This window comes from Streptomonospora salina (assembly GCF_014204715.1).
GTDB lineage: Bacteria > Actinomycetota > Actinomycetes > Streptosporangiales > Streptosporangiaceae > Streptomonospora > Streptomonospora salina.
The window spans coordinates 1-54896 of the sequence record NZ_JACHLY010000002.1 but is presented as its reverse complement, the minus strand read 5'-3'; the positions used below and the strand labels follow the sequence as shown (position 1 = coordinate 54896).

The 54896-nt window shown below is 71.1% G+C and carries 60 protein-coding genes and 4 pseudogenes (1 of these 64 running past the window's edge); 33 read left to right on the top strand and 31 right to left on the bottom strand.

Features of this window, described 5'->3' with window-relative positions:
* Both HNR25_RS23185 and HNR25_RS23180 read right to left on the bottom strand, forming a co-directional pair.
* A protein-coding gene (locus HNR25_RS23185) for a DsbA family oxidoreductase (RefSeq protein ID WP_184639855.1) crosses the window boundary here: on the bottom strand, positions 1 to 238 show its beginning. It extends 338 nt beyond the left edge of the window; only the first 238 of its 576 coding nucleotides appear in the window; its start codon is at positions 236 to 238; the stop codon falls past the left edge of the window.
* 47 nt (positions 239 to 285) lie between these two features.
* Positions 286 to 1002 (bottom strand): SDR family NAD(P)-dependent oxidoreductase, encoded by a 717-nt coding sequence (locus tag HNR25_RS23180; RefSeq protein WP_184639853.1) that lies wholly within the window; start codon positions 1000 to 1002, stop codon positions 286 to 288.
* A 113-nt stretch (positions 1003 to 1115) separates the two neighbouring features.
* Here HNR25_RS23180 and HNR25_RS23175 point away from each other — a divergent pair, with 113 nt between their 5' ends.
* The gene (locus HNR25_RS23175) at positions 1116 to 2045 is read left to right on the top strand and encodes an MmyB family transcriptional regulator (RefSeq protein WP_184639851.1); all 930 of its coding nucleotides are present in this window, start codon (positions 1116 to 1118) and stop codon (positions 2043 to 2045) included.
* A 75-nt stretch (positions 2046 to 2120) separates the two neighbouring features.
* On the opposite strand, the gene HNR25_RS23170 is transcribed toward HNR25_RS23175, so the two are convergent.
* A complete protein-coding gene (locus tag HNR25_RS23170; protein ID WP_221459365.1) occupies positions 2121 to 2573 on the bottom strand; it encodes a DUF6653 family protein in 453 nt (150 codons plus the stop codon).
* Between the two features lie 197 nt (positions 2574 to 2770).
* Between HNR25_RS23170 and HNR25_RS23165 the strand changes: the two genes are divergently transcribed.
* Positions 2771 to 3388: a class I SAM-dependent methyltransferase gene (locus HNR25_RS23165; RefSeq protein ID WP_184639849.1), complete on the top strand. Its 618-nt coding sequence runs from the start codon at positions 2771 to 2773 to the stop codon at positions 3386 to 3388.
* A gap of 191 nt (positions 3389 to 3579) precedes the next feature.
* Here HNR25_RS23165 and HNR25_RS23160 read toward each other — a convergent pair whose 3' ends face one another.
* Positions 3580 to 4887 (bottom strand): MFS transporter, encoded by a 1308-nt coding sequence (locus HNR25_RS23160; RefSeq protein ID WP_184639847.1) that lies wholly within the window; start codon positions 4885 to 4887, stop codon positions 3580 to 3582.
* 72 nt (positions 4888 to 4959) lie between these two features.
* Here HNR25_RS23160 and HNR25_RS23155 point away from each other — a divergent pair, with 72 nt between their 5' ends.
* Both HNR25_RS23155 and HNR25_RS23150 read left to right on the top strand, forming a co-directional pair.
* Positions 4960 to 5949, top strand: a complete 990-nt coding sequence (locus tag HNR25_RS23155; protein WP_184639844.1) for a GlxA family transcriptional regulator — start codon at positions 4960 to 4962, stop codon at positions 5947 to 5949.
* Between the two features lie 501 nt (positions 5950 to 6450).
* Positions 6451 to 11910, top strand: a complete 5460-nt coding sequence (locus HNR25_RS23150; RefSeq protein ID WP_184639842.1) for an ATP-binding protein — start codon at positions 6451 to 6453, stop codon at positions 11908 to 11910.
* 37 nt (positions 11911 to 11947) lie between these two features.
* On the opposite strand, the gene HNR25_RS23145 is transcribed toward HNR25_RS23150, so the two are convergent.
* The gene (locus HNR25_RS23145; protein WP_184639840.1) at positions 11948 to 13198 is read right to left on the bottom strand and encodes a GDSL-type esterase/lipase family protein; all 1251 of its coding nucleotides are present in this window, start codon (positions 13196 to 13198) and stop codon (positions 11948 to 11950) included.
* 481 nt (positions 13199 to 13679) lie between these two features.
* On the opposite strand from HNR25_RS23145, the gene HNR25_RS23140 reads away from it, so the two are divergent.
* Positions 13680 to 14915, top strand: coding sequence for an epoxide hydrolase family protein (locus HNR25_RS23140; RefSeq protein WP_184639838.1), 1236 nt, complete (start codon positions 13680 to 13682; stop codon positions 14913 to 14915).
* Between the two features lie 146 nt (positions 14916 to 15061).
* Here the strand turns inward: HNR25_RS23140 and HNR25_RS23135 are convergent, their stop codons facing one another.
* Positions 15062 to 15886, bottom strand: coding sequence for a class I SAM-dependent methyltransferase (locus HNR25_RS23135; protein ID WP_184639836.1), 825 nt, complete (start codon positions 15884 to 15886; stop codon positions 15062 to 15064).
* Positions 15887 to 16192: 306 nt separating this feature from the next.
* Here HNR25_RS23135 and HNR25_RS23130 point away from each other — a divergent pair, with 306 nt between their 5' ends.
* From HNR25_RS23130 to HNR25_RS23120, 3 genes are all read left to right on the top strand, one after another.
* Positions 16193 to 17737, top strand: coding sequence for a pentapeptide repeat-containing protein (locus HNR25_RS23130; protein ID WP_184639834.1), 1545 nt, complete (start codon positions 16193 to 16195; stop codon positions 17735 to 17737).
* A gap of 82 nt (positions 17738 to 17819) precedes the next feature.
* Entirely contained in the window at positions 17820 to 18677 is an 858-nt protein-coding gene (locus HNR25_RS23125; RefSeq protein WP_184639832.1) for an alpha/beta fold hydrolase, read from the top strand.
* The gene (locus HNR25_RS23120) at positions 18674 to 20125 is read left to right on the top strand and encodes a hypothetical protein (protein ID WP_184639830.1); all 1452 of its coding nucleotides are present in this window, start codon (positions 18674 to 18676) and stop codon (positions 20123 to 20125) included. The genes HNR25_RS23125 and HNR25_RS23120 overlap by 4 nt, the downstream gene beginning before the upstream one ends.
* A 935-nt stretch (positions 20126 to 21060) precedes the next feature.
* On the opposite strand, the gene HNR25_RS23115 is transcribed toward HNR25_RS23120, so the two are convergent.
* Positions 21061 to 21681, bottom strand: a complete 621-nt coding sequence (locus HNR25_RS23115; RefSeq protein WP_184639828.1) for a Pr6Pr family membrane protein — start codon at positions 21679 to 21681, stop codon at positions 21061 to 21063.
* Positions 21682 to 22005: 324 nt separating this feature from the next.
* Positions 22006 to 22575 (bottom strand): TetR family transcriptional regulator, encoded by a 570-nt coding sequence (locus HNR25_RS23110; RefSeq protein ID WP_184639826.1) that lies wholly within the window; start codon positions 22573 to 22575, stop codon positions 22006 to 22008.
* A gap of 128 nt (positions 22576 to 22703) precedes the next feature.
* Here HNR25_RS23110 and HNR25_RS23105 point away from each other — a divergent pair, with 128 nt between their 5' ends.
* Entirely contained in the window at positions 22704 to 23735 is a 1032-nt protein-coding gene (locus tag HNR25_RS23105) for an NAD(P)-dependent alcohol dehydrogenase (protein WP_184639824.1), read from the top strand.
* Between the two features lie 424 nt (positions 23736 to 24159).
* Here HNR25_RS23105 and HNR25_RS23100 read toward each other — a convergent pair whose 3' ends face one another.
* Both HNR25_RS23100 and HNR25_RS23095 read right to left on the bottom strand, forming a co-directional pair.
* Positions 24160 to 24300 carry a hypothetical protein gene (locus tag HNR25_RS23100; RefSeq protein WP_184639822.1) on the bottom strand — a complete coding sequence of 47 codons (141 nt, stop codon included), beginning with the start codon at positions 24298 to 24300 and terminating at the stop codon, positions 24160 to 24162.
* 324 nt (positions 24301 to 24624) lie between these two features.
* Positions 24625 to 24804, bottom strand: a complete 180-nt coding sequence (locus HNR25_RS23095) for a helix-turn-helix domain-containing protein (protein WP_184639819.1) — start codon at positions 24802 to 24804, stop codon at positions 24625 to 24627.
* Between the two features lie 94 nt (positions 24805 to 24898).
* On the opposite strand from HNR25_RS23095, the gene HNR25_RS25515 reads away from it, so the two are divergent.
* Positions 24899 to 25081 carry a hypothetical protein gene (locus tag HNR25_RS25515; protein ID WP_221459429.1) on the top strand — a complete coding sequence of 61 codons (183 nt, stop codon included), beginning with the start codon at positions 24899 to 24901 and terminating at the stop codon, positions 25079 to 25081.
* Between the two features lie 14 nt (positions 25082 to 25095).
* Here HNR25_RS25515 and HNR25_RS26955 read toward each other — a convergent pair whose 3' ends face one another.
* The 3 genes and pseudogenes from HNR25_RS26955 to HNR25_RS26280 form a co-directional block, all read right to left on the bottom strand.
* Complete coding sequence (locus tag HNR25_RS26955; protein ID WP_312862752.1) at positions 25096 to 25329, bottom strand: hypothetical protein; 234 nt, start codon at positions 25327 to 25329, stop codon at positions 25096 to 25098.
* 12 nt (positions 25330 to 25341) lie between these two features.
* Positions 25342 to 25461: pseudogene (locus HNR25_RS26950) on the bottom strand (recombinase family protein); the annotation flags it as partial.
* Positions 25462 to 25616: 155 nt separating this feature from the next.
* Positions 25617 to 26024, bottom strand: coding sequence for a cupin domain-containing protein (locus tag HNR25_RS26280; protein WP_184639817.1), 408 nt, complete (start codon positions 26022 to 26024; stop codon positions 25617 to 25619).
* A 454-nt stretch (positions 26025 to 26478) separates the two neighbouring features.
* Between HNR25_RS26280 and HNR25_RS23080 the strand changes: the two genes are divergently transcribed.
* On the top strand, positions 26479 to 27240 hold the full coding sequence (locus HNR25_RS23080) for a class I SAM-dependent methyltransferase (protein WP_184639815.1): 762 nt from the start codon (positions 26479 to 26481) through the stop codon (positions 27238 to 27240).
* A 155-nt stretch (positions 27241 to 27395) separates the two neighbouring features.
* On the opposite strand, the gene HNR25_RS25510 is transcribed toward HNR25_RS23080, so the two are convergent.
* A complete protein-coding gene (locus HNR25_RS25510) occupies positions 27396 to 27755 on the bottom strand; it encodes an MmyB family transcriptional regulator (protein WP_221459333.1) in 360 nt (119 codons plus the stop codon).
* Between the two features lie 39 nt (positions 27756 to 27794).
* Between HNR25_RS25510 and HNR25_RS25505 the strand changes: the two genes are divergently transcribed.
* The gene (locus HNR25_RS25505; RefSeq protein ID WP_221459330.1) at positions 27795 to 28088 is read left to right on the top strand and encodes a hypothetical protein; all 294 of its coding nucleotides are present in this window, start codon (positions 27795 to 27797) and stop codon (positions 28086 to 28088) included.
* Between the two features lie 7 nt (positions 28089 to 28095).
* On the opposite strand, the gene HNR25_RS23070 is transcribed toward HNR25_RS25505, so the two are convergent.
* The 3 genes from HNR25_RS23070 to HNR25_RS26275 are packed head-to-tail and all read right to left on the bottom strand — an operon-like array spanning position 28096 to position 30128.
* Positions 28096 to 29010: an NADP-dependent oxidoreductase gene (locus tag HNR25_RS23070; RefSeq protein WP_184639813.1), complete on the bottom strand. Its 915-nt coding sequence runs from the start codon at positions 29008 to 29010 to the stop codon at positions 28096 to 28098.
* 39 nt (positions 29011 to 29049) lie between these two features.
* The gene (locus HNR25_RS23065; protein ID WP_184640632.1) at positions 29050 to 29631 is read right to left on the bottom strand and encodes an NADPH-dependent FMN reductase; all 582 of its coding nucleotides are present in this window, start codon (positions 29629 to 29631) and stop codon (positions 29050 to 29052) included.
* The gene (locus HNR25_RS26275) at positions 29628 to 30128 is read right to left on the bottom strand and encodes a MarR family winged helix-turn-helix transcriptional regulator (RefSeq protein WP_184639811.1); all 501 of its coding nucleotides are present in this window, start codon (positions 30126 to 30128) and stop codon (positions 29628 to 29630) included. The genes HNR25_RS23065 and HNR25_RS26275 overlap by 4 nt, the downstream gene beginning before the upstream one ends.
* A 367-nt stretch (positions 30129 to 30495) precedes the next feature.
* Between HNR25_RS26275 and HNR25_RS23055 the strand changes: the two are divergent.
* Positions 30496 to 31536 (top strand): annotated as a pseudogene (locus tag HNR25_RS23055) (MFS transporter); the annotation flags it as partial.
* Positions 31537 to 31571: 35 nt separating this feature from the next.
* On the opposite strand, the pseudogene HNR25_RS27175 reads toward HNR25_RS23055, so the two are convergent.
* From HNR25_RS27175 to HNR25_RS23035, 4 genes and pseudogenes are all read right to left on the bottom strand, one after another.
* Positions 31572 to 31745 (bottom strand): annotated as a pseudogene (locus tag HNR25_RS27175) (hypothetical protein); the annotation flags it as partial.
* Positions 31746 to 31955: 210 nt separating this feature from the next.
* A complete protein-coding gene (locus HNR25_RS23045; protein ID WP_312862751.1) occupies positions 31956 to 32369 on the bottom strand; it encodes a spore-associated protein A in 414 nt (137 codons plus the stop codon).
* A gap of 185 nt (positions 32370 to 32554) precedes the next feature.
* Entirely contained in the window at positions 32555 to 32932 is a 378-nt protein-coding gene (locus HNR25_RS23040) for a nuclear transport factor 2 family protein (protein ID WP_246464745.1), read from the bottom strand.
* A gap of 175 nt (positions 32933 to 33107) precedes the next feature.
* Positions 33108 to 33392: pseudogene (locus HNR25_RS23035) on the bottom strand (helix-turn-helix transcriptional regulator); the annotation flags it as partial.
* Positions 33393 to 33611: 219 nt separating this feature from the next.
* Between HNR25_RS23035 and HNR25_RS25500 the strand changes: the two are divergent.
* Together HNR25_RS25500 and HNR25_RS23025 are read left to right on the top strand one after the other, a co-directional pair.
* A complete protein-coding gene (locus HNR25_RS25500; protein ID WP_221459427.1) occupies positions 33612 to 33770 on the top strand; it encodes a mycothiol transferase in 159 nt (52 codons plus the stop codon).
* Between the two features lie 75 nt (positions 33771 to 33845).
* Entirely contained in the window at positions 33846 to 35252 is a 1407-nt protein-coding gene (locus HNR25_RS23025) for a CoA transferase (protein ID WP_184639807.1), read from the top strand.
* A 75-nt stretch (positions 35253 to 35327) separates the two neighbouring features.
* Here HNR25_RS23025 and HNR25_RS23020 read toward each other — a convergent pair whose 3' ends face one another.
* Positions 35328 to 35708, bottom strand: coding sequence for a winged helix-turn-helix transcriptional regulator (locus HNR25_RS23020; protein ID WP_184639805.1), 381 nt, complete (start codon positions 35706 to 35708; stop codon positions 35328 to 35330).
* Positions 35709 to 35822: 114 nt separating this feature from the next.
* On the opposite strand from HNR25_RS23020, the gene HNR25_RS26945 reads away from it, so the two are divergent.
* The 5 genes from HNR25_RS26945 (at position 35823) to HNR25_RS23000 (ending at position 37623) form a co-directional block, all read left to right on the top strand.
* Positions 35823 to 36080, top strand: a complete 258-nt coding sequence (locus HNR25_RS26945; protein WP_312862750.1) for a RidA family protein — start codon at positions 35823 to 35825, stop codon at positions 36078 to 36080.
* Entirely contained in the window at positions 36077 to 36223 is a 147-nt protein-coding gene (locus HNR25_RS26940; protein ID WP_312862749.1) for a hypothetical protein, read from the top strand. The genes HNR25_RS26945 and HNR25_RS26940 overlap by 4 nt, the downstream gene beginning before the upstream one ends.
* A 97-nt stretch (positions 36224 to 36320) precedes the next feature.
* A complete protein-coding gene (locus tag HNR25_RS23010) occupies positions 36321 to 36488 on the top strand; it encodes a hypothetical protein (protein ID WP_184640630.1) in 168 nt (55 codons plus the stop codon).
* A 32-nt stretch (positions 36489 to 36520) separates the two neighbouring features.
* Complete coding sequence (locus HNR25_RS26270) at positions 36521 to 36946, top strand: ABC transporter permease (protein ID WP_184639803.1); 426 nt, start codon at positions 36521 to 36523, stop codon at positions 36944 to 36946.
* A gap of 50 nt (positions 36947 to 36996) precedes the next feature.
* Positions 36997 to 37623 carry a class I SAM-dependent methyltransferase gene (locus HNR25_RS23000; protein WP_184639801.1) on the top strand — a complete coding sequence of 209 codons (627 nt, stop codon included), beginning with the start codon at positions 36997 to 36999 and terminating at the stop codon, positions 37621 to 37623.
* A 139-nt stretch (positions 37624 to 37762) separates the two neighbouring features.
* Here the strand turns inward: HNR25_RS23000 and HNR25_RS22995 are convergent, their stop codons facing one another.
* Complete coding sequence (locus HNR25_RS22995; protein ID WP_184639799.1) at positions 37763 to 38338, bottom strand: TetR family transcriptional regulator; 576 nt, start codon at positions 38336 to 38338, stop codon at positions 37763 to 37765.
* Between the two features lie 218 nt (positions 38339 to 38556).
* Here HNR25_RS22995 and HNR25_RS22990 point away from each other — a divergent pair, with 218 nt between their 5' ends.
* The 5 genes from HNR25_RS22990 (at position 38557) to HNR25_RS26935 (ending at position 42705) form a co-directional block, all read left to right on the top strand.
* Positions 38557 to 39225 carry a GNAT family N-acetyltransferase gene (locus HNR25_RS22990; RefSeq protein ID WP_184639797.1) on the top strand — a complete coding sequence of 223 codons (669 nt, stop codon included), beginning with the start codon at positions 38557 to 38559 and terminating at the stop codon, positions 39223 to 39225.
* A 198-nt stretch (positions 39226 to 39423) separates the two neighbouring features.
* On the top strand, positions 39424 to 40308 hold the full coding sequence (locus HNR25_RS22985; RefSeq protein ID WP_184639794.1) for a hypothetical protein: 885 nt from the start codon (positions 39424 to 39426) through the stop codon (positions 40306 to 40308).
* A complete protein-coding gene (locus HNR25_RS22980) occupies positions 40256 to 40660 on the top strand; it encodes a Tn3 family transposase (RefSeq protein ID WP_184639792.1) in 405 nt (134 codons plus the stop codon). The genes HNR25_RS22985 and HNR25_RS22980 overlap by 53 nt, the downstream gene beginning before the upstream one ends.
* 94 nt (positions 40661 to 40754) lie before the next feature.
* The gene (locus tag HNR25_RS22975) at positions 40755 to 41600 is read left to right on the top strand and encodes an aminoglycoside phosphotransferase family protein (protein ID WP_184639790.1); all 846 of its coding nucleotides are present in this window, start codon (positions 40755 to 40757) and stop codon (positions 41598 to 41600) included.
* Positions 41601 to 42525: 925 nt separating this feature from the next.
* Entirely contained in the window at positions 42526 to 42705 is a 180-nt protein-coding gene (locus HNR25_RS26935; protein ID WP_221459324.1) for a hypothetical protein, read from the top strand.
* A gap of 162 nt (positions 42706 to 42867) precedes the next feature.
* Here the strand turns inward: HNR25_RS26935 and HNR25_RS22960 are convergent, their stop codons facing one another.
* A complete protein-coding gene (locus HNR25_RS22960; RefSeq protein ID WP_184639789.1) occupies positions 42868 to 43272 on the bottom strand; it encodes a PIN domain-containing protein in 405 nt (134 codons plus the stop codon).
* The gene (locus tag HNR25_RS22955) at positions 43269 to 43514 is read right to left on the bottom strand and encodes a hypothetical protein (RefSeq protein ID WP_184639787.1); all 246 of its coding nucleotides are present in this window, start codon (positions 43512 to 43514) and stop codon (positions 43269 to 43271) included. The genes HNR25_RS22960 and HNR25_RS22955 overlap by 4 nt, the downstream gene beginning before the upstream one ends.
* A 272-nt stretch (positions 43515 to 43786) precedes the next feature.
* On the opposite strand from HNR25_RS22955, the gene HNR25_RS22950 reads away from it, so the two are divergent.
* A complete protein-coding gene (locus HNR25_RS22950) occupies positions 43787 to 44518 on the top strand; it encodes a PIG-L deacetylase family protein (protein ID WP_312862748.1) in 732 nt (243 codons plus the stop codon).
* 16 nt (positions 44519 to 44534) lie between these two features.
* On the opposite strand, the gene HNR25_RS22945 is transcribed toward HNR25_RS22950, so the two are convergent.
* Both HNR25_RS22945 and HNR25_RS22940 read right to left on the bottom strand, forming a co-directional pair.
* A complete protein-coding gene (locus tag HNR25_RS22945; RefSeq protein ID WP_184639786.1) occupies positions 44535 to 44675 on the bottom strand; it encodes a hypothetical protein in 141 nt (46 codons plus the stop codon).
* A 73-nt stretch (positions 44676 to 44748) separates the two neighbouring features.
* Positions 44749 to 45618: an alpha/beta fold hydrolase gene (locus tag HNR25_RS22940; RefSeq protein WP_312862747.1), complete on the bottom strand. Its 870-nt coding sequence runs from the start codon at positions 45616 to 45618 to the stop codon at positions 44749 to 44751.
* Between the two features lie 52 nt (positions 45619 to 45670).
* On the opposite strand from HNR25_RS22940, the gene HNR25_RS22935 reads away from it, so the two are divergent.
* Entirely contained in the window at positions 45671 to 46309 is a 639-nt protein-coding gene (locus HNR25_RS22935; RefSeq protein WP_184639784.1) for a CGNR zinc finger domain-containing protein, read from the top strand.
* Between the two features lie 232 nt (positions 46310 to 46541).
* The gene (locus HNR25_RS22930; protein ID WP_184639783.1) at positions 46542 to 47003 is read left to right on the top strand and encodes a hypothetical protein; all 462 of its coding nucleotides are present in this window, start codon (positions 46542 to 46544) and stop codon (positions 47001 to 47003) included.
* Here the strand turns inward: HNR25_RS22930 and HNR25_RS22925 are convergent.
* Positions 46960 to 47301, bottom strand: coding sequence for an MmcQ/YjbR family DNA-binding protein (locus tag HNR25_RS22925; protein WP_184639781.1), 342 nt, complete (start codon positions 47299 to 47301; stop codon positions 46960 to 46962). The two genes, HNR25_RS22930 and HNR25_RS22925, sit on opposite strands and share 44 nt — an antisense overlap.
* 102 nt (positions 47302 to 47403) lie before the next feature.
* On the opposite strand from HNR25_RS22925, the gene HNR25_RS22920 reads away from it, so the two are divergent.
* Complete coding sequence (locus tag HNR25_RS22920; RefSeq protein WP_184639779.1) at positions 47404 to 48408, top strand: Gfo/Idh/MocA family protein; 1005 nt, start codon at positions 47404 to 47406, stop codon at positions 48406 to 48408.
* Between the two features lie 469 nt (positions 48409 to 48877).
* Here HNR25_RS22920 and HNR25_RS22915 read toward each other — a convergent pair whose 3' ends face one another.
* Both HNR25_RS22915 and HNR25_RS22910 read right to left on the bottom strand, forming a co-directional pair.
* On the bottom strand, positions 48878 to 50242 hold the full coding sequence (locus tag HNR25_RS22915; RefSeq protein WP_184639777.1) for a dicarboxylate/amino acid:cation symporter: 1365 nt from the start codon (positions 50240 to 50242) through the stop codon (positions 48878 to 48880).
* A gap of 498 nt (positions 50243 to 50740) precedes the next feature.
* A complete protein-coding gene (locus tag HNR25_RS22910) occupies positions 50741 to 51427 on the bottom strand; it encodes a DUF899 domain-containing protein (RefSeq protein ID WP_184639775.1) in 687 nt (228 codons plus the stop codon).
* A 44-nt stretch (positions 51428 to 51471) separates the two neighbouring features.
* Here HNR25_RS22910 and HNR25_RS22905 point away from each other — a divergent pair, with 44 nt between their 5' ends.
* Positions 51472 to 51693, top strand: a complete 222-nt coding sequence (locus HNR25_RS22905; RefSeq protein ID WP_184639773.1) for a hypothetical protein — start codon at positions 51472 to 51474, stop codon at positions 51691 to 51693.
* A 282-nt stretch (positions 51694 to 51975) separates the two neighbouring features.
* Positions 51976 to 52743 (top strand): SDR family oxidoreductase, encoded by a 768-nt coding sequence (locus tag HNR25_RS22900; protein ID WP_246464742.1) that lies wholly within the window; start codon positions 51976 to 51978, stop codon positions 52741 to 52743.
* 107 nt (positions 52744 to 52850) lie between these two features.
* Here HNR25_RS22900 and HNR25_RS22895 read toward each other — a convergent pair whose 3' ends face one another.
* The gene (locus HNR25_RS22895) at positions 52851 to 53267 is read right to left on the bottom strand and encodes a VOC family protein (protein WP_184639771.1); all 417 of its coding nucleotides are present in this window, start codon (positions 53265 to 53267) and stop codon (positions 52851 to 52853) included.
* A gap of 80 nt (positions 53268 to 53347) precedes the next feature.
* Between HNR25_RS22895 and HNR25_RS22890 the strand changes: the two genes are divergently transcribed.
* Together HNR25_RS22890 and HNR25_RS22885 are read left to right on the top strand one after the other, a co-directional pair.
* The gene (locus tag HNR25_RS22890; RefSeq protein ID WP_184639768.1) at positions 53348 to 53932 is read left to right on the top strand and encodes a TetR/AcrR family transcriptional regulator; all 585 of its coding nucleotides are present in this window, start codon (positions 53348 to 53350) and stop codon (positions 53930 to 53932) included.
* Between the two features lie 91 nt (positions 53933 to 54023).
* A partial coding sequence (locus tag HNR25_RS22885) for a thiamine pyrophosphate-binding protein (protein ID WP_221459318.1) occupies positions 54024 to 54896 on the top strand: 873 nt, incomplete at its 3' end.

Sequence of the window (54896 nt, the reverse complement as noted above, 5' to 3'; positions counted from 1 at the left end):
CCACGTGTAGCCCGTCGGCGGCGCCGAAACCGGTCGTGGCCTGGATCTCGCGCACGGCGGCCTCGCCGCGGTCGCGCCGGTGCGTTTCCACCAGCGGCTCCCCCCGCGGATCGGCGTCGGGCCGGAACCGGTAGGGCAGGAACACGAGCTCCACCTCGGTGCCGTCGGCGCGCAGGCGCTGGGCCGCGCGCCGGAACCGGGTGAAGACCAGGTAGGACAGCACGCAGGCGACGTCCATGACCATCTCCGCCCGCCGCGGCGCCCCCGCGGCCGCAGCGCCGCCGCTCACCACGGAACCGGTCCCGCGGCCGCGAAGTAGCCGGCGGTCGGGGCGTCGCTGCCGGCGTCGGCCATGCGCACGACGATCTCCGCGCCCTCCTCGACGGTCTGCGGGCCCGCGTGGCCGTTGAAGTCGGTGGCCGTGTGTCCGGGGTCGACGGCGTTGATACGCATCTCGGGGTGGGCGTGGGCGTACTGCACGGTGACCATGTTCAGCGCCGCCTTGGACGAGGCGTAGACGGGAACCGGGATCCACGTCGGCGTGAACTCGGCGCGGGCGCCGGGATCGGTGGCCGCGGCCAGCGACCCCAGACCGCTGCTGACGTTGACCACGACGGGCCGCGCGCTCTTGCGCAGCAGCGGTGTGAAGGCGTGCATCATGCGGACGGCGCCGAAGACGTTGGTGTCGTAGCAGGCGAGCAGGTCCGCAGCGGTGATCTCGTCGGCGCAGGTGTGCAGCGCCCCGGTGATGCCCGCGTTGTTGACCAGCACATCGAGCCGTCCGACCTCGTCGGCCACCCGCTGGGCGGCCGCCTCCACCGAGGCGTCGTCGGTGACGTCGAGCATCAAGGGGTGGGCGCCCACCCGATGGGCCGCCTCCCGGCCCCGGGAGAGGTCGCGGGCGCCCAACAGCACGCGGTGCCCGGCCTCGGACAGGCGGCGGGCCGCCTCCAGACCGATTCCCCGGGTGGCGCCGGTGATCAGTGTCGTCGTTGTCGTCATACACGCCAGCATCGCCGCAGCGCATCCGCCCAGACAGGACACGCCTTTTCCTGGGAAAGGCGGTACCAGGACGCCGCGGCCGCCCGGCGCCCGGCCGAGCCTAGAGTGGAGTCATGACTCAGCACGGCGCCGCGAGCGGCGGCGGCCGCCCCGGACAGCTGGGGGCCGCGCTGCGCGGCTGGCGGGAGCGGATCGCCCCCGAGACCGTCGGTCTGGTCGCGGGGCGCCGCCGCCGGGCCGTGGGACTGCGGCGCGAGGAGCTCGCCCGACACGCGGGGGTCTCACCCGACTACATCGTGCGGCTGGAGCAGGGCCGCGCGACCTCGCCCTCATCACAGGTCCTGGCCGCGCTGGCGCGCGCGTTGCGGCTGGGGTCCCAGGAGCGCCGCCACCTGTTCGCCCTTGCGGGCCGGCGTGAGCCGGACGCCGGCGAGGCGCCCGCGCACCCGGCACCGAGTGTGCTGCGCCTGTTGGAGCGGATGGACGACTCGCCGGTCAGCGTCTACGACGCCGCCTGGACCCTGGTCGCCTCCAACCGGTTGTTCGCCGCGCTGATGGGCGGTGTCCTGTCCGGACCGGCCGAGCGGGACCACAACGTGGCCTGGCGCCACTTCACGGGTCTTCCCGCCCGTGTCAGCCACACCGCCCGACAGCGGGAGCGCTTCGAGCGGGCCGTGGTGGGCGACCTGCGGGCCGCCTGCGCCCGCTACCCGCGCGACGCGCGCCTGCGCTCGCTGACCGCCGACTTGCACGGTGCGAGCCCGCGCTTCGCCGAACTGTGGGATTCCCACGCGATCGGTGTGCACACCACCGACGCCAAGACCGTGCATCATCCCGACGTCGGCCCGATCGACCTCGACTGCGACGTGCTCCAGGCCCCCGGCGGCGGCCACCACGTCGTCCTCTACACCGCCGATCCCGGCACCGAGGGCGCCGACAAACTCCGGCTGCTCGGCGTCATCGGGACTCGAGAGATGAGTGAGCCCCCCGCCTCCGACCACCCGGCGGCACCGGTCACCGACCGCCGGTGCTCGGGCGATTGAGCGCGCCGGGACCGCCTCGAGGAACCGTATCGGAGAGGCCCGGCCCCGCTGCGGGGAAGCGGCGCGGGGCCCGGCTCAGTCCGCGGCGGTCTCCTCGGCGCGGCCGGGGTCGTAGTAGCGGGTCATCTGCTGCCAGTAGAGCATCGTCAGGCCCATCGCGGCGGCCGCGGCCGCGGCCGCGGGGGCCGGGCGGCGGCGGTAGGCCGCCACGAGTGCGGCGACCGTCGCCGCCGATCCCGCGGTCTGCACGGCCAGCGCCGCGTCGTGGGGAGTGTCGGTGATCCACTGCTCCTCGCCGAGCATCGCGCGCGTGGACCAGGCGCTGTCATCGGCGGGCGCGGGGAAGAGGACGGTATTGGCCGCCATCCAGGCGGCGACGGCGGCCGCGTGCCGCCAGTCGCGGGTCCACACCGGGACCAGGACCAGGGGTGTGGTGGCCCACCGGGTCCATGCGCTCCAGGGGTTGCTGTGGCGGGCGAAGACGGTGCGGCGGATGCGCGCGAAGGCGTTCGGGGGTTCGGCGGCCATGCGGGCTCCCGTCGTCGTCGGCGGCCTGGCGGTGGTGCCGCGTAGTGCGGCGCCGACCAGCCTTCCCCGCACACCGCGCGGCACGCTGGGGGCACCCGCCCCGAATCCGGCGGGTGCGTTCGACACCCGCGCCGCGCGCAGCGCGTCGCCGGCGGTAGCGTCGGGGTGAAGCGTTCGAGGAGGAGGGCGGCGGGACAGTGCAGGATCACGGGAACCGGTGGGCCGAGCTCACCGGAGGCCAGGGCGGCGCGCGCTATGCCGCCCGGTTCGCCGCGTTGGCCGATTCCGGAGCCGACGTGCACGGCGAGGCGCGGTTCTGCGCCAGCCTGCTGGATCCGGCCGCGCGGGTGCTGGACGCCGGATGCGGTACCGGCCGCGTCGCCGTCCGGCTGGCCGAGTCGGGGCACACGTGCGTCGGCGTGGACGCCGACCCCTCCATGCTGGTCGAGGCGCGCCGCCATGCGCCGCAGATGACATGGCTGGAAGCCGACCTGGCGGAGGTCGCCGACCTGGGGCTGGAGCCGGACTTCGACATGGCGGTGGCGGCGGGAAACGTCGTCCCGCTGCTGGCGCCCGGCACCGAGCCCGGGGTCGTGGCCGCGCTGGCGTCGCTGCTGCGGCCCGGCGGGCTGCTGGTGGCCGGGTTCGGCCTGGACGCCGACCACCTGCCGCTGGAGCAGGCACCCGTATCGCTGGCCGACTACGACACCTGGTGCGACCGGGCCGGGCTCGCGCCCGTCAGCCGCCACGCCACCTGGGACGGCGACGCCTACACCGGCGGCGGCTACGCCGTCAGCGTGCACCGCCGCAGCTGAGCGGGCCGGCGCCGGCGCCGGCGCCGGAACCACAGCGCCGACACGGTTCCTGACCGGCCGCCTGAGGCCGGTGCGGCTCTGCTGAAGGCGCGAACCGGAGCAAGGGAATCGGCCTGGGCGAGGGGTTCCCGCTTTACCAGGGGACCTGGCGTGCCCCGGGGCTGTCCGACGATGCATCGCCGGATCCCATGTCACTCGGCTTCCGGTACGGCGGTAGCCGAAGTCGACTGTGTCCGCCTGATCGCCAGCGCCACGAGTGCACCGACCACGCAGAGCATTCCCGCGCCGAACCAGACCACGGTGTAGGCGCCGAGCAGCTCTCTGGCCACGCCCCCGAGGAACGCCGCAGCCGCCGCGCCGAGGGCATGGGCCGCGCTGACCCAACCGAAGATGACCGAACCGTTCGCGTTCCCGTAGAACTCGCGGCACAGGGCGATCGTCGGTGGCACGGTTGCGAGGTCGAGCAATCCGTAAACGATGACGAACACGATCATCGGGGCCTGCACGGTCGACGCCATGAACAGCGGGAGCAGTAGCAGAGACACTCCTCGCAAGAAGTAGTAGGCCGCTAGCAGCCGAGGTGCGCTCATGCGGTCCGTGAGCCAGCCGGACCCGGCCGCGCCGATGACGTTGAACACTCCCATTCCCGCAAGCAGCGTCGCAGCGACCGTTATAGGCATCCCGTGGTCGTGTGCGGCCGGGAGGAAATGGGTCATCATGATCCCGTTGGTCGATGCGCCGCAGACCCCGAAAGTTGCTATCAGCAACAGGAACGGTCGGGTTTTGACTGCTTCGCCCAACAGCAGAAGAGCGTGGCGCCCGGCACCCGATACGCGCGGAGGCGCCGGCGTGAACGCGGCGGCGCCGTATGCCTTCATGCCCAGGTTGCCGGGGTGATCGCGCAGAATCAGGCACACGAGCGGCACCAGGGCCAGGGCCGACAGCCCTACGGCCGCCACCGCGACACGCCAGCCGAAGCTCGTGACCAACCACGCCAGAGGCGGCAGCAGCGCCATGCCGCCGAACATGCTGGCCGAGGTGAGGACGCCGCTTACTATGCCGCGCCGAGCAATGAACCAACGGTTGGTGACGGTAGCCGCGAAGGTCAGCGCCAGGGATCCGGTTCCCATCCCCACGAGGAGTCCCCAGCCGAGGACCAGCTGCCAGGAGGCCGTCATCAGCGCGGTCAGCGCCGCTCCCGCCGCCATGATCATCAATGCACCGGCGACGACCCGCGGGATGCCGAAGCGGTCCATCAGCGCGGCGGCGAACGGGGCGGTCAGTCCGTACAGCATGATGTTCACCGCGAACGCGAAGCCGATCGTGCCGCGCGACCAGCCGAACTCGTCACGGAGCGGATTCGTCAGCACGTCCGGCATGCCTGTGGACCACCCGCTCACAAGGATGACAAGTCCGGTGACGAGCGCGACCCACCAGGCGCGGTGCACCTTGGGGACGCCACGGTTCTCAGTTGCGTGCGGCTGCCGTGTCTGGGTCATACCGACCATCGTGGCGACGTACCGTGGCCGGACACGAGTGGCCTGTCAGTCAACATGTGCAAGAATCAAGCCATGAGCGCTTTCCTGTACCCCGGTCGGCACCGGATCGCCGTCCTGGTCCGCCAGGGCCTGCTGCCGATGGAGCTGAGCATCGTCCACCAACTCTTCGCGCAAGCGAGGACCGCCGACGAAGAGCGGTTGTATGAGGTGGTGACGTGCGCAGTCGCTGCCGGCGATGTGCGTACGACCGCCGATTTCGCCGTGTCCGTCTCCCATGGGCCGGAGGCTCTCGCCGAGGCCGACACCGTGGTCGTGCCGGCGTCCGACGAGGACTACGAGCCCCGCGCCGACGGACGACTGTCCGAGCCACTGCTTGCGGCACTGGCGCACATACCCGCCCACGCCCGCATCGCTTCGATCTGTACAGGCGCGTTCGTTCTTGCGGGGGCGGGGCTGCTCGACCGCCGAAGGGCAACCACGCATTGGAACTCGGCTGCGCGGTTCCGGCGCCTGTATCCGACGATCGAGCTCGATCCCAATGTGCTCTACGTCGACGAAGGTGCTGTGTTGACCGCTGCCGGGGAGGCGTCCGGGATCGATCTGTGCTTGTATATGATCCGCAAGGATCACGGGATCACTGTGGCTAACGACGTGGCTCGCAGCGCTGTTGTGCCTGCCCACCGCGATGGCGGCCAGGCACAGTTCATCAGGTCCGCCCCTCCCGAACCGCAACGCTCGGCCACCGGCCGTGCGCGCGCCTGGGCGCTGTCCTATCTCGACCAAACGCTGACCCTGTGCGACCTTGCAGCCCAGGAGTCGATGAGCGTCCGCACCTTCACCCGCCGCTTTCGGGACGAGGTGGGAGTGTCACCGCTGCAATGGCTGACCCAGCAGCGCGTCGAACGAGCCCGGAGGCTGCTGGAGGAAACAGACCTTCCCGTCGATCGGGTGGCCGAAGAATCCGGATTCGGAACCACAGCCTCTCTGCGCCAGCATCTACAGGCGCAACTGGGTATGTCGCCCAGCGCGTATCGGAGTACGTTCCGCCCTTCGTGCACATAGATCCGGGCCACCGGTTCACAGCAGCGATCGACCCGCGGCCGCGCACCATGACAAGCTCGGTGTTCGCTGCGCGGCCCACCGGCCCGGCGCTTCATCGACCGCGCGGAAATCACCATCGAAAGGGCCTTACGACAGAAAAATCCGCGCGCTCGATGAAGCCCAGCACCCATAACCGGTCGAGCTAGGCGCCGGCCGGCCCACCGCCGGGAAGGCACACGCCGTACCCGCACTGAAAGCGCCGGGCTATGCTGGCCGCGGTGACCGCCGGAGGCGGCGAACAGCGGCACGGACCGGCCCCGGCAGCTGTGAACCCGCACACCTCGGGCCGGTCGGCCACCCGAGGCTTTTGGACGATTCCCACAACGCGGCCCCGGTCGGCTCCGTTGGGTACGACATGGCACTACCGGCCGGTAGCACGGCAGAGTTGGACAACGCGGCACCCGTGCCGCACCTCCCCCCGCGCATCGTCATCATCCGCTCCAGCGAGAAGGGCTCTCTCGGGTGTTCAGCCGTATCGCCATCGTCAACCGCGGTGAAGCCGCCATGCGGCTCGTCCACGCCGTCCGCGACCTGGCCGCCGAAACCGGGACGCCGATCGAGACGGTGGCCCTGCACACCGACGTCGACCGCGCCGCCGCCTTCGTCCGCGAAGCCGACCGCACCTACGAGCTCGGCGCCGCCGCCGACCGCCCCTACCTGGACACGGCGGTACTGGAGCGCGCACTCGTGGACACCGGCGCCGACGCCGCATGGGTGGGCTGGGGCTTCGTCGCCGAGGACCCCGCGTTCGCGGAACTGTGCGACAAGGTCGGCGTCACCTTCATCGGCCCCAGTGCCGAGGCCATGCGCAAACTCGGCGACAAGATCGGCGCCAAACTCCTTGCCGAAGAGGTGGGCGTTCCGGTGGCGCCCTGGAGCCGCGGCCCCGTCGAAACCCTCGACGGCGCCCGCGAAGCGGCGCAGCGCATCGGCTACCCCCTGATGCTCAAAGCCGCCGCGGGCGGCGGCGGCCGCGGCATCCGCGTGATCACCGGACCGGACGAGCTCGACGACGCCTACGAACGCACCCGCCAGGAGGCCGAGCGCGCCTTCGGCAGCGGCGTGGTGTTCCTGGAGCGCCTGGTCACCGGCGCCCGCCACGTCGAAGTCCAGGTCATCGCCGACGGCCAGGGCACCGCCTGGGCGCTGGGCGTACGCGACTGCTCGGTGCAGCGCCGCAACCAGAAGATCATCGAGGAGTCGGCCTCCCCGGTGCTGACCCCCGACCAGACCGCCGAGCTCAAAACCTCCGCCGAACGCCTGGCCGTGGCCGTGGACTACCGCGGCGCCGCCACCGTAGAGTTCCTCTACCACCCCGGCGAGCAGCTGTTCGCGTTCCTGGAGGTCAACACCCGCCTTCAGGTCGAGCACCCCATCACCGAGTCCACCACCGGATTCGACCTGGTCAAGGCGCAACTGCACGTGGCCTCGGGCGGCACCCTGGAGGGCGATCCCCCGGCCGAGCGCGGCCACGCCGTCGAAGCCCGCCTCAACGCCGAGGACCCCGACCGCGACTTCGCGCCCTGCCCCGGCCGCATCGCCCACCTGGACCTGCCCGCCGGCCCCGGCATCCGCGTGGACACCGGTGTCGGCGAAGGCGACACCATCCCCACCGACTTCGACTCGATGATCGCCAAGGTCATCGCCTACGGCCGCGACCGCGACGAGGCTCTGGGCCGGCTGCGCCGGGCCATGGCCCACACCACCGTCGTCATCGAGGGCGGCGCCACCAACAAGAGCTTCGTTCTGGACCTGCTCGGCCGCCCCGAGGTCGTCGGCGCCACCGCCGACACCGGCTGGATCGACCGCGTGCGCGCCGAAGGCGGCCTGGTCTCCGACCGCCACTCCGGCGTGGCCCTGGCGGCCGCCGCCGTGGAGTCCTACGAAGAAGAGGAGCGCGTCGAGCGCCAGCGGCTGCTGTCGACCGCCTTCGGCGGCCGCCCGCAGGTGCGCCACGAAAGCGGCCGCCCGCTGGATCTCAAACTGCGCGGCGTGGGCTACCGGGTGCGCGTGGCGCGCGTAGGCGCCCACCGGTTCCGCGTCGGCGTCGAAACCGGACCCGACGTGCGCACCGCCGACGTCGTCATCGACCGCTTCGACCGCCACACCGGCCACATCAGCGTCAACGGCGCCCGCTACCGCCTGCTCATCGGCACCCACGGCCCCACCCACCTGGTCGAGGTCGACGGCGTCACCCACCGCGTCAGCCGCGACGAAGGCGGCGTGATCCGCTCGCCCGCACCCGCCCTCGTTGTGGCCACACCGCTGCAGCCCGGCGCCGAGGTCGAAGCGGGCGCACCCGTGCTGGTGCTGGAGAGCATGAAGATGGAGACGGTGCTGCGTGCGCCGTTCACAGCCCGGCTGAAGGAAAGCGTCGTGTCCATCGGCAGCCAGGTCGCCGCCGGCGCGCCGCTGCTGCGGCTGGAGCCGCTGGGCGACGCCGACACCGCTGGCGACGCCCCCGAAGCCCCGGTGGATCTGGACCTGCCCGCCGCGTCGGCGGACGTGCCGCTGCACGAGCGCCTGGCCCGCGGCCGGGAGGAACTGCGCAGCCTGCTGCTGGGATACGACCTGGACCCCCACGACCAGCGCAGAGTGCTGGAGGACTACCTGGCCGCCCGCCCGGAGGGAACCGCCGACGGCCACCGCGCGCTGGAAGAGGAGCTGGGTCTGGTCGAGGTCTTCGCCGACCTCGCCGAACTGAGCCGCAACCGCCCCGCCGGCGAGGACGGCGGCGCCGACACCCGGGTGCACAGCCCCCGCGAGCACTTCCACACCTACCTGCAGAGCCTCGACGTCGACCGGGCCGGGCTTCCGCAGGCGTTTGTGACCAAGCTCGCCACGGCCCTGGGCCACTACGGCGTCACCGACGTGGAACGCACCCCGGAACTGGAAGCCGCGGTCTTTCGGATCTTCCTCGCCCAGCAGCGCGCCTCCTCCGACGCCGGAGCCGTGACCGCGCTGCTGCGCGCCTGGCTGACCGAACCGCCGCCCGACCAACACCTGCGCGAACCCGCCGGGCGCGTGCTGGAACACCTGATCTCGGCCACCCAGGTGCGCTTCCCCGCCGTCGCCGACCTGGCACGCGGCGTCGTGTTCGCCTGGTTCGGCCAGCCGCTGCTGCGCCGCAACCGCGCCCGCGTCTACGCCGGCGTCCGCAAGCACCTGCGCCACCTGGACGCCCACCCCGACGCCCCCGACCGCGACGAGCGCATCGCCGAGATGGTGGCCAGCACCGAGCCCCTCGTGCGGCTGCTGGGCCGGCGCCTGGCCCGCGACAACCGGGACAACACCGTCATGCTGGAGGTGCTGACGCGGCGCTACTACGGCAACAAGGGCCTGGCCGACGTCCGCACCCGCACCGCCGCCGACTGCACCTTCACCGTCGCCCGGCGCGCCGACTCCAGCGTCGCCTCGGCCGCGGTGAGCTTCACGGACCTGAGCCAGGCCCTGCGCGGACTGGCCGAGCTCGCCGGCGACGAATCCGCGGTCGACGCCGACATCTACCTCGCCTGGGAGCACCAGCCCGACGACTCCGAGGACATGGCCCAGGCCCTGGCCGACGCGCTGGCCCGGCACCCGCTGCCGGCGGGGGTGCGCCGGCTCACCGCCACCGTCGCCGGCCGCAGCGGCGCGGTGATGCACCACCACTTCACCTTCCGCCCTTCCGGCACCGGCATGGCCGAGGACCGGCTCATCCGCGGCCTGCACCCCTACATCGCCCAGCGCATGCAGATGGAGCGGCTGCGCCACTTCGACCTCACCCGGCTGCCCTCGGCCGACGAAGAGGTCTACCTGTTCCAGGCCGCGGCCCGCGAAACCCCCTCCGACGAACGCCTCGTCGCGTTCACCCAGGTGCGCGACCTGACCGAGCTGCGCGAGAACGACGGCCGGCTGGTCGCCCTGCCCACCGCCGAGAACGCCGTCGCCGCCTGCCTGGACGCCATCCGCCGCGCCCGGTCGCGCCGTCCCGCCAAGAAGCGCTTCGACACCAACCGGATCGTGGTCTACGTCTGGCCGCCGGCCGAGATCACCCGCACCGAGCTGCAGACCATCGCCGACCGCGTGCTGCCCACCACGGCCGGCGCCGGCCTGGAGGAGATCCTGGTGATCGCCCGCTGGCGCGACCCCGCCACCGGCGAACTCACCAAGACCAGCGTGCGCGTCACTTTCGACGCCACCGGCCACACCGAACTGACCGTCGGCCCGCCCCCGACCGACCCCGTCCAGCCGCTGGACGACTACCGGCAGAAAGTGCTGCGCGCCGCCCGCCGCAACACCGTCTACCCCTACGAACTCACCGGCCTGCTCGGCGACTTCACCGAGCACGACCTCGACGACGACAACGCGCTGGCGCCGGTCGACCGCCCCAAGGGCCGCAACAGCGCCGCGATCGTCGCCGGCGTGGTCACCACCCCCACCCGCCGCCACCGCCAGGGCGTCACCCGGGTGGTGCTGCTGGGCGACCCCACCAAGTCGCTGGGGGCACTGTCGGAACCCGAATGCCGCCGCGTTATCGCCGCCCTGGACCTGGCCGAGCGCATGGGCGTGCCGCTGGAGTGGTACGCGCTGTCGGCCGGCGCCCGCATCTCGATGGAATCGGGCACCGAGAACATGGACTGGGTGGCCGCCGCCCTCAAGCGCATCGTCGAATTCACCCAGGACGGCGGCGAGATCAACGTCGTGGTCGCCGGGATCAACGTCGGCGCCCAGCCGTATTGGAACGCCGAAGCCACCATGCTCATGCACACCAAGGGCGTGCTGGTGATGACTCCGGACTCGGCGATGGTGCTCACCGGAAAGCAGTCGCTGGACTTCTCCGGCGGCGTCTCGGCCGAGGACAACTTCGGCATCGGCGGCTACGACCGGGTGATGGGCCCCAACGGGCAGGCGCAGTACTGGGCGCCCGACCTGGCCGGGGCGCGCGACGTACTGATGCACCACTACGACCACACCTACGTCGCCCCCGGCGAGAGCGCGCCGCGCCGGTCCGCCACCTCCGATCCCGCCGACCGCGACGTGTGCGCCTTCCCCCACGCGGTGGAAGGCAGCGACTTCACCACCGTCGGCGAGATCTTCTCCGCCGACGCCAACCCCGAACGCAAGAAGCCCTTCGACATCCGCACCGTGATGCGGGCGGTCTCCGACCAGGACCACCCGGTGCTGGAGCGCTGGGCCAACATGGCCGACGCCGAGACCGCCGCCGTGCAGGACGCCCACATGGGCGGCATGCCGGTGTGCCTGCTGGGCATCGAGTCGCGGTCGGTGCCCCGCGGCGGTTTCCCGCCCACCGACGGCCCCGACGCCTACACCGCCGGAACCCTGTTCCCGCGCTCGTCCAAGAAGGCCGCCCGCGCCATCAACGCCGCCAGCGGCAACCGGCCGCTGGTGGTACTGGCCAACCTGTCGGGCTTCGACGGTTCGCCGGAGTCGATGCGCAAACTCCAGCTGGAGTACGGCGCCGAGATCGGCCGCGCGATCGTGAACTTCGACGGTCCCATCGTGTTCTGCGTGATCTCGCGCTATCACGGCGGCGCGTTCGTGGTGTTCTCCAAGGCGCTGAACCCGGATATGACGGTGCTGGCGGTGGAGGGCTCCTACGCTTCGGTGCTGGGCGGGGCGCCGGCGGCCGCGGTGGTGTTCTCCGGTGAGGTCGACTCCCGCACCGCCGCCGACGATCGCATGCGCGAACTGGAAGCCCGCGCCGAAGCGGCTTCCGGCGCCGACCGCGCTGCGCTGACCGCCGAGCTGGACGAGCTGCGCTCGTCGGTGCGCGCGGAGAAGCTCGGCGAGGTGGCCGCGGAGTTCGACGGTGTGCACGACGTCCACCGCGCCGTCGAGATGGGATCGGTCGACGCGGTCGTCGAGGCCGCGGATCTGCGCCCGCGCATCATCGAAGCCATCGAGGCCGGACAGGGCTGACGCCGTTTCCGGCCCCCGCCGCGTCGTTCCCGCGCGGTCACGCTCGGCGGGGGCCGGGAGCGGCGAACGGACCGCCGGCGCCGAAAGCCGCGTCGGCGAAACGCGCGCCGATACGGCGGTGGGCGGCCGGATCCGGGTGGAGCAGGTCGGGCAGCGGCAACTCGGCGGCGTCGGCTTCACCGTAAAGCTCGCGGCCGTCGAGGTGGTGCAAGCGGGGGTCGTCGGCGGCCCGCTCCGCGACGATGCGGGCGAGCTCGGCGCGGACGGTGGTCAGCGTCAGTTTCCCTGCGGCGCTCTCGGCCGGGTCGCCCGTGGCCGCGAACCGCATCCGGCCGTCGCCCGGGCCGGCGAAGTCGGGGGCGGTGGGGCCGGGGGTGTGCTCGTGGATGGGGCACAGGATGGGGGAGACGACCAGCAGTGCGGTGTCGGGGTGGCCCTCGCGGATCGTGTCGAGGAACCCGTGCACGGCGGGGCTGAAGGCGCGCATGCGCATCGCGTCGGCGTTGACCAGGTTGATTCCGACCTTGACGCTGATCAGGTCGGCCGGGGTGTCGCGCATCGCGCGGGCGGTGAACGGGTCGAGCAGGGCGCTGCCGCCCAGGCCGAGGTTGATCAGCTCGGCGCCGCCGAGGGCGGCGGCCAGCGCCGGCCAGGTCGTGGTGGGGCTCGCGGCGTCGGAGCCCTGGCTGATCGAGCTTCCGTGGTGCAGCCACACCCGCCCGCCCCGACGCGGCGCCGCTTCGACAGAGGCGTCGGTGCGCAGCGCGCAGAGTTCGGTGGCCTCGTTGTAGGGCAACCAGATTTCGATGTCTTTGACCTGTGCGCCCAGGCCGGTGAATCCGACGGTGCCGACCGGGCCGGGGCGGGTCCAGGTGGAGCCGGTGGCCATGTCCACGGTCTGCACGGTCCCGCCGGTCGCACTGGCGCGCCCGGCCAAGCGCCCGTCGACGAGCAGGTCGTAGACGCCGTCGGGGCGGGGCGGGCCGCCGTGGTAGGCCAGGGTGGTGCGCAGAACATCCAGTTCGACGGTCGAGGCACGGGTGCGCAGCGCCAACCGGACCCCGGAGGGTTGGGCTTCGGCCGTGGTCAAGGGCGCGTCGCTGATCTGGGCGCGGGCTCGGGCGGGCAGCCGGTGCGGCAGCACCCCGTGCTCGGTGGGCTCGACGTCGGCGGCGCCGCGCAGCAGGTCGGCGGTGACGGGCGTGGTGGTCCAGCCGGTTCCGGACGGCGGGGATCCGCTCCCGGAGTAGCCGGACGGATCGAATGCGAAGGTACGGCGGTCGGTCATGGGGGTCATCGTGTCAACCCGCGTCCCCCTGCGCACGGCGGAACCGAACCGGGCGGTCGCCGTTCATCGGCCGCCACATCAGCGTGTTCGACCGCTGCTCCTGCCTCCTGCCGGAGATGCCCGGTGGGCTGCGACGCCCCGGGCGATCCCGACGACGCCGACGGTGCGGCCCCGCGAGCCGACACCCGGCCGGGTCCGGTCAGATCCTGGTTCTCCCCCAGGGCCGACAGGATCGATACCCTCGGAAACCGTGCCGGGCACGGTGATGGACAACGTCACGTCGGCAGAGCCGCTGCGTGTCCGCGCCAGTGGTCGGATCGCGGCGAAAGGAGCGCATCGCTGGCCTGGCGCACTGGTCGGCCGGATCGCCCCGCACCGTCGGCGGACACGCGCCGCGTCGCTGCCCGCACTCCTCGAACGTCCCGGATCGCCGCCCGGGAGACCGAGGTCGCCGTTTCCCCCACCCGGTGAGGACCGCGCCATGACCGCCCCGCGCACCGTGTCCCCCGAGCCCGCCCCGATCCATGTGTCCGACGAGGTCCTCGATGACCTGCGCGTCCGTCTCGCATCGACCCGTCCGCCGCTGGACGAGGGCAATGAGGACTGGTCCTACGGCGTTCCGGACAGCTATCTCCGTGAGCTGGTCGCTTACTGGCGGGACAGATACGACTGGCGCACTGCCGAATCCGCCATCAACGCCTACGAGCACTACCAGGTGGACGTGGCCGGTGTCCCGGTGCACTTCATGCGCAAGCCCGGCCGCGGCCCTCGCCCGATCCCGCTGATCCTCACCCACGGCTGGCCGTGGACGTTCTGGCACTGGTCGAAGGTGATCGACCCGCTCGCCGATCCGGCCGCGTTCGGCGGCGACCCCGCCGACGCGTTCGACGTCATCGTGCCGTCCCTTCCCGGTTTCGGTTTCCCCGGACCGCTCACCGGCTTTTCGGACGTCAACTTCTGGAAAGTCTCCGACGTCTGGCACACCCTGATGACCGAGACCCTGGGATACGGGAAGTACGCCGCCGGGGGATGCGACATCGGCGGGATCGTCTCCAGCCAACTCGGCCACAAGTACGCCGACGAACTGTACGGCATCCACATCGGTTCCGGGTTGCCGCTCGACTTCTTCACCGGTCCCCGCGCCTGGGACTTCGCTCGGAACCGGTCCCTCACCGACGACCAGCCCGCCGACGTCCGCGCCCGCATCATCGAGCTCGACAACCGCTCGGCGTCCCACCTCGCCGTGCACATGCTCGACGGCGCCACCCTGGCCCACGGGCTGAGCGACTCACCCGCCGGACTGCTCGCCTGGCTGCTGGAGCGCTGGAACGCCTGGAGCGACAACGGCGGCGACGTCGAGTCGGTCTTCACCAAGGACGACCTGCTCACCCACGCCACGATCTACTGGGTGAACAACTCCATCGCCACATCGATGCGCTACTACGACAACGCCAACCGCTATCCCTGGACCCCGGCCCACGACCGCACCCCGGTCGTTCAGGCCCCGGTCGGCCTCACCTTCGTCACCTACGAGAACCCGCCCGGCATCCACACCGCCGCCGAGCGCGTCCGGGCGTTCAAGGCCGGCCCGCAGGCCGATTGGTTCAACCATGTCAACGTCAACGCCCACGACCGCGGCGGCCACTTCATCCCCTGGGAGAACCCCGAGGCCTGGGTGAGCGATCTGCGCCGCACCTTCCGCGGACACCGGCCCTGAACGATCCGTCTCGTGATTCCGGCACAGCTGCTGTGCTGTGCCGTGTGCACACGCATCCCGTATCACGACGCCCGAACCGTCGCCGCTCTCCTGTGCGCAGCCGCCGCACCGCGACCCGCCGCTGCCGTCACGGGGGAAGGGCGGCGTCAGTGCGGGGCGGTGGCCGACAGCGAGTACATCAGGGGGAGGCCGGCGGCGCCGTCGGGGTAGCGGAAGCGGCCGCCGTCGGTGACGAGGGCGCCGTAGCGCTGGAACGGGATGGTGTCGTGCTCGTGGACGAACTCGATGCGCAGCCCGGCGCCGGCGAGGGCGCTGATGACGTCGCCGAGGGTGTGGTGCCACTCGGTGGCGGTGTCGTGGACCGTTTCGGCGTTCCAGTCGGCGTAGGAGCCGGGGGATCGGTAGGTGCGGGCCGTGCGGGCGAAGTAGTCCGCGACCGCCGTCGCGCCGTGGTCGTCGTCGAGGACGCCGGTCAGCGGGTGGAACTCGGCGAGGTACAGCCGCCCGCCGGGGCGCAGCAGCGCCGCCACCGCCGCGGCCCAGAGGTTGATGTCGGGCAGCCACATGAGGGCGCCTGCGCCGGTGTAGACGAGGTCGAACCGGTGCCGGCCCAGCGCCTGTGCAGCGTCGAGGGCGTCGGCGGCGACGAACCGGGCGCGGTCGGCGAGCCCGATCTCTTCGGCGAGCCCGGTCGCCGCCTCGATCGCCCGTGCGGAGAAGTCCAGACCGGTCACACGGGCGCCGCGGCGCGCCCAGGCCAGTGTGTCCAACCCGATGTGGCATTGCAGGTGCGCCAGTTCCAGCCCGTCGACGTCGCCGATCTCCTCGAGTTGGAACGGGTCGAAGTCCTCGTCGCCGGCGCGGAACCCGGGTAGGTCGTAGAAGGGACTCGCGACGTGGATCGGCACCCGTTCGTCCCAGTAGCGGCGGTTGTCCTCGACGTGGGCGTCGGAATCGGCACGCGTATCCATTTGCAGGACTCTAGAAGCGGCCCCGCGCTCGCGGCAATCGGTTTTCGCGTCGACGTACCCCGGCCCGCCGCGGGCGGCGGGCCCGGGTACGGGCAACCGTCGCGTACGCGTGGGGGTAGCGTCCCGACCGAACCGGTCCCTTCCTTCCCGCGTCCGGCGCACCGGCCGATCCCCGCGGGCGGAGATCCACGAAGGATCTCCGCCCGCGGAAAGTTTCTTACATGAAGCGGACCCGGGGAACACGGGCCAACAAATCGTGCAATAGGCGCTTCACAAAACTTTGCCCCGCCTGTAGCGTTCCTTGCCATGGGCGACCGCTACGAGAGGCCTGTGTCGCTTCGGATGCGTATATCCAGTAGGGCGGCCAGCGCATGGGGGCGATTCGCTCCCTATCAGATTCCGCACCTTCTGGTCCTCGCTGTGGCCGCGCTTTCGTGCCTCGCTCTTTTCATTCGAGGGCCGGAACTGTGGCAGCAGATCGAAGACAACGAAGCGCTCAACCCGGCGACCGCGTCCGTGGCCGTCGCTCTCTTCGCCTGCGGTATCGCCAGCGTAGCCGTATGGGCCTACGCCAGGATCTATGCCACAACCCGGGAGGGAAAAGACGCGGCCATCCCGTTGTGGGTATCCGTAGTCCTCATTCTGTTTCTTTTCTTCTACACCTCGGGTATCGGTGTCCTCGCCGCCTGGATCGTCCTGGACGGCCCGGCCGTGGACATCCCCGAGACCCTGGGGGCAGGGCAGGCGGAAAAACTGCTGGTCCGGATATTCTCCCTGTCCGCCGTCCTCAGCGCCGTCGTCATCCTGGTCACCACCTACCGAAAACAACTCGGGACGGAGGCGGAGGGCCGGGAACAGGTGAAGCACTTCGCCGACCTCTTCTCCACGGCGGTGGGCCAGCTCAGCGCCGAGCACCCCACCGTCCGCCTCGCCGGAGCCCAGCACCTCGCCCTCCTGGCCGACAGCGCGCCGTCGGAGAAGTACAAGCAGAACTGCGTCGACCAGTTGTGCTCCTACCTCCGCACGCCGCACAGGGACCTCGCCGAATGGGACGGAGACTCCTCTCCTCCGCGGACGGGCAGAGCGCAGGACGGTTCGGACCGGATCCAGATCCGGGCGGCGCACGAGGTGAACCTCACCATCATCCGCCTCATCCGCAACCACTGCCGGCCCAAAGCCTCCGAGACGGACTCATGGAGCAATCTGGACTTCGACATGACCGGGGCGGTGTTCCACCAGGCCGATTTCTCGGATTCCGTGTTCCGCGGCCGCGTCGTGTTTCGCGAGGCGCACTTCGCCAGCGGTCGCACCTCGTTCGATAGAGTCCGATTCGAACACGAAACGGAAGAGGGCCTGAGTGCCGATTTCTCACACGCGGTCTTCAGCTGCACGGAATCCATCTTCCAGAGCATGGTGACGGCCGGCGGGATCGACTTCAGCGGAGCTCGTTTCGTCTCCGGCAGGCACAGCCTGGACAGAATCGCCGCCGAATCGACCGGAAGGAACATGTCCTACCTGAACGGGGTGAAAATCGAGGGCGGTTCCGTGGATTTCGAACTCCCCGCGGGGCGGGAGGTGGATCTCTGGCTGGACGGTATGGAGATCACCGGCGGCGAGTTCTTCCTCACCGGAAAGGACACCGACCCCACGGACAAACGGGTCAACGAAGGGGAGCTGACGGTGAAAGACGGCGGTGCCCTGCGGAGCAAGGGGATCCTGATCGGGGGAGACTCCGCCACCGTCGTGCTCTCCCCTGAAGCGCCGGTATGGCTCAAAAAAGCCGTAGCCCAGAACCCGGACGGGACGTGGATCCCCCACGGCCCGGCGAACGACCGGACGAATGAGAGGTAGCGACGTGATCCCGGAACCACGGGTTTCCGCCCGCGTCCAGTGGCGCATGATACGCGGCGGCCCGGACACGCTGCGGACGTGCGTGATCGAACCCCCCGACCCCGGCGAAGAGGCCCCGCTGGTGCTGGCCGCCCTCGGCTACCGGGGCTGTGTGGACGACTTCGAGATCCAGCGCTTCCGGCTGATCGCCGCGGCGCTGCGATGGCGGATCCTGGTCGTCGACACCCCCGGATACGGGTACTCCCAGGCCCGGTTGAACGCGCTACAACGCAGGTCCCTCCAGAGAGGCGACTTCCGCCCCCTGGCCGCGGACATGGTGGAAGCCGCGCTGGGCACCGTCTCCGAGCTGGGCGACCACCGGGTATCGGTCATGGGCTACTCCCTGGGCGCATCGAGCGCCGCGGCCATAGGACGCCTGGTACTGGAACAGGGACTCGTCGGCTCCCTGGAACGTCTCGTACTGGTCGAACCCGTCGCGGCCCGGCGGTGGTCCCTGGCCCGCCTCGGACTGGCGAACAGCGCAGAGGCCGCCAAAGTGGACGACTACCTCGGCCTCAACCGCAGGATCGACTGGGCGGTACCGCCCACCGACCGCACCGCCCCGGGCGTGCTTCCCCGGCCCAGCGGTAGCGACATGCGCGCCATGATCCTGGGACTGTCCTGCGGCGAGCTCCCCCGCGATGTGGCCGGGATCCTGCGGCTCTGCCCCGGACTGCCGGTCGACGTGGTTTACGGAGACGCCAGCCGGTTCACGCCCGCCGACGCCCTTACGCGTCTCGCCGGCGTCGCGGACCGCGCCGGGGGACGGCCGCGCCTGCATCGCCTGACCGGGGCCCATCACGCACTGTGGCACTCCCTCACGCACGTCGAGAGGATGACCGCGCTGCTGGCCGGCACCGCGCCCGAGGAGCCGCGCAGCGGAGAAGGAGGGGCGTGGTGACCACCGCACAGAGCCAGAGGACGTGGCGCGAGACGCTGTATGTCCCCCCGCACGCCAAGGACTGGGTCCTCAACGTCGTCGCCACCCGGATCAACCGCTACGACGGTTACCGCGCCTTCCTCACCCGGACAGCGCTGGCCATCGGCATCGCCGCCGTCTTCGGCTGGTACCTGAGCAGCCCCGAGGCCAATCCGTGGGCCTTCCTGGCCGGCATCGCCGTGGCCGCGAGCCTCCTGCAGGGGGTCTTGGAGATCGCCGGCGAGCGGCACACCAGGCGCCACACCCTCTCCCGAAGCTGGGGACACCGCGTATTCGGAGACGCCCGGTGGCGCCGGAGCTACCTGATCAACATCACCGGATTGCTGGGATTCGTCGCATGCGTGCTCAACATCCTCGCGGTCACCTTCCTCCTGCCGGCCGAGTCGGGGCTCGTGAAGGTCGTGGCGCTGCTGCTGGCGATGCTCTACATCAACTCCGGGCTCGGCGCCGTGCTCATCGACGCACCCTTCTACAACCGGGAGGGGGGAACGCTCGGCTGGCGGCTTCTGTGCCGGGCGCGCCCCTTCATCGGTATCGGCCTGGGTCTGGTGGTGGCGGTGGCCCAAGTCGTGCTCTTCCAGCTGCTCCCCGGTCCCGCCCCCTCCGGCCAGGCCGCGGCGGGGCCCTGGTCTCCGCTGTCTCCCCCCTGGCCCGCGGAGACGGAAAGCCTGGTACTCGTCGCCCTGGTCAGTCTCCTGCCGATCGCTCTGAGCCTGCGGGTCCTGGAGAACGAGCGGGTGCTCTCAGCGGCCCACGACATGATGGTCGGCGAAACCGTACACGAACTGCGGGAAACCAGCCGCTGGGTGCTGCGCAAGCTGAACGAGCGGATCGACGGCGTCGAGGAGAAGATCGAGGCGGGGGCGAGCCTGGACGACATCAGTGAAGCGGTCCGCAGTCTGCGCGCGACCGAAAAGCGCCTCATCGGTGACGTTACCGCCGGCAGCGCACCGGCGGTCGTTCCCGCGCAGGAGATTCTGCGATCCGCCGCCGACGAGCTGCGGAGAAGAAACCCCGAGATCGGGGGCGTGAGCCGCACCGTACTGGTCCAGGCGATCCATGCGGAGGACCACAGGATCGCCGAGACCATCCTGGAATGCCTGTGCCGGCACCTGAAGAGCAGACTCGGCAATTTCACCGTCGTGCTCGGCGACCAGATGAACAACGAGGTGGACGAGTACGTGCGGCTCTACCTGACCGTCGCCAACGCCAACCTCACGACCCCGGACTCCCGCAGGCACGAACAGATCGTCGAGCACGTGAACAAGAACGAACTCGTTTCCCTGAAAGACGTGCACGGCGACCGAAACGCGTATGCCCACAAGGTGGAGGTGTCGGTCGACGAGGACGAGACGATCCGGAAACTGGCCGTCAAAGTCAGTTGGGTGATGAGGAAGGTCTGGCTGTGAAACGTCGAGACGCCCGCCCACCGGTCCTGCTGTTCACCGAGAACGAGACGCTGGCCAGCCGGGTCGAGCGGCAACTGGACACGACAGCGGCGGTCACGCGCGTGGATGCGACCCGATCGGGATTGGAAGCGGCCCTGAGAATGGACACCTCCAGCACGGTGCTGCTGGATCCGCTGTCCGGTCAGGAGCACGTGGACCGGGTCCCCCACTGGCTCGCCCGCATCGGAATCCCGCAGAACCCGACGGCGGGGGCGCTTCCGGGAGAAGAACCGCTGACCGGCCTGGGTGCCCTGGTCGGGCTGCACGAGCACAACGCCGCCGAACGCACGGTGGCTTTCTTCGGCACCGACCGCTTCTCGTCCGGGGAGCAACTGTACGCGGCGGCCTGTGCGTGGGTTCTGGGGGCGGATCGGATCGTGCACCCGAAGAGGCAGGGCAGGGAACTGCACGAGCTGGTTTCGGGAACACGGGACACACCGGACTCGGCTCCGTCTCGCACCGGCCGGTTCGCCGAGTCCCTGGAGGAGGTTCCGTTCCATCTGGAACATCTCCTCGACAGCCTGGAAGGATTGTTCGCCAAGCCCGCGAAGGCGCGGCGCGCGTCCCCCCTGCTTCCCTGGCGTCCGGCCGCGAAGCCTCAAGAGGCGGTGCCCCGGACGGAAGAGTTCCGGAGCTGGCTGCACGCCGTCGAACGGTCGAGGGGGAACATGCGGGCCCTCGCCCAGTACACCGGATGCAGCTTCACCGACCTGTTGGCGCTGGAGGAGAAAGAGCTGCGCCGCCGAATCGACGTGATCGAGAACTTCAGCCGCCGCACGGCCCCCACCGACGGCACGGCGCTGTTCACCTTCGTCACGGATCGGATGGAGGTGTTCCGCGACCCCGCGTTCGCCGACGTCTGGGAGATCCGCAAGAGCCGACGCCGGCAGGATTCCTCACCCGGAGGCGCGAGCGAGACGCCGGTGGGCGGCGACCAGGACCAGTCCGAGGATGACGAAGAGAGCAGCGGCCGCCACGCAGGCGGCGACGGCAACGGGCCAACCGACGATCCCCGGTCGTAGGAAGTCGTACGGGGGAGCGGCGACACTTGCGCTCGCCAGCACGACGATGAGCACCAGGTACCCCACGGGAAGCGGAAGCCAGACCCGGAACACATCCGCGGAGCGCGGTGGGCGGCGCCTGGCCGACCGCAGGAAGTCCGCCACGGCGAGGGCGGGAAGGACACCGTGCAGGCATACCGTCGCGATCCAGACCGCTGCGCCGTCGGCGAAGGCCAGAGGCCGCTGCGGAAGAATGACCGTCAGGTGCACGACGGTGGACAGCAGCAGCGCCGCGCAGGAAGCGTCACGTGCTCGCTCCCACACGGCCGATCGTGCGTGCAGAAGCAGCGCTCCCTGGCTGAGCCCGCACAGCAGCGCGGACTGCACAGTGAAGTAGAGGAGGAAGAACGTCGGATCGACCTGTTGGAGTATCTGGCTTCCCACCCCTACGCCCACCACGGCGATGAGCACGAATCGAGCATTGCGGGAAGCGCCGTAAGCGAGGTCAGGGGACATGGCCGCTCCCAGGGGAAGGGTTCCAGACCGCAACAGACCCGCTGGAACCGGAAGGCTGTCGGGCACTTCACCCTCCCACGTTCCGGATACCGGCCCGACACGCCATGAGTCCCGACCGTGCCGTCCGGGCGCTGCGACCACCGCGTTCACCCCGGCGAACGGTGCTGCCGGGGCGACGTGCGCACCGCTCCTGTTCGCGTCCCCGGGGTTTCCGGGAAACCGCCAGGGGCGCCACCGCCGCGCCCGGCCGCGGTCGGCGCCGGGCATCCGCGCCGGCCCCAAGCGCCTGGCGCGCAGGCTGCCGATCCCGTCGCCACTGGGTGTTTACGGAGTGAAGGCCCGGCGCACGGTCGCAGCGAGGGCGTGGCGGCGCCGTTCGTGCACGGCGGGGGCCTCGTCGGCGGATGCGGTATAGGTCGTGCTGGCCGGTGACCAGGTCATCGATATCGCGATGACCATCGAGTAGACCTCGGACGGCTCGAGCTCGGTGGTGATTAGGCCGTCGCGCTGAGCGTCGGCGATCGCGGCCAGCTTGCGGGCTACGTCCTCGGAGGCGGCCGCCAGCAGATCCCCGGTCGGGGCCCGTTCCAACCGGGCCCAGGTGGCCAGCAGCACGATTTCGGGGTGTCGGAGGTAGGCGTCGTAGAGGCGTACCGCGTAGTCGGCGAGGTCGGTCGCGTCGATCGGGACCACGTCCACGATCAGTCGGAGGTGCTCGTGGAACACCGTGTCGAACAGCTGATCCTTGCTGCCGTAATAGGCATACAGCTGGGCCTTGTTGGCCTGTGCCGCCTCGGCGATGCGGTCGACCCGCGCGCCGGCGATCCCGTGCCGCGTGAATTCGGCGGTCGCCGCGTCGAACAGCCTGCGTCGTGTTGCCTGTCCATCACCCATGCCCGCAAGGATACAGACTGGTTAGTTTGTTTTCCCCGCATGTGTCGACTACTCTCGGCCGCGGTAGTAACTAACTAGTTTGTTTTTGGTCGTCGAGTTGACGACCGGCATGGTTGTGGAGGAACGCGATGCGCATGACGCGTGGATGGGCCGCCGGCGAGCCGGGGGCAGCGCTCCGGCCTTGGGACTTCGCCCGACGCGATGTCGGTGACCGCGATGTGGCCGTACGGATCCACCACTGCGGAATCTGCGGCAGTGATCTGGACGCGGTCCGTGGTGGTGGTCCGACGGCGTTCCCGCTGGTGCCCGGGCATGAAATCGTCGGCGAGATCACTGAGGTCGGGTCGGGGGTCTCGCGATTCTCGATCGGTGACCAGGTGGCGGTCGGCAACATCGTCGGCTCGTGCGGGCGATGCGCGGCCTGCCGGGCGGGACGGGAGAACTGGTGCGCCCAGGTGACGTTGACCTACGGCGGATCGGACGGGTCCGGCAACACCACGCAGGGCGGCTATTCGTCGGAGTATGTGCTCGACGAGCACTTCGTCTACCGACTGCCCGAGGGGCTCGACCCGGCCGAGGTGGCGCCACTGATGTGTGCGGGCGTGACCACCTACTCGCCGCTGCGGCGCCGGGGCGTCGGGCAGGGGACGGCCGTGGGGGTGGTCGGTCTCGGCGGTCTGGGGCACGTCGGGGTGAAACTGGCCCGGGCGCTGGGTGCCGAAGTCAGCGTTTTCACCACCTCGCCCGGCAAGGCCGAGACCGCGCTGGCCCTCGGCGCCGAGGATGCCGTCGTGTCCACCGACGCTTCCCAGATGGCGGCCCAGACCGGCCGGTTCGACTTCATCCTCGACACCGTCGGCGCGCCGCACGAACTCGGCCCCTACTTCGACACGCTCGGCATCGACGGCACTCTCTGCCTGGTCGGGATTACGCCCGAGGCGCTGCGTGTCGACCCGATGAGCCTGATCCCCGGGGCCAAGAGCCTCGCCGGATCCGGCAGCGGTGGAGTCCCGGAAACCCAGGAGATGCTCGACCTGTGCGCCGAGCACGGCATCACCGCCGACGTCGAGAGGGTCACACCCGACCGTCTCGACGAGGCTTTGGACCGCCTCGCTCGCAACGACGTACGCCACCGATTCGTTCTGGACCTCACCGGATGATCGTCCCGTTCCGACGGGATCCGCCCCGACTCGCCGGTCGGCCATGAGGCGGGTTTGCAGCACTGTTCCTTTCCGCCCCTGCGGCTTTCCCGCATCGTCATGGTCCAGGGCGCCGGCCACCGGCCCGACCAGACCGCCCCGGACCGGGGCCACCCGCGCCGACCACGTCGCCGTGGTCACCGTGACCGACGCCGGGGAGGTCCTGCGGTCGCGTCGAGGGTGCCCGTCCGGCCCCGGGTCGTGGAGGGGCGATCGGAGGTGCGCGGCGCACATTTCGTTTGCTTGTTTTGTTTCGTTGGTTTGCGACGTTAATACGATACAGAAAACGAAAACACCCTCAAATCCTGGCTTCCGATAAGCGGGCCTTATCGGAAGCCAGGGGTGTGGGGCGTGTCGACCGGGTTCCCCTGGGCCGCAAACGGAACTACGGGGCCGGGCGCCCGTAGCTGTCGACCGATCGGGCCCGGGTCAGCGCCGTGAATGCCGGCGCGGTACGCACGCTCAGCCCGTGCGCGTCCCAGCCCGAGCGTGCGTAGCCGCTGACTTTCCCACTCGACTCGTGCACCCGGGCATGCTGGGTCTCACGCGATCCACGTGGTCGTCGCCGTCGTCTCAGATCCGTCCGTGCGATGATCAGCGGTCATCTCACACAAACCGCTGTGCCGGATGAGCGGCCGGTTCACGATTTTCCGCAGCCGGTCGTGGCGGACGAGCCGGGTGGACAGCCGCTCGCTGGTGTGCTGGGAGAGAACGTGCGTGTCTCGCGACCGCAGGCGTTGAAGGGGTGGGGACCGCGGATACGCCGGAAAGGGGCCGTGGCAAGTAGTACGTGCTGCTCATAGGTCCCTCGTTCGCGCTTGGCCCTGGACGTGCGGGGTGCCGGAACGTGTCATACGCCGCTGTTGCGCTGGAGTGTGCGGTACACGGTGGGCCGGGACACGGAGAACAGTTCGGTGAGGTCGGCGATCGTGTCGTCCCCGCTGGTGTGCAGCCCCCGGAGCTCGGCCTGCTGTTTTTGTGAGAGCTCGCCGTTCGTCTTGGCCACGGCCATGCCCTCGCAGGTGCGCATCCGCAGGAGGTCGACGCGGGCTGTCAGGGCCTATCCGCCTGCGGTTGCGGCCATCAGCGCGTTCCGGCCGCCACCGAGGGGGTGGTGCAAGGCGATGGGCACCGCCGTCGAACTGGCCGCAGCCGCGCTGGGGGCGCTGCCGATGCTGCTGATGGTCCTGCTGGTGGCCGTTCCGGCCGTGTGGTCGCGCGATCCGGCCCGCCGCGAGAGGGCCATAGCCGTCCTGCTACGCCGGAGCGGCGAGCAGGAGCAGGCCCCGGACAGGGAAGTGGAGTGAGGACCCAAGGCGCCTCACCGGGCCTCCTCGATGGCGGCGGGGCCCGGCTGCCGGAGAGCTCGGGCACGTGCTTGTACAGGGTCGAGCGGGACCACCCCGAGCAGGCGGGCGATCGCGGCGAGGCTGTTCTCGGGGCGGGAGAGCAGGTCGCGGACGTGGCGCACCTGCTCCTCATTCATCGCGGGAGGCCGTCCGAGGCGCTTTCCGGCGGCGCGGGCGGCCTCCAAGCCCTCGTGGATGCCCTCCACGATCAGCTCGCGGATGAACTCGGCCAGGGCGGCGAAGACGTGGACGACCAGGCGGCCGCCGGGGGTGGTGGTGTCCAGGGCCTCGTGCAGGGAGCGGAACCCGATGTCCTCGCGGCGCAGGTCGCCGACCAGGCTGATCAGGTCCTGCGGCGAGCGGGCCAGCCGGTCCAGGGCGGGGACTACGGGTGTCGTCGGGACGCAGGCAGGCCAGGCAGGCCTTGAGGTCGGGGCGGCTGGAGGCGCCGCGCTGTGTAGGCCGGCCCCGCCAGACCCGACGGCGGTTCAGATCAGGGGGCGGCGTCGGTGTCATCTGGATAGGTGTACCGGAGGCGCTCGTCGGCGACCGAGTCGGCAGCGTAGACGTAGACGAACTCGAGGTCGCCTTCTCCGGTGTTGTGGAGGCCGTGCACGCAATGCGAGGGGATGAAGACGACGCTGCCCGAGGCGACGGGTTCTTCGCGGCCGTCCACGTGCACCACGCCCTGCCCGGCGAGGACGTGATACATCTCGGTCGCTGCGTGGCTGTGCCGACCGAGCCATCCTCCGGGCGGCATGCGCGCAAACCCCGCGGTCAGGGAATCCGAGGGCGTACTGTCGCCGACCGCCGAGGTGAACGACACCCGGCCGTTCCGCTCGTCGTCCCAGACGCTCCATGACCCGTCAGTGATGCGGCGCACGAACGGCTCCACGTCCACGTAGATTCCTCCTTCTACTGCGAAATCCGTCCCATGCCGAAGCGCAACGCCTCGCGGGTCCTGGCTGTCCAGGCCGCACCGCGGAGGAGTCGCGCTCCGTTGAGACACACTACAGACCCCTGACTCTGCAGGGCTCATAGCGATGGGGGCTCCCTGTCGTCAGGGCTACTCGCGGGTTAGTCGGCACCTGGTGACACGCTCCTTACCAGCACCCCGTGGAGCAGCGGGCGTAGCCGATCAGGGTGGCGAACATGATGGGCAGTGCAACGTTCGGCCACCCCTCAGTGCGATTTTCACCGTACTGGGTATCTGAGACGGTCCTGGTCACCGGTGCGGCTGCTCACGGATGTGGTGCGCGTTAGCGATAGCCAGCCGGCGGGTGTCTCAATGGGGGCCCTGTGGACATGCTGACCTGGACTGCGAGAGTGCTGATACCACTCGATACGTTGGCGGGATGACAGATCAATCCGCGCACTACCGCGACCTCCTGGCTCACCACTACAGCTGGATGCTCGGTGGCGACGTCGAGCAGGTCGCGACCCAGGACCGCTTGGCTCTGGAAGGACTGAGCATCGCTGCGCCCGGATCCTCACGAAACTCGGTCGCCGTGGACCTGGGATGCGGGCCCGGGCCTCAGACGCTGGCCTTGGCGGACATGGGCTTCGCGACCGTCGTAGGAGTCGACACGAGCCAAGAGCTTCTCGCCGAGCTCGCCCAACACGCATCCTCACGCCCCGCCGTGCAGACGCTGCAGGCGGACCTCGTCGACGCCCTTCCCGAGGTAGCTGGGCAGCGGTCGATCGACGCCATCGTGTGCATGCGGGACACCCTCCTTCATCTGCCCGACCACAACGCGGTGGACGTCCTGCTCGCCCGCGCTGCGGCGTCTCTGGCTGCGGAAGGCACGCTCGTGCTGACCTATCGCGACTTGACCCAGCCCCTGGAGGGAGTCGATCGGTTCCTGCCAGTTCGCAGCGACTCCGATCGGATCATGCTGTGCGCGTTGGACTACGACAGTCCAGACAGGGTGACCGTCAACGACCTCGTCTACACCCGAACCCCCACAGGGTGGCAACTCCACAAGAGCAGCTACCCCAAGCTGCGGATCGCGCCCGACGATCTCGTCAAACGGCTTGAGTCAGCCGGCTTCTCGGTCACCCACCACGCCCAGCAGCCCGGCGGCATGTGGACGACCGCCGCGCGTTCCAGCCGCTGACCCGACCAACACGCCTGCCGACCACCAGGAGTTGCACGACAGCATCGAGATCCCCAGATTCGTTGGCGGCCGGACGTGGAACAGACGCCATAGCGCTCCGATGCCCGGCTCTCCCCGACGACGAGACCGGTGATAACGACACCCATCGGCCGTTTTCAGCCTCCTGGGAACCACATCAGGGCGCGGAACCGGGGACTGCCCCGGTCCGCCCCTTCCACGAGTTCGTGCACCCTGCGGTCGTGCGGATCGTGCCCGAGCGCCAGACGCAGGTTGGCCACGCACGCCCGCGCGGTGCGCTGCCAGTCGACGAAGAAGACCTCTCCCGACGGGTCCAGAAAGATCATCCGCACCAGGTTGTCGGCCTCGGCGAAGTCGGCGTACAGCGCGTCCGCCAGGGCGTCGGTGGCCAGGAGGTCCAGGCGCCGGTCGATGATCATCGCCGGGGTGTCCGGCCAAGAGTCGAGCAGCATGCGCAGGCGAACGTCGACGCGCGGCCGGGCGGAGGCGGTCGACACGTCCGGGCGCGTCGCCCCCCCCGATACACGCCCCACGACATGTACGCGGGCACCCGGCTCGCGGCGCTCGCCGCGCTGGACGCCGGGATCACCACGATGCCGGACTTCTCGCACAACTCGCGCACGTCCGCCCACTCCGACGCGGCGATCCGCGCACTCGCCGACCCCGGTATCCGGGGGTGCACGCCTCCATGGGCCCGCACTTCGGCGCCTGGGACCACCAGTGGCCCGTTGACTTGGAACGCCTGTGCGACACCCACCGCGAAAGCGGCCACGGTCCAGGTCGCGGTGATCGACATCTGGCTGCGCGGCCTCGCGACGACACCTTCTTAGACAGAGCCTAGACCGAAAGGACGACCTTGCCCCGAACGTGCCCGGTCTCAACGGCGCGGTGCGCGGAAGCAGCCTCACCCAGTGGGAACGTGCGTACGGGCAAGGTCAGGCGATCGGCGGCGGCCAGATCGGCGACCTCGTGCAGGGCAGCGTAGGATCGGCCGCCCATCCGCTGCACGCCGTACTCCTCGACCGCGTGCTGGTCGACGGTGGTACCGATGCGGCGCCGTTCCCCGACGAGGGCGAGGCTGGTGGTGACGGCTTCGCCGCCGACCAGGTCCAGGGCCGCGTCGACGCCTCCCGGTGCCACGGTGCGCACGCGTTCGGTCAGTCCTGGCCCGTAGCTGACCGGAGTCGCTCCGAGACCGCGCAGATAGGCGTGGTTGGCTTCGCCGGCGGTCCCGATCACCCGTGCCCCCAGTTCGCCCGCGAGTTGCACGGCCATGGTGCCGACGCCGCCCGCGGCGGCGTGCACGAGGACGACGTCGCCGGCGCCCACGTTCAGTCGGGACAGGGCGGTGCGGGCGGTCTGTCCGGCGGCCGGCAGTCCGGCAGCCATCTCCCAGGGCAGCGATGGCGGTTTGACGGCCAGTCCGGCGATGTCGACGGCGAGGCTTTCGGTGTAGGCCTGCGCTGAGGCCGAACCCAGCACGTCGGTACCGACGGCGACGGTGCTCTCGGCGGGATTGTCGGGGCCCAGTGCGACTACGGTCCCGGCGAACTCGTTTCCGAGGCGGTGCGGGAAGTGCCGGGGTCCGGTGTCGGCGAAGTCGCCGCGTCGGATCTTGCAGTCGACCGGGTTCACTCCGGCGGCACGGACGCGCACAAGCGCCTGGCCGGGACCGGGGCGCGGTGTCTCGATCCGGACGGGGTGGAGGACTTCCGGGGCTCCGAAGCGGGAGAACCCGATGGCGGTCGGCATGGGACGTCGCTCCTGATGAGGTCTCGTGGTCATCGGCGATTACGTGACTGGGGCGTAGGGGAGGGCGCTGCGGGCGTCGCGGAGCGCTGTCCCCCACCAGGCCAGTCGGTCGAACAGGGTTCGTGCGGCGGTTTCGGCGCTCTCGGCGATGGCCGGGTCGTCGACGCGTCCATCGGGTGCGATGCGCGTGTGGGGAAAGTGGAAGCTGACGGTGTCGCGCATGGTGACGGCGTGCAGCTCGGCGAATATCTGGCGCAGCTGCTCGACTGCGCGCAGACCGCCGGCGACTCCGCCGTAGCAGACGAAGCCCACGGGCTTGGCCGCCCACTCCTCGCGGACGCTGTCGACGGCGAGTTTCAGGGATGCCGGATAGCCGTGGTTGTACTCGCAGGTGACGATGAGGAAGGCGTCGGCGGCGCCGATGCGTTCGGCGAAGTCCCGGACGTCGGCCGAGCCGCTGAGATCGGCGGGCAGGGCGAGGTCGGCCAGGTCGATGACGTCGATCGCGTACTCGGGCCGGTCGCGCGCGAGGCAGGCGGCCCACCGGCCGACGGCCTCGCCGAAGCGGCCTTGGCGCGTGCTGGCGACGATGAGCGCCAGGCGGAGCGGGCGGGTAGTCACGAGGGGGCCCCTTTCTCTGCGGCGTGGGTTCGTGCGGCGTCGCGGACGGCCCCGAGAGCCGAGGTGAGCTCGGCGCGTTGCCGCGGGGCCACGTACTCGAAGGCGAGCCTTTCCAGTTCGGCCCATGCGGCGCGGATTCGGGGGCACAGCGCGCGCCCCGCCTCGGTGAGGTCGACGTCCATGGCACGCCGGTCGGTCTGCGACGGTGTCCGCTCGACCAGAGCGGCGCGCTCCAGGGTCTGCAGGGTGGCGGTCACGGTGGAGCGGTCCCGCCCCAGGAATCGGACGAGTTCGGACTGCGGGACGCCGCCGTGGTCCTGGAGATAGAGCAGGACCACCTCCTGCGGCGCGGCCAGCCCGAGCTCGGCCAGGAGGGAGGTGGCCAGCGCGGCGTGGGCCCGCACCGCTTGGAGCAGCAGGGAACCCAGGGGGGCCTCGTCAACCTCGATTCCCGGGTGCGGCTCCTGATGTCGCCCTGCACTCTTGTTTGTTGGCATACCAACAGAGTAGCGCGCATACTGATGGCATGCCAACGAAAAACTCCGACCGACTGGACCCGAGCCTGCTCCGCCTGGCCGCGATCCTCATGGTCGGCGGCCTGGCGTCCCTGCTCAACACCACCATCGTGGGAGTCGCCCCTGGACGACGCCCGAGCCGCACTGGGGGCCGACACCGCACAGATCCAGTGGGTGGCAACCGCCTACCTCCTCACCCTGGCCGTCGTCGTCCCGACCATGCCGTGGGCGCTCGGCCGCCTCGGCGCCGGTCCGCTGTGGAGACTCAGCCTGCTGGTGTTCACGCTCGCCTCATTGCTGTGCGGCGCAGCGTGGTCGGCCACGAGCCTCGTCAACAGTTCGTGTCCTCCAAGGAGTGGGCGGCGGTCTGATCCTGCCCTTACTGCAGACGATCCTCGCGACAGCCGCGGGGCCCCGCCGCCTGGGCCGGGTGATGGCGCTGGTAGCCGTTCCGGGCCAGCTCGCACCGCTGGCCGGTCCGCTGCTGGGCGGGCTCCTCGTGGACGGCCCCGGATGGCGATGGGTGTTCTGGATCAGCATCCCGTTCAGCGTCGCCGCCCTCGCCCTGTCCGGGCGGGGAATCCCGGAACGAGTGTCCGCCGAACGGCGTCCGCTCGACGTGCGCGGACTTCTCCTCCTCTGCCCGGGACTGGCGATGCTGCTGTATGGCTGCACCCGGATCACCGTGTCGGCCGGGACGCCGTCAGCATGGGTTCCGATTGCCGTCGGCGCTGCGCTACTCGGGTCCTATGTCATGTACACGCGCAGGAGCAGCCGTGCCCCGGTGGAGCTCCGACTGTTCGCCAACTCCTCGTTCGCCCTGGCCGCAGGGCTGATGGCGGTAGCCGGCGCCTCGATCTTCGGGCCGATGGTGCTGCTGCCGCTGTTCTACCAGCAGGTACGCGGGGCCACCGGCGTGGAGACCGGCCTGTTGCTGGCGCCTTTGGCTCTTGCCACCATGGCCGCATTGCCGCTGGCCGGCCGGCTCACGGACCGGATCGGACCGCGCCCGGTGCTTCTCACCGGCACAGCCGTCGCCGCGCTCGCCACCCTGCCCTATGTCATCGCCCCGGAGGCGGATGACCTCGCGTTGGGCGCGGCCCTGTTCGTGCGCGGCGCGGGCCTCGCCTTCGCCACCGTCCCGATCACCGCCGCCGCCTACGGCCGACTGGCCGCAGAAGACATCCCCGCGGCGACCACGCTGCTGAGCGTCATCCAGCGTGTCGGCGGCTCTTTCGGCACGGCCTTCCTCCTCGCCGTGGTGGGCCGCCAACTGGCCACCGGCGACTCGTCCCTTCAGGCGTACGGGTTCGCTTTCGGGTGCACTCTCGCCCTGTCCCTCGTCGCCCTCGTCCCAGCGTCCCTGCTGCCAAGTCGCGCCGGCCGATGAACGACCGGTGGGCAACCGGCTCACCGCTGGGCGGGTCAGCGGTCGCCGTCCCCCGTCAGCATGCTCGTGGGGTACCGGGCGAGCGGCGCGGCATCCACCCCGACTCGGGAAGCGGCGCAGTCCACCGCCGGAGCGGGGACGTCTGCGGCGTAGGTGGGGATGCGGCCCTCGGCCTGGAAGAACGTCAGCAGCAGCGCGAATCCGAGCCGGCGCGCCGGCCTGGTCGCCGATCAGTTCGCCCGCGCACTCTGCCCATGTCCAAGCGTCGGCGAGCTCTCCAGGGGCGCGTCCTCGGAAGCTGCTCGCCGGTTGCTTGGCCCCTCGCCGGAGCGTCGGGAGAACCGCGTCCGCCCCGTTCCCCGCGGCGGTCGCCGCGGGGAACGGGGCGTCATCGTGTCCGGCCGAGGCGGCCGCGCGCCTCAACTGCAGTTGGTGGCGTACCTGACGGCCTGATCGCCGTCGATGACACCGCCCCAGTCCATGCAGGTGTCGTTCCCGTACACATACACCGGACCGGAGTAGGTGGTGTAGGAGCCCGGGTCGTACTTGGCCGAACTCTCGTCTCCGGCCCTGCGCAACGCGACGTTCATGGGAAGTGCGGTGCCCGGGTCGTTTCGTACGGTGACCGCGCAGTTGTAGTCGTTGGAGTAGTTGTAGGTGAGGAAGACCGTGCCCTTGTTGTTGGGCACGTGTGCGGAGTTGACGACGCCGTAGCCCGAGCCGCATGCGCCGTTGTAGGCGGCGGCGGAAGCGGGGGACGCGGTGATCGCGCCGCCGGCCAGGACTGCCAGGGTCGCGGTGGCGGTGACGAGGCTCTTCCTGAACAGTCGCACGGAAGGATCCGTTCATCCGGGGGTGATGATGCTCTAAAGCGTAGGCGACCGCCCACTCTCCGCAACAGTTCGTGTCCGATTGCGGCCATGGCATGACTGATCGTGATCACGGGCCTCGGGCTTCCGCTCTGGCAACGGGCTCTGCGGACGCTCCGCTCAGTCGGCGCTGAACGCCTTCTCGACGGTCAGCGTGTCCTCGTACAGGCGATCCGGCCGTCCTCGACCACCAGATGCATGGCCGCCGGTGTGGTGAACTCCTTCCCCGTGGCCACGACGGTGTGCGTGAAGACCGCCAGCAGCATCACGTCACCGCCGTCGACGATGACGCGCTCCAGCACGACCTCGCTCCTGCCGTGCGCGAAGTGCGGCCACATCGTGGTGAAGTACGGAGCGACCTCCTCCCGGCGGGTGCGGCGCCCGGTCCAGGCCAGCGCGTCACTTCCGGGGACGTGCCAGTCGATCTCCTCGGCGAACGGTTCCTGGATGCCGCCGGGGTCCTGCCTGCCGAGGCGCTCCAGGAACTCCCCGGCCACGGTCCGCGAGGTCTGCGTGTCTGTTGCCATCGTCCTTGTCCTTGTCTTGTCGTTCGCATGAGGTGTACCGGTCGGGCTTCAGCCCTGGAACAGGAAGTGCTTGCCGCTCAGCGGCCCGCCGCGATGCATGAGCGCCCGCATGTCGAAGCCGTTGCCCTGGCGGCGGTCGCACGTGCGCGGCTGCGGCGCTGCCGCGGACCCGCTCGACGGCGGTGGCCTGGAAGGTGTCGATGCGGCGGCGCAGCCGTGCGGGCATGACCTGGCGCAGGGTGTTCAGCGCGCGTTCGGCCCCGTCCTCGATGCCGGCACCGGTGGTGGCGGCGATGCGCAGCGCGACGACGAGCGCGACGGCCTGTTCGTCGTCGAACAGCAGCGGAGGCAGCTGCGCGCCGGAGTCGAGACGGTATCCGCCGTCGGGGCCCTTGTCGGCGGCGATGGGATAGCCCAGCTCGCGCAGGCGGTCGACGTCGCGGCGCACGGTAACCTGGGTGCGCTTCGCCTCGAAGGGCCCGCGGCGATGAGCTTCGCCCTTCCCGACGGCGTCACCTGGGACGACCTCATGTCCGGTACTGCGCGGGAAATGCCGCAGTGGGCGATCGACCGCCAAACCGACTTCTCGGTGCAGCCCGGAGAGACGCTGGCGGGAATCCTGGAACGCTAGGAGCGCGTCGCCGCCCGTACCGAGGAGGTCGTCGCCTCCGTCGAGGACCTGTCGGCGACACACCCGCTTCCGAAGGCGCCCTGGAACGAGCCGGGAGCGGCGCACAGCGTGCGGCGGGTCCTGATCCACATCATCGCCGAGACCACCCAGAACGCCGGGCACGCCGACATCCTGCGCGAGGCGATCGACGGCCGGACGTCGACCTGACCGGGCACGTCCACGACCGCATGTCCTTTATCACAGGGGCTGTCCACCGGCGCCGCCGGCAGGGAGCATGGGGCCATGGAAAGCAGAGCGGATACGGCCACGGCCCGTGCGTGGCACGCGCTCGGCGGCGCCGCGGACCTGCCTGCGAGGGTCTCCTACAGCGGCGCGGGCCCGGTGCTTGCGGCCGTGCTGCCGGTGCGTGAACTCGCCCGCGCGACGGTCGGAGTGTGTTCGCTGGCCGCGGCCGAATTGCTCGCCGTGCGCAACGGTGGACCGGTTCCCGAGGTGCGGGTGGACGAGGGCGCCGTGGCGACGGCGTTCCGCAGCGAACGCCACCTGCTGGTGCAGGGCCGCAGCCCGACCGCCTTCGCGCCCCTGTCGGGTTTCTGGCAAGCCGCCGACGGGTGGGTTCGCACCCACGCGAACTACCCGCACCACCGCGCGCGTCTGCTGGCCGCCCTGGGCATCGACACCGGCAGCGGCGCGGACGGCGACGATCCGCCCGAGGCGACCGGGCTGGTCGAGCGGGTCGCCGACGTACTGGCCGGGCGTCGCGCGCATGAGATCCAGGAGGCGGTCTATGCGGCCGGCGGCCTGGCCGTGGCCGTGGCACCCGCGACGGCGCCCAGCGGGGGGTCCCTCACCCGCGGCGTGCCGGTGGCCGAGGTCGAGGAGTCCGGTGCCCCCGGGAGCCGCCGGCTGCCGCAGGCGCCGCTTCCCGCCGCGGGCCTGCGGGTGCTGGACCTCACCCGGGTCATCGCCGGTCCGGTCGCCACCCGGACCCTCGCCCTGCTGGGCGCCGACGTGCTGCGCGTGGACCCCCCGGGCCTGCCCGAGGATCCCGACACCCACATCGACACCGGGTGGGGCAAGCGCTCGACCCTGCTGGACCTGGGATCCGCCGGGGGAGCGGCCGCCTTCGAAGAGCTGCTCGACACGGCCGACGTGGTGGTGACGAGCTACCGGCCCGGTTCCCTCGACGGGCACGGGGCGGCGGCCCGGGCGATGATCGCCCGCCGCCCCGGCCTGGTCGTCGCCCAGCTGTGCGCCTGGGGCTGGTCGCCCGGCCGCTGGGCCGGGCGCCGGGGGTTCGACAGCCTGGTACAGGCGGCCAGCGGTATCGCGGCGATCGAGGCGGCCCCTGCAGGGCGCCCGGGCGCCCTGCCCGCCCAGGCCCTGGACCACGGCACCGGCTACCTGACGGCCGGGGGAGTGCTGCGGGCCCTGGTCCGACGACAGGCCGACAGCCGGGGCCGCATTCTGCGGTTCTCGTTGGCGGGCACCGCAGACTGGCTGTTGCGCGGAATCGCCCCCGCCCCTGCCGCGGAAGGCACCTACGACGCCGCCGACTGGCTGCGGGAGACGCCGTCGTCCTACGGCCTGCTGCGCCATGCGCTCCCGCCGGTCCACTACGAGGGGGCGCCCCGAAACTGGGCCGCACCCCCGACCCGATGGGGCGGCGACCCCGCCGCCTGGACGTAGCGGCCGAACGCGCCCGGCGCGTCGGGAAGGACCGGCACGAGCTGCGAGAAGCCCTTCGCGCGCAAGCACCGGTGCTCAGGCGTCGAAGCGGCGGCGGGAGGCCTCGATGTGGCCCAGATGGTGGCGGGTCCAGCGGCACAGCCCGTCGATCGTCGCGCGAAGGGCCTGGCCCGGCTCGGTGAGGGTGTATTCGACCCGCGGCGGCACGGTCGGATGCACGGTGCGCTCGACCAGGCCGTTGCGCTCCAGCATGCGCAGGTTCTGGGTGAGCATCTTGTGGCTGATGCCCTCGACCTCGTTGCGCACCTCGCTGAAGCGCAGGGTGCGGTCACCGAGGAGCTCGATGATCAGCAGCGCCCACTTGTTGGCGACGTCGGAGAAGATCTCGCGCGCCAGGGAATCGGCCCGCGTCAGGTCCGCTTCCTCGGGCGGGCCGCTGAACTGCTCGGTCACCATCGGGTTCCCCCGTCACGAAAAAGTGCGTCCTTCCATGTCAGCGACCACTCTCCTACGGTTCTCGAGTAACCACAAGAGAGCGGAACGCGCTCGTACGGAAAGAAGGCGCTCACCATGGCCGTCACTCTGCTCAACCCCGGCGGGCTGCCCGCACCCCAGGCCTACCGGCAGGTGTCGGTGGCCTCCGGTTCGACTCTGGTCTCCGTCGCCGGGCAGGTCGCCTTCGACGCCGACGGCGCCACGGTCGCGCCGGGCGACTTCGCCGGCCAGGTCGAGCAGTGCTATCTCAACGTCGGCACCGCCCTGGCTGCAGCCGGCGCGTCCTTCGAGGACGTCGCCAAGCTGACCGTCTACGTCGTCGACTGGACATGATGGCCCCGTTCCTCGACGGCGTCGCGCGGGCGGCCGCGAAATCGGGGACCGCGCCGGTCCCGCCGGCCACCCTGCTGGGCGTGGCGGCTCTGGCCGCACACGACTACATGGTCGAGGTCGAGGCCACCGCCGTGATCGACTGAACGGCGGCCCCGTGCCGCTGCTGCGGCAGAGCCGCGGCTCTGCCGCAGCAGCGGCACGGTCGGGACGGGACCGAAAGCCCCGCTCGGAGTACCGGCCGTGCCTGCCCGAACACCCGCGCAGGCCCCTCGGCGATGGGCCGCTCATCCGGTGCGCCGGTGCCGCGCGGCCGGCATCCGCTTGCGCGGCACCCGGGTGCCGCGCCCCACGCTGGACGACATCTTCCTCTCCCTGACCGGGCGCAGCCTGCGCGAAGACCGCGACTGAAACGCCGTCCCCGCCGTCGAAGGGTCCCGCAGATGAGTCTGCTCACCGGCACCGGCGCGGTCTTCGTCCGCGACACCCGATCCACGCTGCGCACACCCTGGCCCTGCGTCGAGTCCATAGCCGACCGCCTGCTGCTCCTGTCCGGTCCGCTGGTGGCGGCCCTGGGAGGGATTCCCGGCATTCCCGCGGGCTGCAGGCTGCAATGGTTCGTGCCCGGCATGCTCGTGCTCATGGTCTTCACCACCAGCGCGTTCATCGGTGCGGGAATCCAGGAGGAACGCGGCTCGGGAGAGCTGGAGCGGATTCTGATCACCCCCGTCAACCGGTTCGCGCTGCTGGCCGGGCGCGTGGTGGCGGTCGTGGCCCTGGCCACGGTGCCGTTGCAGCGACCGCGCCGTATTGCCGCACCGGCAACGTCGTTTGGCCTGCAGCGGGTACACGGTCAGGATTGCCGGTAGACACATTGCTGCCGCCGAAGCGCGGCAGCCGCACCGCCAGGAGGCGACCGATGAGCGAGGGTACCGACGAAACCACGGGCCGAGAGTACTGGGACGCCCGCTACAGCGAGAGCGAGCGCGTCTGGAGCGGCGATCCCAACGCCGTCCTGGTCGACGAGACCGCAGGGCTCGAACCGGGCACCGCGCTGGATCTGGGCTGCGGCGAGGGCGCCGACGCCGTGTGGCTGGCCCGTCAGGGCTGGCGCGTGGTCGCCGCCGACATCTCCGCGGTGGCTCTGGAACGGGCCCGCCGCCACGCGGCCGAGGCCGGGGTGGGCGACCGCATCGACTTCCAGCGCCACGACCTGGCCACCTCGTTTCCCGAAGGCGGCTTCGACCTGGTCGCGGCGTTCTTCCTGCACTCCTGGAACGACCTGCCGCGCGAAGCGATCCTGCGCACCGCCGCTTCCCGCGTCGCCCCCGGCGGGACACTGCTGATCGTGGGCCACGTGGGCGAGCCCATGTGGGTCGAGGAGATCGGCGCCTACGTGGAGCTTCCCACCTCCGCCCAGGTGCTGGAGTCGCTGGAGCCGGCCGCGCAGGAATGGGAGGTACTGGTCAGCCGGGAGCGTACACGCGCCCACGCCGGCCCCGGCGGCCACACCGCCGACAGCGTCGTCGAGCTGCGCCGCCGCTGAGCCCGGGCCGCCCGGGCCTCGGGCGCCGATCCGGCCGGTGGGGCGGCGGTAGTACCGCCGCACCGTGCCGCGGGTCGATGTGCGCGCGTGCCCTGCGGGCATGGGCCGGGCCGGTCGATACCGGCGCGGCCTTTCTCACCTACGCGGTGTGTGCGATCGCGAGTTCCCGCAGCGCCGCGGCCGCCCGCTCTCCGCTCGGCAGCGCATCGGGGGCGACCAGGGACTGCATCGCAAACCCCACCACCAGCGCGTGGACGACGGCTCCGACCGTGTCGGCGGTGGCCGTGTCGATGCCGTCGGCGTCTCGGCCGAGCAGCAGCGCGGCCAGTTCGGCCCGAGCGAGGCGGGTGGCGTCGCGCAGGGCGTCGCGGATCCCTCCCGCGAATTCGGCTTGGGCGTAGGCCTGCACGCTGGCCAGGATGAGCTCGCGTTGCGGGGGCAGCGAGGCGAAGAGCTCCTCGAGAGCGATCTGCAGGCGCCGGGCCGGATCAGCCGTGGCCGCGGCCCGCACCGACGCGACGATCACGTCGCCCCACTCGCTCTGCGCCTGGAGCGCGGCGCGGTTCATCAACGCGTCTTTGGAGCCGAAGTGATAGCCGATGGAGGCCAGGTGCGACTCCGACGCCGCGGCGATGTCGCGTGCGGTCGTGTGGTGGTAGCCCTTTTCGACCAGGCATGTGCGCGCTCCGGCCAGTAGATCCTCGCGTTGGCTCACGCCGACGACCCTAGCATTTTTACGTACGTACGTATTGTGCGAGGGTTTTGACGTACGTACGATCTAGCCATGGCGGCCGGCCTGCTACCCGCCCCGCACGAACGACCCGTCCCTACACCGTGCTCACCGCCCCGGCCGCGACCTCGGCGAACACCAACCGCATGGACCCCGACACCGGACCCGCCCCCGCGGGGTGCCGACAGCACCGAAGGAGAACCATGGCCGACGACCGGACCACGCTCCGCCGACCCGAGCGGGCCGAGCTGCCGGCAGTGGCTGAGGCCTACACCGCCGCCAACCTGCACGACCCCGTACTGAGCTGGGTGATCGATGACGAAGACGCGCGGCGGCGGATCACCGCGGGCCCCTGGCGGGAAACGATGGTCGCCTACCTCGACAGCGTCCTGCACTCCGGGGAGCTGGTGATCGCCGAGGACGAGTCCGCGGGGGTGGCCGGGGTCGCGCTGTGGGAGTGGACCGATCCCGCCCCAGCGACCGGCACCTCCCCGCTGCAGGATCCGGAGGGCGCCCGCTTCATCGAGCACGCCTACGGCGAGTACGCCGACCGGATGAAACAGCTGATGGAGCTCACCGGGCGGCGGCGCCCGGACGCCTCGGCGTACTGGTACCTGCTCAACATCGTGGTCGCCCCCCGCCTGCGCGGGCAGGGAATCGGCGGCGCGATGCTGCGCACACACCTGCGGCGGCTGGAGGCCGAACACGCGCCGGCCTTCCTGGAGGCCAGCTCGCCGCGAAACCGGCGGCTGTACGAGAGCTTCGGCTTCGCCGACTGCGGCGAACCCGTGGAGCTACCCGACGGGCCGCGGCTGCAACCGATGTGGCGCCCCGCGGCCGCCGATCCGGACCGGTCGCGCTCGAAGGGCTAGCTCCTGGTCACGAAGGTGCCCCTGCGAGACGGGGGCGAGGAGGATTACTACAGGATTTGGCGATAGAGCCGCGACCCGGGCGACGGCGCTCTCCCGGCTGGTGCGCCAGGTGCGCAATGAGGAGAACGTCCGCCTGCACCGGTGCTGCACGAGCGCATCCCGCACCCGGTGCGCACCGAGCTGACTGACCTGCTGCAGGTGCCGGACGGAGCGCGCATCTCCGAGCCGGAGCTGTTGCGCACCGAACCCGGGCGTATCTCTAGCCCCGGCATGGTCCAGGCCCTGGACCGCACCAGCCGCATCGCCGGCATCGGCGCCGGACAGGTCGAGGCGCACGATGTGCCCCAGGCCAAGCTGCAGGGTCTGGCCCGCTACGCGATGCGCACCAAGGCCCCCGCGTTGGCCGAGTTGGCCGCCCCGCGCCAGGGCGCCACGTTGTTGGCCACGGTCCGCCACCTGGAGACGGCCTCGGTTGATGACGCCCTGGACGTGCTGGAGGTGCTGATGGTCTCCAAGCTGCTGAACCGGGCCCACCGCGAGGACAAGTTGCGCACCCTGCCCGATTTCAAAAGCGCGGCGAAGAAGATGGCGGCCGCGGTGGATGTGCTCATCCAGACGCCGCAGGCCACCACCTCCCGGGTGGTCTCGCTGGCGGAGGTGTGGAACGCCATCGAAGAGGTCGTGCCGCGCGCGAAGCTCATGGAGGCGGTCCAGACCGTCTCCGACCAGGTGCTCGACGATGACGACGAGGCCGCCGCGTGGCGGGCCCGCCTGGTCAAGCGCTACCGCACCGTGCAGGGCTTCATCGAACTGCTGGTGGAGGTCATCGACTTCGGCGCCGTCGAAGCCGGACGGCCCGTGCTGGAAGCGCTGGCCACTGCCGCGGCCATGGCCCGCAGCCGCAAGCACTACAAGGCGGCCGGCATCGCCGCTCACGCCGAGCTGACCGGCGGGCTCCTGGAAGCGCCCCATCTACGCCAACCCCGACCTGGAGGCCGGCCGCATCGACAAGGCCGCCTTCCTCATGTGGGTGATCGAGCACCTGCACCGGGCCCTCAAACGGAGGGACGTCTTCGCCCGTAGCGGCGACCGGTGGGGCGACCCCCGCGCCCGCCTGCTGCAGACCCAACCCGAGATCGGCATCACCGCCGCCTGGGGCGGCGGTCTGATCGCCTCGGCCCACGGCATGCGCTTCGTGGTGCCCTCGCAGAACCTGCACACGCGGGCGAACCCCACGTACTTCGGGCTGCGCAAACGCGGCGCCACCTGGCTCAACGTGATCAACGACCAGGTCATGGGCCTGGGCGGTCTGGTGGTGCCCGGCACGATGCGCGATTCGCTCTACATCTTGGACGCCATCCACGCCCGCGACGGCGGACAGCGTCCGGAGACGGAAGGGCTGCGGCCCCTGCGCGAACCCGACCAGAGCGACTGACAGCACGTTTCGCGTGGATCCCTGGGGCCAAAAGGGGCGGATGAGCGGCGTCGAGTGATCCGTTGAACGTTCGGTAGCGCCTTAACCTGAATCCGTGAAGGATTGGATCGAGGGGCTCTCCAACCGCCAGCAGCAGCTCGTCCGAGCATGGCTGCCCACTGCCGAGGTGGTCGTCGACCACAGTTGGGGACTCGTCGGTACCACGGTGCTCGAGCTGCGGCACGAAGCAGAGCTCTACATCGTCAAAGCCGGTGATGAGAACGACCACCACCTTGCCCGGGAGATTCAGGCCCACCACAGGTGGCTGCGGCCCTGGACCTCGATCGGTCGGGCACCCGAGCTCGTGAATGCTGATCATGACGCAAAGATCGTCGTGACCCGGTACCTGCCCGGCAGGTTGGTCGAGGGAACCGATGCTGAGCACGAGCCACACACCTATCGGCAGGCCGGCGAACTACTTGCCGACCTGCACGAGCAAGCGAGCGTCGGCGATACCGAGTTCGAGGCACGGGAGCAGGAGAAGACGCTGCGGTGGCTGGACAAACCACACCGAATCGATCCCGACGTGGTCACGCGACTGCGCTGCATGGTGGAGTCGTGGCCGACCCCGCCGAGCAGACTGGTGCCGACCCATGGTGACTGGCAGCCCCGCAACTGGCTCATACATGAGGAAACGGTAAGCGTGATCGACTTCGGGCGTTGCGACCTGCGTCCGGCCTTTACTGATCTGGCTCGACTGTCCGCGCAGCAGTTCCGTTCTGACGCCTCGCTCGAGGCAGCCTTCTTCGAAGGCTACGGGGCAGATCCGCGGGAGCAGGCGGCGTGGCACCGCAACCGGATCCGCGAGGCGATCGGCGCCGCGATCTGGGCCTATCAAGTCGGCGACGCCCCGTTCGAGCAGCAGGGCCATCGGATGCTCGCCGACGAGCCTCACCGCTAAGGGTGTTGGTAAGGAGCGTGGGACCTTCGGAGAATCGCTCCGGGTTTTGATGGCAGTGCCCTCCCGGGCATAGATGAACGTGTTGGTGTACTCGCCGGCGCCCGCCGGCGCCCGACCCGTGTGCTGCGAAACCGAGAAGCTGGAGCCCTTGAACGCCTACGCGTCATAGTTGTTCGAATAACGGCCGATTGCCGAACGCCCCGGATCTCCTGGCGGTCTGGGGCGTTCTTCCTGCACCGGGTGTTCATCAACCCGTTCGTTTATCTTTAGGCTCGCACTCCGTTGCCGAACACACGGGGGACACCATGGCGCTGGTCGGACTGGTACGGGTGAGCACGAGCAGGCAGGAGACCGCCCGCCAGCACGAGGCTCTGGCCCCGGTCTGCGTGAAGGTCTTCGCAGAGAAGGTCAGCGGCAAGCTCAAGGGTCGCCGACCGGCCCGCCCTGCGGGCAGCCCTGGACTACATGCGCCCCGGCGACATGCTCACCGTCCAGGAGGCCGACCGGCTGGGCCGCAACCTCCTCGAGGGGCTGATCGTGCTCAACGACCTGTTCGAGCAGGGGGGTGGCGGTCAAGATCCTGGACGGCATCGCCGCCGGAGAGTACACCGAGCGCAGCCTGATCCTGGACCTGGCGCTCGCCCGCCGCGCCGCGTGTTCAGGCGCATCCACGAGAGAACGGAACACACCGTGCCCGCCCTTGTGGTCGATCACGGCGAGGCCGGACCCATCCGGTTCGCCGATGTCGATGAGCCCGTGCCGTCCGCCGGCGAGGCGTTGGTCGAGACGCGGCACATCGGTCTCAACTTCGGAGAGCTCGATTGCGAGCACCAGTGGCCGGCCGGAGCCGTGCACGGTCACGACGCCGCCGGCGTCGTGGTGCGCGCCGCATCCGACGGATCGGGGCCACGCGTAGGCGGAGCGGGTGGCGGTCAGCCCCGTCTCGCTCGACACCGTCCCCGAGGGCGTGAATCTGGCCGACGGCGCCGCGCTGGGGATCGCCGGAGTCACCGCACTGCGGGTGCTGCGCAAGCGTTCCCTGCTGGCGCGACGTCCTGTTCGCACATGGTCGCAGGCAGGCGATCACCGGCAACCGGGGCCTTGAGCCGCGGCCGGGCCGCTCGCAGCCGAAGCGACGCAGACCGTCACGCCCCGGACAACTCGGCGGCGCTGAACCGGATACCGCCCCATTCGGGCGTAGCCGGTTCGCCCCTGAGCGGGACCGTGTCCGCGGGGACGCTCGCGCTCCCCAGCAGAGGGGCAGACCTCACGGAAGGCGCTCGATGCTCACGGCCGCGTCCAGGGCCAACAGCCGATCGGGGTCGGAGGTGACGACCGGCCAACCGCGCGTGCGGGCCGAGAACGCCACATGCGCGGCGTCGACGGCATCACCCGGCGGCCTGGCGCGCGACCGCGCGAGCAGGTCGCCGCACCGCCCGGCGGTCTCCGCTGTCAGCTCGTCGACCACCACGGGCGCCAGCGCGGCCAACTCGGTCAACGACGCGCGCGCGGGTTCCGACAGCTGCCCGCGCGCTGCCAGCAGCGCCGCCGACGGCACCGACAGCACCAGCGAACCCGAGCGCAGGGCCGCGCCCACGAGCGCGCGGGCACAGATCCGCGACGTCGCGTAGTCGGTCAGAGCCGTGGTGTCCAGGACACGCCCGCCGATCACCGCGGTGCGGATTCCAGGCCCAGGCGCCGCATCATGTCGTCGATGGCCGCGTCGATGCCCCAGGAGTCGACCACACGTGCCGATTCCTCCGCCGAGAGGTTCCCGGGACGTTCCGCCGCCTGCAGCGCGGCGCGGTCGCCCTCCCGGTCCAGCCCGGCCAGTGCCCGATCGGCCTCGGCCGGCGACACGTCGCCGGATTCCAGCCGCCGGCGCAGCTCCGTGCGCGGGTCGCGGTCAGCCATGGGCCCATTGTAAGCCGCCCCCGCCCCGGCGACGAGGCCGTTGCGGCCCGCTCCTCCCGCCCGAGGCCGCTGCACGACGACCGCCGCGACAACCGGCGAAAACGCCGACACCCCCGCCCTGCTTCAGCTCCCGGGCCGCGGCGGTCGCACAGGTGCGCGCCGACACCGCCGCCTTCCCCGCCCCCCGCACCGGGACAGCTGTGGGACGATCTGCGCGCCGCCGGCCGCATCGGCACACCCGACCGACCCGCCCCATCGCGAAAGGACCCGCCGTGACCGACCAGCTCCACCCCATGCCCGCCGACTGGCAGCGCGCCCTCGCCGTCGTCGCCCACCCCGACGACCTGGAGTACGGCGCGGCCGCGGCCATCGCTTCCTGGATCGACGGCGGCCGCGAGGTCGCCTACCTGCTGGCCACCCGCGGCGAAGCCGGCATCGCCACCATGGAGCCCGCCCGCGCCGCCCCGGTGCGCGAACGCGAACAGCGTGCCAGCGCCGCGGCCGTGGGCGTGTCCTCGGTGGACTTCCTCGACCACCCCGACGGCGTCATCGAATACGGCCCGGCCCTGCGCCGCGGCATCGCCGCCGCCGTCCGCCGCCATCGCCCCGAACTGGTCATCACCCTCAACCACCGCGACACCTTCGGCGCCGACGCCTGGAACACCCCCGACCACAAGGCCGTGGGCCGGGCCGCGCTGGACGCCGCCGCCGACGCCGGCAACCGGTGGGTCTTCACCGACCTGCACGAGCAGGGCCTGCACCCCTGGGACGGCGTCCGCTGGGTCGCCGTGGCCGCCTCGCCCCGCCCCACCCACGCCGTGGACGCCGAACCCGGCATGGAACGGGCGGTGCGGTCCCTGCTGGAGCACCGCACCTACATCGAAGCTCTCACCGACGCCGACCCCGAGACCTACGTCCGCGAATTCATGGCCGGGGCGACCGGCAGCGCCGCCCCCCGATTCGGCGACCGCCCGGCCGTGGCCTTCGAACTGTTCCCCTGCTGATGCCCGCTCCCGCGTTTCAGTGGAACGCCTTCTCGCGGCCGTCGTCGGTCGTGGAGGGCACGTCTTCGGCGAGCTCGGATCCGCGCGCATGGACGAAGAACCCGGCCGCTTGGCCGGAGTCGTCGACGATCGGATCCCGCTGTTCGAGGTGCATCACGCCGGACCGCCACGATCACCGGCGCGCCTGAACGTGCGGCCGCTGAAGTGCCGGACGCACGCCGGCGGTCGGGCTATCGATCCGCCGTAGCCGCTGAGGCGGCGGCCGATCGGTCGATGGCGTCGCGGACTGCGGCGACGACGGTTTCGGGCCTGTCTTCGGGGAGCAGATGACCGGCCTCGGCGACGGTCTGGAAAGTCGCATGGGGAATCCGGTCGGCGAGGCGGCGCCCGTTCTCGACGGGGACCCAGGCGTCGTGCTCGCCCCAGAGAATCGTCACGGGGCAGCGGATCTCGGTGTAGCGGTCTTGGATCTCGTCGGTGTAGCGGTCGTCCATCTGGGCGATCTGGCGGTAGAACGCGGGCTGGCCCACCTCTCCGAGCCACGGCTGCAGGTAGCGACTCATCTCCTGCTCGGAGAGCGTGCGGTGCGCGGCGCCGGCGATGTAGGCGCGCAGGATCGCTTCGTGGATGTAGCCGGGCAACTCGATGAATGCGTCGGGGTGGCGGCGGGCGGTCTGCACGAGCGCGGAACCATGAGGGCTGAGCGCGACAGGGTCGATCAGTGTCAGGGTGCGGTAGTCCCGGCGGTCGAGCAGGTGTGTGCGCAGAGCGGTCGTGCCGCCGAAGTCGTGGGCGACGACGTCGGGGCGGTCGATATCCCAGTGGTCGAGCAGGGCGGCGAAGAGCCGGTTCTGGATACCCAGGGAGACGTCCTGGCCGTGCTGCTGGTGGGAGCGGCCGTAGCCGAGCAGGTCGAAGTAGTAGACCCGGCGGTGCGTCGCGAGGTGTGGCGCGATGCGCCGCCACACCACCGACGAAAACGGTGTGCCGTGCATCAGGACCAGCGGCTTTCCTGCGCCCGTTGCCCCGTAGCGGACCTCCTGGCCGTGGAAGTCGAACCTTCCGGCCAGGTCCCAGTCGGCGGCTTCGGATGTTCCCACTTTTAACTAACCCCTTTGCTTCGAAGTCCGGTTAGTTCTTAGGATTGGGGCCATGCCGTGCACTGTCAACCCGGCCGCCGGCGTCGAGGAGGAGACGATGACGGCGTGGCCCGACGCGTCCTTCGTCGGCGGCGATCCCGCGCTCGACTTCGTCAACACCGCCGGCGGTCGCACGAAGGCCCGAGACACCGAGCGTTTGAGCCGGTTCACGGACGCTCTCGACTGGGCGCACGCGGCCGCGGTACTCGACCGGGTCGAGCGCGACCGGCTGGTGGCCCGAGCCGACCGCAACCCCGTCGAGGCGGAGCAGGCGCTGAACGAACTGCGCGAGCAGCGGGAGGCCCTGCACACGTTCCTCCTAGCCGGTGTGGAAGGAACCGAGTGCGACGCCGGAGCCCGGCAGCGGGTCCACTCCGACATCGCAACGGCCTACCGTGAGGCCGAACCGTCCGCGTACTTCCTCACCCACCCGGCGTGGGTCGTCGACACCGCCGCCGGAGCGCGACTCCCGTCGCGGCGGCTGGCACTGGCCGCATCGGGGCTTCTGGCCAGTGACCGGCGCACCCACCTCCGTGTCTGCGGCCGCTGCTCGTGGCTCTTCCTCGATCCCTCGCCCACCCGCCGGCGGCGCTGGTGCTCCATGACGACCTGCGGCAACCGCGCCAAGGCTCAGCGTCACCAGCAGCGATGAACGGCGGCTCCGTCCCGCCGCCACGCAGGTCCCGGGCGCCCCGCCCCACTGGGGCACCCGCCGGGCGGCGGTCGTGTGCGTCGTCGCCGCCGACCGGGTGCATCCGCGAACTGATCGCGGCCGGCACCGGCCCCAGCCCGGGCGCCTGCGGTGTGGGCGCGCCGCAGACGGGGAACGAGCATTCCGGGACGCCCCGAGCACCCCTCAGCCCTGCCACCAGGAGACGACGCCCATGCTCGTGCCCCGAACGCTGGGAGCGGTGACCATCGCCTTCAGCGCCGCCATCATGGCCCGGCCGCACCTGATGGCCGGCCCCAGCGGCCACACCGCCCCCGACGGCAGCGTCCCCCGCGACACCCGACTGCTCATGTACGCCATCGGGGTGCGCGACATGGCCACCGGCGCCCTCATGCTCACCGCCCCCGGCCCCGCAGCGATGCGGGCCGCCGTCGCCGCACGTGTGGCCTGCGACATCGGCGACGCACTCGTGTTCGGCACCCGGCTGCCGCTCCGGCGCCAACGGCTCACCGTCGGCGCGGCCGCCGCCGGGTGGGCGAGCGTGTGCGCCTACAGCCTGCGCCACATCCCCACCGACCCGACACCCCCGCCCCGGCGCCGCCGACGCGTCCGCCTCAACGGCGCCCGCGCCCTCAGCTCGCGTCGAACTCCCGGCGCAGCCGCGCCGGCGCCGTGATCCGCCACGCCTCCGTCAGCAACTCGGCCAGCTCGACACTGTCCACCCGCTCCAGATCCACCAGCACCGCGCCGTAACCGTCGTAGTGCTCGGTCGTGAGAAACGCGGGGTCGCCCGACGCCAGCAGCGCCTCCTTCTCGTCCGGCTCGCACACCACCATCAGCGCCCCCTCGGCCTCGGTACGCAGCCGCGCGAACAACCGCCCCCGCACCTTCAGCGCCGGCGTGTTGTAGGAGGTCGACTCCTCAACCTCCGCCAGCGCGCGCCCGATCGCCAGCGCCTCGTCCCAATCCGCCATCACCGGCTCCCTCCACTCGACGACTCGCTACCACCCTGCAGCCCTATCACCCGCCCGCCCCCACCGGCCCTCCGCACCGAAAGCGCCCACTAGGCTGCTGCGGTGACCAACGACAACTCGCCTCAGCCACCGGTGCGGTGGGGCATCCTCGGCACCGGCGCCATCGCCCACCGCTTCATGACCGGCCTGCGCGCCGTACCCGGGGCCGAAGTCGCGGCCGTGGGCTCGCGCAGCGCCGACACCGCCCGACGCTTCGCCGACACCTGGGACATCCCCCGCGCCCACGCCACCTACGCCGACCTCGCCGCCGACACCGGGGTCGACGTCGTCTACATCGCCACCCCCCACAGCGTCCACCACGAAGCCGCCGTGCAATGCCTGAACGCCGGCCGCCACGTGCTGTGCGAGAAACCCCTGGCCGTCAACGCCGCCCAGGCCCAGGAGATGATCGACGCCGCCCGCCGCACCGACCGCTTCCTCATGGAAGCGATGTGGACCCGATTCGCCCCCGCCACCGACGCCGCCCGCAGACTGGTCGCCGACGGCGCCATCGGCGACGTCCGCATGGTCCAGGCCAGCATCGGCGGCCGCATGGAATACGACCCCCACGGCCGCCTGTTCGCCCCCGAACTGGCCGGGGGAGCACTGTTGGACGTGGGCGTCTACCCCGTCGCCTTCGCCTCCATGGTCCTGGGCGAATTCACCTCCCTGACCGCCCAGGCCCACAAAGCCCCCACCGGCGTCGACGCCCAGGTCGCGATGACGGTGACCGGCCCCGGCGACACCCTGGGGCTGCTGGGCTGCTCGATCGAGGCCCCCATCCCGCGCCGCGCCGACATCGTCGGCACCCGCGGCAGCATCGCCCTGACCGACTGGTTCTGCCCCACCGGGCTGGTACTGCACCGCGACGGCGCCGACCCCGAACCCATGGACTTCCCGCACCGCGCCAACGGCTTCGAGTACGAAGTCGAAGAGGTCCACCGCCGACTGCACGCCGGCCAGCGCCAGAGTCCCCTGATGGACTGGCAGGAGAGCCTGCGCATCGCCCGCACCCTCGACGGGGTGCGCGAGCGCATCGGCGTGACCTACCCCGCCGACCGGGACTGACCGCCCGCCCCGGGCCGCCGCGCGGCGGCCCGGTTCCGGTCGGACCGATGCCGCGGGGCCGGGGCCACACCGGCCCCGCCCCGGAAGCGGCCCCCGCCCCGGCCCCGCGGCGCCGCCGACCCGAATCACCCGGCGCCGTTCCAGGTCAGCGAAATACCACCAGGGCACAGGCCGACGCCGGCGCCGGCGCCACACCCCCGTTGCGTCGATGATTCGGACACACACGGTGACCGAACCTGCCGCGAAATCCCCGGCGGATTCCCGGATTCCGGCCCGCACCCGCACGGATCCCCGATAACTTCCTGCCGTCGGGACCTTCCGCAAGGTCGCCCTCGGGACCGCTCCCCCCGGTCCCGAACGGCGACCGCCCGCGGTCGGCGGCGCGCTGTGTTCCAGGCGCCGCCGACCGCCGGGCCCGCCCAGGCGCACCGGCGTCCCGCCGGATCCCGGCGGGCCCGCGCCGCGACCGTCAGCCGCCCGACCCGGCGTCCTCGCCGGGCGGTTCAGCGCCCTCGGCCCGCTGCGCACCGGCCGGCACCGCCGCCGCACCGGCCCCCGGCCCGGTCCCGTCCTCGCCGCTCTCGTGCACCATGCCGCGCTCGGTGCGGGCGATGACGCGCGTACCGGTCAGATCCCCGGTGACGTTGCACATCGTGCGCACCATGTCCAGGATCGCGTCGATGCCGGCCACCAGCGCCACCGGCCCGAACGGCAGCCCCGCCTGGGTCACCGCCAGCGACAGCATGATCAACCCCGCACCCGGCACCCCCGCGGTACCGATCGAGGCCAGCACGCCCACCAGCACGACCATCAGCAGCTGACCCACCGTCAGCTCCACACCGGCGACGTTGGCGACGAACACCGTCGCCGCACCCACATAGATCGCCGTCCCGTCCATGTTGACGGTCGCGCCCAGCGGCAGCGTGAACCCGTAGACGCCCTCGTCCACGCCCATGCGCCGCGCCGCCCGGGTCGACACCGGCAGCGTGCCGCTACTGGAACGCGTCGCGAACGCCGTCACCATCGGCTCGCGGGCTGCGGCGAAGAACCGCCGCACCCCGACCCGGAACAGCACCAGCACCGCGGCATAGACGCCGATCTGCACGGCCACACCGCCGTAGACGACCCCGGTGAGCTTGGCCAGCGGCACCAGCGCATCCACGCCCGTCTCGGCCAGCACCACCGCGATCAGCGCGAACACCCCGACCGGGGCGTACTGCAGCACACCGCGCACGATCACGAACACCAGCTCCACGCCCGCGTCCACACCGCGCCGCAGCAACGCGCCCAAACCGGCGATGCGCTCGTCGGAACTGGCCCGCATGAACGCCAGCGCGATCCCCGCGGCGATCGCGGCGAACATCACCGCCAACACGTTGCCCTCGGCCAACGCGGCGAAGGGGTTCTCCGGCACGATCTCCACCAGCGTCTGGGCGACCGGCGGCGCCTGCTCGGGCGACTGCTCGGTCCGGCCGGGCGCTTGCAGCCCGGTGCCCGGCGCGACCGCCAGCGCCGCCAGCAGCCCCACGGTGATCGCCACCGCCGAGGTAGCCAGGTAGAACACCAGCACCTTCAGCCCGATACCGCCCAGCCGCACCGGGTCGATCGAGGAGACACCGGCGATGAGGGTGACCACCACCAGCGGCATGACCAGCATCTGCAACAGCCGTAGGAACACCTCGCCCAACGGCTGCAGCGCGGTAGCGGGCTCGCCCACGGCCAGGCCCACGACCGCGCCCGCCACCAGCGCGATCGCCAGCTTGTAGATCAGGGGGAAATCGAGATAGCGCCGCCACAGCGATCGGCTCGACGGTTTCGGGGATCGGTCGGCCATAACCACGCCGTCCTTCGCGTTCGACAACGCGGCGGCAGGGGTGTCGCCGCCGCCTTCCGGGAGGTCACTTCCCACGCCCGGCGCGGCCGCCACCGCACGAGCGCGCATCGAAACCGATGCTTTACATCCGGTAGCGGCACCGCCGGGCTCCGCGCCGGCGCCCGGTCGTTGCGGCCCCGGACCGGCCGGCCCGTCGGCTGCACGAGCTGATCCGGGGCTGAGGAACAACGGAACGCAACCCCGCTCTCAGCGTTGCGCTCCTGGTCGGACTTTCCAGGGGCATGCCGGTCGAGTTGCCCACCGCTCTGGGCGAGGCGCCCACGACCGCCGTCCTCTACCTCGCCGAGGAGACCCGCCGCGCGTGGGAGGACCGACTCGGCGTAGCGGCGCGCCGAGCTGCTCCCCGCCTGCGCTCCGGAACGCGGCGGTTTCAGGGAGGCGACGGGGCAGGCCGCTGCGGTCCCCGCACCACCGGGGCGCGCATCGTCCCGGCCGCACTCAGGTTCGCCCGCCGTAGAGATCGGCGACGTCCTCAGCGGAGGGCCAACCGCCGTAGGCCGGGCCTTGCGGCCAGCCTTCGGGCGCGTCCTGCCACTGTTCCCGGCGCCCGTACGGCAGCAGGTCGAGCAGCGCGAACGTGTGGCTGAGCTGCTCGGTCCCGCGGCCGGCGGTGTGCCAGGTGCGGTAGACGGTGTCGCCGTCGCGCAGGAGCACGTTGACGGCGAACCCGCCGCCGGGTGGGGCGCCGACGTCGGCCCCGAAGTCGCTGTCGGCCGTGGAGTACCAGGTCATCGCGTTTCCGACCCGGTGTTTGTAGGCCAGAGCCTCGGCGATCGGCCCCTGGGTGACCACGACGAACCGGGCGTCGTAGGCAGCCAGGAACTCCAGTCGGGTGAACTGCGACGTGAACCAGGTGCAGCCTCCGCATTGCCACCGCTGCCCGGGAAACCACATGTGGTGGTAGACGATGAGCTGAGATGCTCCGTCGAAGACGTCGGCCAGCCGGAGCGGACCGTTTTCACCCTCCAGGGTGTAGGCGGGCAGCTCGACCATCGGCAGGCGGCGACGCTGGGCGGCGACCGCGTCGAGTTCGCGGGTGGCGGCCTTCTCCCGTGCGCGCAGCGCGTCGAGTTCGCGCCGCCAGGTGTCGGCGTCGACGACGGGCGGGAGTGCGGTTCCGGTCATGGGTTCCTCCACGGTGCGGTCCGGGCGGGGTGCATCGCGGTCGCGTGCACCTGCTTTCGTGTGAAGACTGCGGCGTCCTGCCGGAGTCATCGCTGCGGAACCGGCCGGTCGACCGCGGCGGTCCCGACCGCCACCACGCCGCGATCACCGGCCGCCTGGGGGAGTGGTCCTATGAGGCCCTGGGATGGGTGGCGGCCTACGTGGCCGAAGCCGCCGCGCAGCACGGCGTCCGCACGCCCGTGCTCCTCACGATCCGGCGCCTCTGAGGGCCACCACGGCACCCGCCCCTGATCCGAGGCCGAACCGTCACGCAGGTGTCGGGCACCACGGGAAAGAGCCGCGCCATCGCGGCGGATCCGGTTGTGGACGAGGATGCAAGCGTCGCGTTCGGCGGCCCCGGGACGGCTCCACAAGAACGGCTCGGGGTCACCGTGCAGCGCCGCCGCCATCGCGGCGGCCACCCCGCCGGGCCCCCGCCAGCGGGGGAGAGGACGCCCCGAACCGAAAACCCGGTGCGCCCCGCAGCGCCCCCGGCGAAGATGGGCGCTATGGACGCCGACTCACCCGCCCGACCGGTCGCGCTGGTCACCGGCGCCGGGCGCACGACCAACATCGCCGCGGCCACCGCCCGCACGCTGGCCGCCCGCGGCTTCGACGTCGCCTTCACCTACTACCGCGCCTACGACGCCCGCATGCCCTGGGGCACCGAAGAGGGCGCCGCCCGAGCCCTGCACGCCGCCGTCACCTCCCACGGCGCCCGCGCGCTCGGGGTGGAATCCGACCTGGCCGATCCCGACGCCCCCGCCCGACTGCTGGCCGCCGTGCACGAACGGCTCGGCCCGGTCACCGCCCTGGTCCTGGCCCACTGCGAATCCGTGGACTCCGGCCTGCTGGACACCGCCCTCGACAGCTTCGACCGCCACTTCGCCGTCAACACCCGCGCGGCCTGGCTGCTGATGCGCGAATACGCCCTGCGCTTCCCCGGACCGCACGGCAGCGGCCGCATCATCGCCCTCACCAGCGACCACACCGCCCACAACCTGCCCTACGGCGCCAGCAAAGGCGCCCTGGACCGCATCACCCTGGCCGCGGCCGCCGAACTGGGCGAACGGGGCATCAGCGCCAACGCTCTCAACCCCGGACCCGTCGACACCGGATGGATGAGCCCCGACCTGGCCCGGCGCCTGCGCGAGGCCACCCCGCTGGGGCGTCTGGGCACCCCCCAGGACTGCGCCGAACTGATCGCGTTCCTGTGCTCGCCCCAGGGCGGATGGGTCAACGGCCAGCTCATCTCCTCCAACGGCGGCCTGAGCTGAGCCACCGCCCACTCCGCCGCCGGCCCGTGAACCGGCCGCGGTAGCGGGCCACCGGCCGGCGGGGCACCGGAGAGGCCGCCCTCGGCCGGCCCTGGGCACTGCCGAACTCACAGGCCGTTGGCAGCCGACCACTCCGGATCCGGCGCCACCACCTGCAGCACCTCCACGACCACCCCCTCGGGCCCGCGCACCTGCAAACGCCGCTGCCCCCACGGCTCGGTCACCGTATCCAGCGCGAACTCCGCCCCCGCCGCACGCAACCGCCGGTCCTCGGCGTCGACGTCGGCGACCAGGAACGCCACCATCGCCCCCGACACGCCCCGGCCCCGCACCCCCTCGGGCCAGGACTCGCTGTCGCGCGCCAGGAAGTCCAGGCTCACCCCCGCGAGATCGGGCGAGGTCGTATTGGCATACCAGCCCAGATCGACGTTGACGGCGAATCCGAAGTACTCGGCGAACCACCGCGCGCTCCCCGACGGGTCCCGCACCGACAGCGCGAACCCGACCATGTCCTTAGTCTGCATCCGACCCCCACTCAAACAACTACACGAATAGCACTATGAACAAAGTACTATATGCATAGTCGTTTTTGACGGAGAGCCCCATGGCCAGAACCAACCAGCCCCGCCGCCGCGCCCTCCTCGACGCCGCCGTCGACGTCCTCGCCGACCACGGCGCCCGCGGACTCACCTTCCGCGCCGTCGACACCGCAGCCGCCGTCCCCGCCGGCACCGCATCCAACTACTTCCCCGACCGCGACACCCTGCTCGCCCAAGCCGGCGCCCACGTCCACGTCCGCCTGGCCCCCGCACCCGCACACATGGCCCGCCTCACCGACCCCGCACCCACCCGCGACGCCGTCCGAACCGCCATGCACGACCTCTTCGACCGCGTCACCCGCGACCCCGCCGGCTACATCGCCCTCCTCGAACTACGCCTGGAAGGCACCCGCCGCCCCGACGTCCGCGCCGCACTCACCGCGGCCATCGACACCAGCATCACCGACAGCATCGACTTCCACGTCCACGGCGGCTACCCCGGCGGACGCCGCACCGCCCGCGCCCTCTACCTCGCCATGACCGGCCTCATCGTCGAACACCTCACCCTGCCCGAAACCTGGCACGACACCGACCCCACCCGCCTCGTCGACGACCTGGTCGACCTCCTCGTCCCCGACACCGACCCCTGACCCCGACACCGCAGGAACAAGACCACCGACGCAGCAGGTACCCCCACACCCTGCGCAAACACCACTCGCCACAGATGCTTGACTGGGTCCCATGACCACCGCGCCCTACACCACCAGCACCGCGTTCCTCGAAGCCCTCACCGAAGCCGGCGTCGACTACGTCTTCGCCAACCTCGGCAGCGACCACCCCGGCATCGTCGAGGCCTACGCCCACGCCAACGCCAACGGCGACGCCCACCGCTTCCCCCGCATGATCATCTGCCCCCACGAAAGCGTCGCCTTCTCCGCCGCCCAGGGCTACGCCCAAACCACCGGACGCCCCCAAGCCGTCCTCGTCCACGTCGAATGCGGCACCCAGAACATCGGCGGCATGATCCACAACGCCGCCAAAGGCCGCACTCCGGTCCTCGTCTTCGCCGGCGCCTCACCCTCCACCCAGTACGGCGAACACACCGGCAGCCGCAACGAATTCATCCAGTGGATCCAAGACGTCCACGACCAGCGCGGCATCGTCCGCGGCTACACCAAATACGACAACGAGATCCGCACCGGCGCCAACGTCAAACAACTCGTCCACCGCGCCCTGCAGATCGCCACCAGCGAACCCGCCGGCCCCGCCTACCTCGTCGGCGCCCGCGAAGTCATGGAACAGACCCTCGACCCCGCCGACACCGACAACCCCCGCTACCACCTCCACCACACACCCCCCATCGCCCCCGCCGCACTCGACCCCCACACCACCGACACCATCGCCCGCGCCCTCACCGAGGCCGACACCCCCCTCGTCGTCACCTCCTACCTGGGCCGCGACCCCCACGCCGTCACCCAACTCCAGCGCCTGGCCGACCACCTGGCCGTCCCCGTCCTCGAGTCGGTACCCATGCGCCTGAACTTCCCGGCCGACCACCCCCTGCACGCCGGCTACCAGTGGAACACCCAGGAGCCCACACCCGCCCTGGCCGAA

Bases quoted from the DNA above. Each gene is read 5' to 3' on its own strand.
- HNR25_RS22925 (WP_184639781.1), bottom strand. From the start codon at position 47,301: ATGGCGGATTGGGACGAGGCGCTGGCGATCGGGCGCGCGCTGGCGGAG.
- HNR25_RS22895 (WP_184639771.1), bottom strand. From the start codon at position 53,267: ATGCAGACTAAGGACATGGTCGGGTTCGCGCTGTCGGTGCGGGACCCG.
- HNR25_RS23105 (WP_184639824.1), top strand. From the start codon at position 22,704: ATGCGCATGACGCGTGGATGGGCCGCCGGCGAGCCGGGGGCAGCGCTC.
- HNR25_RS23020 (WP_184639805.1), bottom strand. From the start codon at position 35,708: ATGGTGACCGAGCAGTTCAGCGGCCCGCCCGAGGAAGCGGACCTGACG.
- HNR25_RS26945 (WP_312862750.1), top strand. From the start codon at position 35,823: ATGGCCGTCACTCTGCTCAACCCCGGCGGGCTGCCCGCACCCCAGGCC.
- HNR25_RS22900 (WP_246464742.1), top strand. From the start codon at position 51,976: ATGGACGCCGACTCACCCGCCCGACCGGTCGCGCTGGTCACCGGCGCC.
- HNR25_RS23160 (WP_184639847.1), bottom strand. From the start codon at position 4,887: ATGACCCAGACACGGCAGCCGCACGCAACTGAGAACCGTGGCGTCCCC.
- HNR25_RS23140 (WP_184639838.1), top strand. From the start codon at position 13,680: ATGACCGCCCCGCGCACCGTGTCCCCCGAGCCCGCCCCGATCCATGTG.
- HNR25_RS22955 (WP_184639787.1), bottom strand. From the start codon at position 43,514: ATGGCTGACCGCGACCCGCGCACGGAGCTGCGCCGGCGGCTGGAATCC.
- HNR25_RS26940 (WP_312862749.1), top strand. From the start codon at position 36,077: ATGATGGCCCCGTTCCTCGACGGCGTCGCGCGGGCGGCCGCGAAATCG.
- HNR25_RS23170 (WP_221459365.1), bottom strand. From the start codon at position 2,573: ATGGCCGCCGAACCCCCGAACGCCTTCGCGCGCATCCGCCGCACCGTC.
- HNR25_RS23095 (WP_184639819.1), bottom strand. From the start codon at position 24,804: ATGCGCACCTGCGAGGGCATGGCCGTGGCCAAGACGAACGGCGAGCTC.
- HNR25_RS23080 (WP_184639815.1), top strand. From the start codon at position 26,479: ATGACAGATCAATCCGCGCACTACCGCGACCTCCTGGCTCACCACTAC.
- HNR25_RS23115 (WP_184639828.1), bottom strand. From the start codon at position 21,681: ATGTCCCCTGACCTCGCTTACGGCGCTTCCCGCAATGCTCGATTCGTG.
- HNR25_RS25515 (WP_221459429.1), top strand. From the start codon at position 24,899: ATGGGCACCGCCGTCGAACTGGCCGCAGCCGCGCTGGGGGCGCTGCCG.
- HNR25_RS23175 (WP_184639851.1), top strand. From the start codon at position 1,116: ATGACTCAGCACGGCGCCGCGAGCGGCGGCGGCCGCCCCGGACAGCTG.
- HNR25_RS26270 (WP_184639803.1), top strand. From the start codon at position 36,521: ATGAGTCTGCTCACCGGCACCGGCGCGGTCTTCGTCCGCGACACCCGA.
- HNR25_RS26275 (WP_184639811.1), bottom strand. From the start codon at position 30,128: ATGCCAACAAACAAGAGTGCAGGGCGACATCAGGAGCCGCACCCGGGA.
- HNR25_RS23110 (WP_184639826.1), bottom strand. From the start codon at position 22,575: ATGGGTGATGGACAGGCAACACGACGCAGGCTGTTCGACGCGGCGACC.
- HNR25_RS23145 (WP_184639840.1), bottom strand. From the start codon at position 13,198: ATGACCGACCGCCGTACCTTCGCATTCGATCCGTCCGGCTACTCCGGG.
- HNR25_RS23025 (WP_184639807.1), top strand. From the start codon at position 33,846: ATGGAAAGCAGAGCGGATACGGCCACGGCCCGTGCGTGGCACGCGCTC.
- HNR25_RS22935 (WP_184639784.1), top strand. From the start codon at position 45,671: ATGCCGTGCACTGTCAACCCGGCCGCCGGCGTCGAGGAGGAGACGATG.
- HNR25_RS22910 (WP_184639775.1), bottom strand. From the start codon at position 51,427: ATGACCGGAACCGCACTCCCGCCCGTCGTCGACGCCGACACCTGGCGG.
- HNR25_RS22990 (WP_184639797.1), top strand. From the start codon at position 38,557: ATGGCCGACGACCGGACCACGCTCCGCCGACCCGAGCGGGCCGAGCTG.
- HNR25_RS23040 (WP_246464745.1), bottom strand. From the start codon at position 32,932: ATGGCAACAGACACGCAGACCTCGCGGACCGTGGCCGGGGAGTTCCTG.
- HNR25_RS22890 (WP_184639768.1), top strand. From the start codon at position 53,348: ATGGCCAGAACCAACCAGCCCCGCCGCCGCGCCCTCCTCGACGCCGCC.
- HNR25_RS25505 (WP_221459330.1), top strand. From the start codon at position 27,795: ATGTACGCGGGCACCCGGCTCGCGGCGCTCGCCGCGCTGGACGCCGGG.
- HNR25_RS23130 (WP_184639834.1), top strand. From the start codon at position 16,193: ATGGGCGACCGCTACGAGAGGCCTGTGTCGCTTCGGATGCGTATATCC.
- HNR25_RS23070 (WP_184639813.1), bottom strand. From the start codon at position 29,010: ATGCCGACCGCCATCGGGTTCTCCCGCTTCGGAGCCCCGGAAGTCCTC.
- HNR25_RS23135 (WP_184639836.1), bottom strand. From the start codon at position 15,886: ATGGATACGCGTGCCGATTCCGACGCCCACGTCGAGGACAACCGCCGC.
- HNR25_RS22915 (WP_184639777.1), bottom strand. From the start codon at position 50,242: ATGGCCGACCGATCCCCGAAACCGTCGAGCCGATCGCTGTGGCGGCGC.
- HNR25_RS23180 (WP_184639853.1), bottom strand. From the start codon at position 1,002: ATGACGACAACGACGACACTGATCACCGGCGCCACCCGGGGAATCGGT.
- HNR25_RS22930 (WP_184639783.1), top strand. From the start codon at position 46,542: ATGCTCGTGCCCCGAACGCTGGGAGCGGTGACCATCGCCTTCAGCGCC.
- HNR25_RS23000 (WP_184639801.1), top strand. From the start codon at position 36,997: ATGAGCGAGGGTACCGACGAAACCACGGGCCGAGAGTACTGGGACGCC.
- HNR25_RS23155 (WP_184639844.1), top strand. From the start codon at position 4,960: ATGAGCGCTTTCCTGTACCCCGGTCGGCACCGGATCGCCGTCCTGGTC.